Below are 56,366 nucleotides of genomic sequence, written 5' to 3' on the forward strand. Positions count from 1 at the left end.
TCGTATCTGCTACCCTTTGCCATGCCTGTACTGCCTCCTTTTTATCATCTCTCTTATCATACATGATTTAGGTCTGCATGGCATCTTTACTTTGTACTATTTTTATACTACCACTACTTCTACTTCAATCATAGCTGATGGTTTCTCCAATCATAGTTGATAGTTTCTGCAATGCGAAAGCCTTATCTGGCCAGATCCGGAAAAAACTCCTCCACAATATCGCAGGCGTCGAGGATCATTTTCAGGCAGGGGCGGGACTTGTAATAGTCCGGCGTCCGATCTGACGGCCGGGCAGATTTCTCCGCCTTTCGAAGACCCAGCAGGGTCATGCAGGTGATGGACTGATTCCTTTCCCGAAAAGCGTCTGCCATGGCGCGGACAATCTCATAATTTTTTCTCTTACCTTCCTGATCTGCTCCGACAGTGGCTCCGGTCTTCAGCCCGGCGATGATGAACATGCCGCAGACTGCGCCGCAGGTCTTGCGCATGCGCCCGATGCCCGCCCCAAAAGAAGCGGACATCCGCAGCATGATTTCCCGGTCGATGCCGAAGGCGTCCGCATAGGCGGCTGCCACGGACTGGGAACAGTTGTAGCCTTCCAGAAAAAGTTCTTTTGCGGTTTCACTTCGTTTTGACATAAATGTTTTCCTCTTTTCTCTGTGGATATCATGCGTCAGGAAGAATAATCCTCCAGAGCAAATGTATAATTTCTGCCGAAATATTTTTTTGTTTTTAATTTTAATTTCGTATCTTTTAAAGTAAATGGAATCCGCAGTACATTTCCGTTTTCCTCATCCAGAGTCCTGAAGGTCTGGAAGAGGGAGGAATCTTTATCGGCGGAAACTCTGCTTTTTTTTCGGTCAAATGTAAACAGGATACTTTTTTCTGCTTCGTTGACGGTTACCTGGCCGCAGATGGTATTTGCCTGGGTATCGTTTCTTGCTCCGTCCGAGATGTAGAGACAGAGAGAACCGTCCGCATCATCGGTGGCAAAGTAACAGAAGTGCCTTGTCTGGTCAAAAGTCCAGTAAAAGCATGTGTTGTTCAGAAAATAGGCAGTACTGGAAGTGTTCAGACCATAAATCACGTTATTGTAAAAAGAAAGAGACTTCCCGTCATATTCCATGGAGAGAACTTCATTGGAGACAGAGAGTCGTACTTCGATCTCGGAGATGCCTTCCGGCAGTCCGTCAAAGATCTCCGGCAGTTGGGCGGTATCATCACGGTATGTGTAAAAGGAGAAAGTGTCTCCCTCGTTTCCGCTGTAGAGAAAATTGGTGAGCAGAGTTCCCTGTTCGCTGCTTTCTGTGTCAATGTAATAAAGCTCCGCGTATTTATCGTAGAGAGCCAGCTCATAGACCGATGTACTCTCCGGCGTGTCCGGACTGCTGTACCAGATATCTGTTTCCGCAATATCAAGAAGCGGACTTACGGACGTAGCGGCCTTTTCCTGTATGGATGTACCTTCTTTTACAAAATAATAGCTGATATCCCCGTAGGTCAGGAGCAGGTGCTCTGTGTCAGGAGCCCGGTAGGCGATATTACCGGAGCTGCCGAGCTCTTCCCAGCCTTTTGGAAGTCTGTTATCGTAGGCGGGATCCGCGGTGATGGAGATATTGCTCTTTGAGTCAATGGAAACGGTGCCATGGAACAGGTCGGCGCTCTGTTCGGTGTCCGTCAGAACAAAACCGCCCTGATTATCGATGGAAAGACAGAGGTTATCAGCGCGGAAGCTGCTGTCTTTGCCAAGGGCATTGCCGCAGCCGTACCAGGCGCCGGCAAGCCCGGAAGTATCGGTGATGGCAGGCTTTTTGCTGCTGCAGCCTGTCAGGCAGAAAAAAATGGTAAGTACACAGCAGATGAGATAGAATATTTTTTTCATAGGGCGTCCCTTTCTCCTTTTTTCAGATATATCATATTTTACCACAATCCTCCCGGATTATGAAAGAGTTCCCGGAGAAAAAGTGCGGCCGGGATTACATTTTTGGACGATTGTTGATTTGCATAAGAAATGGAGCGCATTTTACGGTCTGACCGCCGGTTCGCAAAAGAAACTGTTTACATTTCGGGATATCTTATTGTATACTTTGTAGATACAGGAAAATTGTTAATGATTGTTTATGAGGAAAAGGAGGATTCCAATGGAAAAGATTTCTATCGCAAAGGAACTGAAAGAGAACTCTTATCCGGGAAGAGGAATTATTGTCGGCCGCTCTGCAGACGGAACAAAAGCAGTGACGGCATATTTTATTATGGGAAGAAGCTCCAACAGCCGCAACCGTGTTTTTGTGGAGGACAGAGAAGGAATCCGCACCCAGGCCTTTGATGAGTCGAAGCTGGAGGATCCGAGCCTGATCATCTATGCTCCGGTCCGCGTTCTTGGCAATAAGACTATTGTGACAAACGGCGACCAGACAGACACGATCTATGAGTGTATGGACAAGCAGATGACCTTTGAGCAGGCGCTGCGCACGCGGGAGTTTGAGCCGGATGCGCCGAACTATACCCCTCGTATTTCCGCAGTGATGCATATTGAGAATGGACAATACAATTATGCCATGTCCATTTTAAAAAGCAATAACGGAAGTCCGGACAGCTGCAACCGGTTCACTTTTGCTTATAATAACTGCCCGGCTGGCGAGGGACATTTTATTTCTACCTACCTGCACGACGGGAATCCTTTGCCAAGCTTTGAAGGAGAGCCGAAGCTTTTAGATATTCCGGATGATATGGATGCTTTTGCGGATCTTCTCTGGGAGAGTCTTAACGAGGAAAACAAGGTTTCTCTGTTTGTCCGCTATATCGACATTGAGACCGGCGTTTATAAATCCAAGATCATCAATAAGAATAAATAATATGGGCAATGCACAGCGCCAGGCGCTGCGATCATAGAAAATGTACACCATATAAGAAAATGTACAGAATAATAAATGTATTCACGACAGAAAGGATTGAGAAAACATGAAAGAACTGGAATTAAAATATGGCTGTAACCCGAATCAGAAGCCTTCCCGCATCTACATGGAAAATGGAGAGCTTCCGATCGAGGTATTAAACGGAAAGCCGGGATATATTAACTTTCTGGATGCTTTTAACGGCTGGCAGCTGGTAAAGGAATTAAAGAAAGCCACCGGACTTCCGGCAGCCACCTCCTTTAAACATGTATCCCCTGCGGGAGCGGCTGTGGGTCTGCCTCTTTCCGATACGCTGGCAAAGATTTACTGGGTGGATGATCTGGGAGAACTGTCTCCGCTGGCATGTGCCTACGCAAGAGCAAGGGGCGCGGACCGTATGTCCTCCTACGGTGATTTTATCGCCCTTTCCGACGTCTGCGACGTGCCGACAGCCAACATGATCAAACGTGAGGTTTCCGACGGAATCATCGCGCCGGGCTATGAGCCGGAGGCTCTGGAGATTCTCAAGTCCAAAAAGAAGGGTAATTATAATGTGATACAGATTGATCCGGATTATGTGCCGGAAGAGATTGAGCGGAAACAGGTATTCGGCATCACATTTGAGCAGGGAAGAAATGAACTGAACATTGACAAAGACTTCTTCTCCAACATCGTGACAAAGAACAAAGAGCTGACGGAACAGGCAAAGATCGATCTTGCCATTTCCATGATCACTTTAAAATATACCCAGTCCAACTCTGTCTGCTACGTAAAAGACGGACAGGCCATCGGTATCGGAGCCGGACAGCAGTCCAGAATCCACTGTACCCGTCTGGCAGGACAGAAAGCAGATAACTGGTGGCTGCGTCAGTCGCCGCAGGTTATGGGTCTTCAGTTCAAAGATGAGATCCGCCGTGCTGACAGGGATAACGCCATTGATATTTACATGGGCGACGAATATATGGACGTCCTGGCCGACGGCGCATGGGAGAATATCTTCAAGGTAAAACCGGAAGTGTTCACCAGAGAGGCCAAGAGGGAATGGCTTGACAAATTAAGCGGCGTAGCTCTGGGTTCCGACGCCTTCTTCCCGTTTGGCGACAACATTGAGAGAGCGCACAAGAGTGGCGTAGCTTACGTGGCGCAGCCGGGCGGCTCCATTCGTGACGACAATGTCATTGACACCTGCGATAAATACAATATGGTGATGGCATTTACAGGCATTCGTCTGTTCCATCACTAAAAGCGAGACCGGGGAGGCGGAAAACATGAACGGATATCACTATAATGCGGCAGAAGACAGCCGGAGCGGTGAAGCGACGGCACAGGAAGAAATGTATGCCATCCGGACGGAACATTTTAAACATACTGTTTCCGTAGAAGAGTATATGGAAAAATGCGTGGATGTGGAGGAATTTCTCAGGTACTGCAAAGAATGTCGGAATTATGGGAATGTCTGGTCCTGCCCGCCTTATGATTTTGACCCCGAAGATTACTGGAAGAAATACAGTACTTTCCGTATTGTCGGCGTGAAGATTTACCTTCCCAAAGAGCTTCTGCCCGGAACTTATACCGAAGAGGAGCGGGAGGAGATTTTTGAAAGAATTCTCTATCCCAAAAAGGAAGAACTCAATCAGGAGCTTTTCGCTCTGGAGAAAGACTATCCGGGCAGCGTATCCTTAAGCGGCGGTTCCTGCCGCCTCTGCATCGGAGAGAACGGTGAAGGCGGCTGCGATGGAAAGACCGGGGAGGGCGGCTGCGCCAGAAAGGACGGCGCACCCTGCCGGTATCCGGAGCAGATGCGCTACTCCATCGAGTCGCTGGGAGGCAATGTGGGACTCACGGTGACCAGATACCTGCATCAGGAACTCCAGTGGATCGAGGAAGGAAAGCTTCCGGAATATTTTATGCTGGTGGGCGGCCTGCTGCTGCCGTGATAAGACCGGCTGAAGACGAAAGGGGGCTGTGAAAAAACATATTTTTGTTTTTTCACAGCCCCCCCTTTTTCACATTCGGCGTCCGGACGGGCGGTTATCACTGCTGTCCGCAGAGGGTATCAAGCTGACGGAAAAAGTCAGGGTAAGAAACATCCACACAGTCGCTGTCGGTGATGATGGTTTCGCCGTCGGCGTTGATGCCCGCGATGGCAAACGTCATGGCAATCCGGTGGTCCATGGCGCACTGGATGGAAGCGCCGTGGAGACCCGTTTCGCTGTCCGCCTTACTATTAATAATAAATCCGTCATCCGTCGGGATCACGTCCGCGCCCATGGCCGTCAGATTCTCGCTGACGATAGCGATGCGGTCGCTTTCCTTGACGCGAAGTTCGTGGGCGTCGCGGATGATAGTTTTGCCCTCGGCAAAGCAGGCCATGAGGGCGATGACCGGAAGCTCGTCGATGAGAGCCGGAATAATGTCGCCCTCAATGACAGTTCCTTTGAGCCGGGAGGTGCGCACACGGAGGTCAGCCACCGGTTCCCCGCCGGCTTCCCGTACATTTTCCAGGGTGATATCAGCTTCCATGTTCCGGCATACTTCGAGGATGCCTGCCCGGGTCGGATTGATGCCCACGTTCTGAATCAGCACATCAGAATCCGGTGTGATCAGCGCCGCCACAATGAAAAACGCAGCGGAGGAAATGTCACCCGGCACTTCGATATGCTGGGCGTGCAGCGATTTTGGCGGTGTGATGGTGCAGGTAGTCCCTTCTGTGCGGATATCAGCGCCGAAAGAGCGGAGCATCCGTTCGGTGTGGTCTCTGGAGAGGGACGGTTCCGTGACGCTGGTGTCGCCGTCTGCGTACAGGCCCGCCAGGAGTACGCAGGACTTTACCTGAGCGGAGGCCACCGGAGAATCATAATGGATGGCGGTCAGAGGTTTACCGTGAATAATGAGCGGCGCGCAGCCGTCTCCGTTTTTACTCTTAATGTCCGCATGCATCATGGTAAGAGGTGTGATGACCCTCTTCATGGGGCGGGAATTTAAGGAGGCGTCGCCGCTCAGCTCTGAAGAGAATGGCTGCCCCGCCAGGATACCGGATATGAGCCTGGTAGTAGTGCCGCTGTTGCCCACGTCAAGAGTCTTTGACGGGGCATTTAGCCCGTGAAGTCCTTTCCCGTGCACGTAGATCGTGTCGTCTTTTTCTTCTATATCAATGCCCATGGTACGGAAACATCCGATGGTGGAAAGGCAGTCCGCGCCCTTCAAAAAGCCGTGGATGGTGGTGGTTCCCTCGGCCAGCGCGCCGAACATAACAGCCCGGTGGCTGATGGATTTGTCGCCCGGTACAGTGAGGGTTCCCCGCAGACCGGTTTTTCTGGTCAGTGTTTTCATGAGTTCTCCTTTCTGTTACCGGACATGTACGATGTAGTTTCGTTCTTCCAATACCCGTGCTGCTTTGGTACAGGATTCATCATCATATAAAATAATTTCCAGAACGCCTTCTTCAAATTCCCGGTTATGGACGATGCCGATATTTTTTATGTTGATATTATTGAAGGCAAGCTGGGAAGCGACGGAGGCCAGTGTTCCCGGTTCGTCCGGAATATATACATACAATTTGTGGACTTTTTCGAACAGACCAATGGAATGGTCCGGAACAGAGTTCCGATATTCGCTGGCTGTCCGGAAATATTCATTGACAAAACCGCCGTTCCCTTCGTCAAGCTCACCGATCACCTGCTGCAGGTCACGGACCATATCGGTGAGAAGAGATCGGATGTTGCCGGAATTATTCAGGCAGATCTGCTCCCACATAACCGGTGAGGAGGAGGCGATGCGGGTGATGTCTTTGAAGCCCCCGGCGGCTAGCTGGCGAAGCATTCCGTTGTCCGTGTCAGCGCGGCGGACCAGATGAACAAGCTCCGCGGCTATAATGTGGGGGATATGGCTGATGGAGGCTGTGATATAGTCATGCTGCTCCGGTTTTAGAGTGACAGCCAGTGCTCCCAGCCCCTGAATGAATGAAGAGAAGGTGGCGGTCAGATAAAACATGGTGCGGTCGCTGGGCGTCAGAAAATAATAGGCGTTCTCGATAAGATGATCGCCCGCATTCTCATAGCCGGTCTTCTCCGAGCCGACCATGGGATGTCCGCCGATAAACTGCGGGGAGAGTCCCAGGGCGTCCACCGTCTCCTGAATCGGTGTTTTGACACTGCCAACATCGGTAATCAGACACTGCGGAGCCACAATATCCTTGAGTTCTCTGAGGTAAGCGATATTGACGGAGACCGGCGCGCACAGAAAAAGAATATCGCAGGAGGAAAAACGGGAATCCACTGCGTCAAAGAACTGGTTGAGCACGCCTTCCTGACAGGCAAGCTCGCCTGCTTCACGGTCTGTATCGAATCCGTAAATGACGGTGTCCGGGTGCACCCGGCGGATTGTCTTTGCGATGGAGCCTCCGATGAGTCCGAGCCCGATGAAACCGATGGTAAAATGTTCTGCGTTCATTATGATAAACCTCCAAATGTTTGTCGTTTTGCGATAATGCCATATATATAAAAGTCAACTGCTAACGCTGCTTTTGCTTTTGCATGGCTGAATGGTCACAATCATTTTATATAGGAAATCAGCCTGTGTCAAATAATACACGGAAAAACGAGACGTGTCAACGCTTTTTAGTGTTAAAGTGATGTGGTGCTGGCATTCTTATCTTTTCAGACGCATGGCTGAATTGTTCAAAATATATTAGATTTCTCTTGTAATATTGGTGATTTTTTAGTAAAATAGACATAGAGTTGTTTGGAAATAACATAAAAATTCGTTGATTCGACAAATTTTTTGTGCTTTTTCATCCGAACACGATATTAATTACAACACGGGAGGAACTGATTATGAACGTATATGCAACCGAGAACATTAGAAACGTCGTTTTACTGGGACATGGCGGCTGTGGAAAGACATCTCTCATTGAATCCATGGCGTTTACGACTGGTATCATTAAACGAGTTAGAACGGTAGCTGAAGGTGGAACGGTAAGTGATTATGACAAAGAAGAGATTAAGAGAAAGTTCTCCATTCAGTCATCAGTGATTCCTCTGGAAGTGGATAATGTTAAGGTGAACCTGCTGGATACGCCGGGTCTGTTTGATTTTTCCGGCGAGGTCTACGAGGCGTTGAGCGTTGCGGACGCGGCAGTTATTGTTATCAATGGTAAGTCCGGAGTGGAAGTGGGAACAAGAAGAAGTTTTGATTTCTGCGCCAAGAAGGGCATTCCGGTTATCGTATATATTACCTGCGTGGAGGATGAGCATGTGGATGCTTCCGCCATCGTGGACGAGCTGAGAGAGAGTTATGGTAACAAGATCGTACCTTTCCATATGCCGATGAAAGAGGGCAGCGTCTTCAAAGGATTTATCAATGCCGTTAAGATGCTTGAGTGCCGTCTTCAGCCAAACGGAAGCTACGACGAGGTAGTTGTGGAAGAGGGAGAGAATGACGAGCTGGATGATTACCGCATGCAGCTTATGGAAGGCGTGGCAGAGACCAGCGAAGATCTGATGGAGAAGTTCTTTGCTGAAGAGCCTTTCACGGAAGAAGAGATCAAGAACGCGATCATCGGTTCGGTAGCAAGAAGAGATCTGATGCCGGTTATCTGCGGCGCGATCAACACAGACTACGGCGCAAATATTCTTTTGAACGATATGGTGAAATATTTCTCTGCGCCTGGCATGGTGAATGACCAGTTTACAGGAACCAAGGTGAAGACAGGGGAGTCGGTAACCGCAACTTATGATGTATCCCAGCCTGTCAGCGCTTATGTGTTTAAGACCATCGCTGACCCGTTTGTGGGACGTTTCTCTCTGGTAAAGGTTACCGACGGTATCTTAAAACCGGATACGGCTATCTATAACGGCAATAAAGATACAGAGGAACGTATCGGTAAGCTCTATGTATTAAGAGGAAAAGAACAGTTTGAAGTAAACGCTCTCTATGCCGGCGATATCGGCGCTATCGCCAAACTGTCTGTGACAAAGACCGGCGATACATTGTCACCGAAGGCCAATCCGATCGTATTTGAGAAGGCAGAGATGCCGGAACCGTATACATTTATGCGTTATGTCACCAAGACAAAAGGAGATGAGGATAAAGTTTCCTCCGCTCTGAAGAAGCTTATGGATGAAGACCTGACGCTGAAAGAAGTCAACGACAAGGCAAACCGTCAGATGCTTCTTTACGGACTGGGCGACCAGCATCTGGAGATCGTAAGAAGCAAGCTGGCTGACAGATATAAAGTAGAGATCGACCTGGTAAAACCAAAAGTTGCTTTCAAGGAGACCATCCGCGGCAGTGTGGAAGTTCGCGGCAAATATAAAAAACAGTCCGGCGGACATGGTCAGTACGGCGATGTATTAATGCAGTTTGAGCCGTCCGGAGACCTGGAGACTCCATATGTATTTGACGAGAAGATTTTCGGCGGAGCCGTGCCGAAGAACTACTTCCCGGCAGTGGAGAAAGGTGTTGCGGAAAGCTGCCTGAAAGGGCCTTTGGCAGGATATCCGGTTGTCGGTATCCACGCAACGCTGATCGACGGTTCCTACCATCCGGTGGATTCTTCGGAGATGGCTTTCAAGATGGCTGCGATCACAGCGTTTAAGAATGGCGTTATGGATGCCAAACCGGTTCTCCTTGAGCCGATTGTTAATCTTAAGGTGGATGTTTTAGATTCCAATACGGGAGACGTTATGGGCGACCTGAATAAGCGCCGCGGACGTATTCTCGGTATGAATCCGCTGCCGGGCGGAAGACAGGAACTGGAGGCAGATATTCCTCTGGCAAGTCTGGTGGGATATTCCACGGATCTTCGTTCTATGACCGGTGGAAGCGGAGAGTTCTCCTATACGTTCAGCCGCTACGAACAGATGCCTGCTGACGCACAGGAAAAAGTATTAAAAGAAGCGGAAGCAGAAAAGGAGAATGAAAAATAAATATGATTAATAAGGCGATTGCATTTGCGGTAAAGGCCCATGAGGGACAGCCGCGGAAAGGGACGGAAATACCTTATATTTTTCATCCTCTGGAAGTGGGGATGATCGTATCCAGGATAACAGACGATGAGGAAGTAATTGCCGCTGCGGTTCTTCATGATACAGTGGAAGACTGCGATGCAGTGACCCTTGATGATATCCGTCGGGAGTTCGGCGACAGAGTGGCGCGTATTGTCGGACTGGAAAGCGAGGATAAAGACAAGAGCTGGGAGGAGAGGAAGGCGGCCACCGTCCGTTCTCTCAAAAAAGAACCTATGAGGGAAGCTAAGATTGTCGCGCTGGGAGATAAACTGTCCAATATACGCTGTTTTTACGCTGATTATATTAAATTGGGAGATGAACTCTGGCAGCGATTTAACATGAAGGACAAGCGGATGCAGGGCCGGTATTACCATGGACTTTGCGAAGCACTGTCAGATCTGTCCGATCTGGAAGAGTATCAGGAGTTTCGGCGGATGGTGGAGATGGTATTTGGAGATGTAATTGCCGATGAATAATCATAGATATCATCGAAAGTGATATGTAAATATTGAATTATTGCAGGGAGTTGTTGTAAAATAATCCATGCCGGGCGCGCAGCCTGCCGGGAAGGCAGGCGCGCATGTCCGGATTAGAGGATATTTTGCAGCACTCCTTTTTTGCACTTTTTTATCAAAATGTTAAAATGAGTGTTGCACATTGGAAAAGAATGTGATAGTATCTTTCCTGGGCATACAAATGTATTTGTGTGACGTACTTTTTAGCTCGTATTTTGGTAAATGTAATACCGCACAGGAGAGACAGAGGGATTTTATGGAGAATGCGTTTAAATTTTATATGGTAAAGAAAAAGGCTCTTCCGGAAGTTCTTCTTAAAGTGGCGGAAGTGAATAACCTGCTGGGCGCGGGCAGAATGAAGACGATACGGGAGGCGATTGATGCCGTAGGGATCAGCCGCAGCTCTTATTATAAATATAAAGATGATATATTTCCGATTCATGAAAAGATTCAGGGAAAGACCATAACTTTTGTCATGGAGATGGAAGACCGCCCCGGCCTTTTATCCAATGTACTGAAGGTGGTTGCGGAATGCAATGCAAATATTTTGTCCATTCATCAGAGTATTCCGGTGAATCATATCGCGCTCATTACGCTGAGCGTGCTGGTTCTTCCGACGACTGATGATGTGACGGAACTGTTTGAGAAGATAGCGGATGCCCGCGGTATCCATAATCTTAAGATTGTTTCAGCAGAATAACGAAGGCACAATACCGGCATGAGGATGATTTTCCGGGAGGAGATGACCGCCTGCCGGACAGAAAGAAGAATTGAGGAGGACAGTGATGATAAACGTTGCAGTGTTAGGATACGGCACCATTGGCGCCGGCGTGGTAGAGGTGCTGCAGACCAATGCAGACAGTATCGAGAAGAAGGCAGGAGACAGGATTGTAGTAAAAAGAATCCTTGACCTGAGAGATTTTCCGGGCGACCCTAATCAGGATAAGGTAGTCCATGATTATAAGATCATTGAAGAAGATGAAGATATTCAGATTGTTGTAGAGTGTATGGGCGGTCTGGAGCCGGCGTACACCTTTGTAAAAACTGCCCTGCTGCAGGGAAGAAGCGTAGCCACTTCCAACAAGGAGCTGGTGGCAAAATACGGTGCGGAGCTCATCGGCATCGCAAAGGAAAAGAAGGCTAATTTCCTGTTTGAAGCCAGCGTGGGAGGCGGTATTCCGATCATCCGTCCGCTGACCCAGTGCCTGACAGCCGACGTGATCGAGGAGATCAGCGGTATCTTAAACGGAACAACGAACTACATGCTGACTAAGATGGAAGAAGAGGGCATTGCCTTTGACGAGGTGCTCAAAGAAGCGCAGGAGAAGGGGTACGCGGAGCTGCACCCGGAAGCGGATATCGAAGGATATGACGCCTGCCGGAAGATCGCGATCCTCACCTCCCTTGCCTACGGCAAGCAGGTGGATTTCGAGGATGTGCATACCGAGGGTATCACGAACATTTCCGCGGAGGATTTCCAGTATGCCCGTCAGATGAAGAAATGTATCAAGCTCCTCGGAAAGAGCTGGAGCGACGACGGCAAGCTGTACGCCATGGTTTGCCCGATGCTCATCGATCACTATCACCCGCTGGCGGGAGTCAAGGATGTGTTCAACGCCATTTTTGTACACGGAAACATGGTGGACGACACTATGTTCTACGGCAGAGGAGCCGGCAAGCTCCCGACAGCCAGCGCTGTGGCAGCGGACGTGGTGGACTGTGTGAAGCATATGGGAACTCATATTAAGATGATCTGGGAGCAGGAGAAGCTTCCGCTCAGTGATTTCGGAGGATTTGAGAGACGGTATTTCGTCCGCATGCCAAAAGAGGTTTCTCTGGAGTCTGTAGAGAAAGCGTTCGGCGCTGTTGAGCCGGTGAAGGTGGATGGCATTGAAGAGACAGCTTTTGTGACCGGCGTCATGAAGGAAAGCGACTACCACAAGGCTGCAGATCAGTTTGATGATATTCTTAATATGATTCGTATTGACGCATAAAGAAAAACAGATCGCGGGACGTTTTTTCGCCCGTCTGATAAACTAAATGATGACAGATGAGATTATCGGAGAGAGCAGGTGCAAAGCTGAAGATTCTTTCCGGTAATCTTTTGTGAAAGGAGACTTTATTATGAAATATATCGTGGTGCTTGGCGATGGCATGGCAGATTATCCTATAGATGAACTGAACGAGCAGACGCCGCTGGAATATGCCAATACCCCGATGATGGATGAATTGGCGCAGAAATCAGAGATCGGCCAGGTGCACACCATTCCGGCAGGTATGAGTCCGGGAAGTGATACGGCGAATCTTTCCGTGCTTGGCTATGATCCGAAAAAATATTATACGGGGCGTTCTCCGCTGGAGGCTCTGAGCATCGGCGTTCCTATGAAAGATACCGATATTGCCATCCGGTGCAATATCGTGACAGTTTCCGATGAGGAGACAGAATATAAAGACAAGAAAATGATCGATCACAGTGCGGGGGAGATTTCCACAGAGGATGCAGACGTTCTCATTCAGGCGGTACAGGAAGCCTTCGGCAATGAAATGTTCCATTTCTATACAGGAACTAGTTACCGTCATCTGTTGATCTGGGATAAAGGAAATGTAGTGGAGCTGACGCCGCCTCACGACATCCTGACAAAGACCATCGGAAATTATCTGCCGAAAGAGAAACTGCTGGCGGAGATGATGGAAAAAAGTTATGAGATTCTCAACAATCATCCAATCAACGTTGCCAGAGAGAAGGCGGGACTTCATAAGGCCAACTCGCTCTGGTTCTGGGGCGCGGGAACGAAACCGGCGCTGGATGATTTTACAGAAAAAACAGGAAAACGCGGCGTTATGATCTCCGCAGTGGACCTGCTCAAAGGAATCGGCGTGGGCGCCGGTCTTCACAATATCATTGTGGAGGGAGCAGACGGAACGCTGGAGACCAATTATGAGGGCAAGGCTCAGGCAGCGGTAGACGCGCTCACAAAAGACGGTTATGATTTTGCCTACATCCATGTGGAAGCACCGGATGAGATGGGACACCAGGGCAGCGTGGAACGCAAAATAAAATCCATTGAGTACCTGGATCAGAGAGTCATCAGGGTGGTGAAGGAAGGCATGGACGCTTCCGGTGAGGATTATCGTATGCTGGTTCTTCCGGATCATCCGACGCCGATCGTGCTGCGGACTCATTCCAGCGATCCTGTGCCGTATATGCTGTTTGACAGCACCAATCACGGCAGCCGCATGTGGCATTATAATGAGAGAGAGGCGGCAGCCTCCGGCATCGACATGCCGTCAGGCGCAGCGTTGATGGAATACTTTTTAGATTAAAATACCATTAGAAATCAGGAGGACACTATGTTAATCGTTAAGAAATTTGGAGGTACCTCTGTCGGCAACAAAGAGAGAATTTTTAACGTTGCAAAGAGATGTATTGAAGATTATCAGAAGGGACATGATATTGTGGTGGTTTTGTCCGCTATGGGCAAATCTACCGATGAACTCATTGAGATGGCCAGAGATATCAATCCAAGACCATCCAAACGGGAGATGGATATGCTGGTAACTACCGGCGAGCAGATTTCCGTATCTATGATGGCGCTGGCCATGGGCTTTTTGGGAGTTCCGGCCGTTTCCTTAAACGCCTTTCAGGTAGCGATGCATACCACACACCGTTACGGCAACGCCAGATTGAAACGAATTGATACAGACCGTATCAGAAATGAGCTGGAGCAGAGAAAGATTGTGCTGGTGACCGGTTTTCAGGGAGTGGATAAGTATGACAATCTGACAACGCTGGGCCGCGGCGGATCTGATACAACGGCAGTGGCTCTCGCCGCCGCACTGCATGCCGACGCCTGTGAGATTTATACGGATGTGGACGGCGTGTATACTGCGGATCCGCGTCTTGTGAAAAATGCCCGCAAACTGGATGAGATTACTTATGATGAGATGCTGGAGTTATCCACACTGGGCGCAGGAGTTCTCCATAACCGTTCAGTGGAGATGGCTAAAAAATACGGAGTACAGTTAGTGGTACGTTCAAGCTTAAATACAAACGAAGGAACAATTGTCAGGGAGGAAGTAAACATGGAAAAGATGCTTGTCAGCGGCGTGGCAGTAGATAAAAACGCCACCAGAATTGCAGTAGTTGGATTAAAAGATGAACCGGGAGTCGCCTTCCATTTATTTAATGCGCTGGCGAAATACAATATCAATGTGGATGTGATCTTACAGTCCATCGGCCGCGACGGTACAAAGGATATTTCCTTTACTGTGGCAGAAGATGTGGCGGACGAGGCAGTGGCGATCATTCAGAAGAGCTTTCCGAAGAGTGATTACAAAAAGATTGACGAGGAAAAAGATGTGGCGAAGCTGTCTATCGTGGGCGCCGGCATGATGAGTAATCCGGGCGTGGCGGCATCTATGTTTGAGGCGCTTTATGACTGCGGCGTAAACATCAAGATGATCAGCACTTCCGAGATCCGTGTTACAGTTCTCATTGACCAGAAATATGTAGAAAGAGCGATTAACGCAGTGCATGATAAGTTTTCGCTGGCAGACTGATTTTCAAGGCGGACAGATCCTGCATGATATTTTGCATATCGATTTTTCAGGGCTTTGCGGCAGCAACACCGCAAAGTCCTTTCTTTTTTGCCTCGTTTGTGTTATGATAGTTAAAGAATGGAGGTATTCATATGAAGAGACAGGATTACGTTTCCTGGGACGCCTATTTCATGGGAGTCGCCATGCTTTCGGCGGAACGGAGCAAAGATAATAATACGCAGGTCGGAGCCTGCATTGTAAGTCCCCAGAACAAGATTCTGTCCATGGGATACAATGGGATGCCTACGGGATGTGACGATGACCGTATGCCGTGGGAGCGGCGTGGAACTCCCCTGGATACCAAATATCTCTATGTCTGTCATGCGGAGCTTAACGCCATCCTTAATTATGGAGGCGGATCGCTCAAGGGAGCCCGGATTTATACGACGCTGTTTCCGTGCAATGAATGTACGAAAGCGATCATCCAGTCCGGCATTGCGGAAGTGATCTATTATTCAGACAAATATGCAGATACGGATTCAACCATTGCGGCTAAGAGGATGCTCGACATGGTGGGTATTACATATCGTCAGTATCAGCGGGAAGATAAAGAACTTAAGCTGTGCCTGTAAAAAAAGCTTGACAGGATACATTTTCAATGATATAGTAGTTGAGGTTGTTCGTTAAGACGACAGTGAGAACAAAGCAGAGTATCCACTCTCACCTCAGCACACTGGTGACTCGGGTTAATATCGTAATAAGGTGATTGGTTCCTTCGTCCGTGACAGGACTGTGGAACAGATTATTTTTGATATGCGGTGGATAGTCTTTGTTGCTATCCATTTTTTATTGATAAAATGGAAATAACTGAGTATAGAGCGGCATTCATTATTATATAGATAATTATGCTGCGCTAATATAGGCCGGCATGCAGCCGCAAGGCGGGTGCCGCCGAACAAAATGTGTATCAACACGGTGATTCTTATTTATATGAGGGTTTATGGAGGTGTACGACAATTAACGATTTGATGATTAATGAGCAGGTGCGTGACAGAGAAGTCAGATTGATCAGCGAGAGCGGAGAACAGCTCGGTATCATGTCCGCTAAGGAAGCCATGAAGATTGCCAGAGAGGCAGAGCTCGACCTGGTGAAGATCGCGCCCAATGCAAAGCCGCCGGTATGTAAGATTATTGATTACGGAAAATACAGGTATGAGCTTGCGCGCAAGGAAAAGGAAGCAAGAAAGAAACAGAAGACCATAGACGTCAAAGAGGTGAGACTTTCTCCGAATATTGACACCAATGATCTGAATACCAAGGTGAATCAGGCAAGAAAGTTCCTTTCCAAAGGAGATAAAGTTAAAGTTACCCTTCGTTTCCGGGGAAGAGAACTGGCGCATGTGAATTCCAGCAAAGTGATTCTTGATGAATTCGCCGCACAGCTTTCTGACTGCGCAGTGGTTGACAAACAGCCGAAGTTTGAAGGAAGAAGCATGACAATGTTTTTAACTGAAAAACGTTAATTTTTATATAGAACAATTTAGGAGGACTTAATTATGCCAAAAATGAAAACAAGCAGAGCTGCTGCAAAGCGCTTCAAAAAAACAGGTACTGGACAGTTAAAGAGAATGAAAGCTTATAAGAGCCATATTTTAACAAAGAAGTCTCAGAAGAGAAAGAGAAACCTGAGAAAGTCTACAGTGACAGACCCGACAAACGCAAAGAACATGAAGAAGATTTTACCATATCTTTAATCGTATAGAGGAGGACGTAAATTATGGCAAGAGTAAAAGGCGCAATCGGCGCAAAGAAGAGACATAACAGAACATTAAAACTTGCGAAAGGATACAGAGGAGCACGCTCCAAACAGTATAGAGTTGCTAAACAGTCCGTAATGAGAGCTTTAACAAGCGCTTACGCAGGAAGAAAACAGAGAAAAAGACAGTTCAGACAGCTCTGGATCGCACGTATCAACGCAGCTGCAAGAATGAACGGCATCTCCTACAGCAAGATGATGCACGGTCTGAAATTAGCAGGCGTGGAAGTAAACAGAAAAATGCTTTCTGAGATGGCAATCAGCGATCCGGCAGGATTTGCAGCCCTCGCAGAGTTAGCAAAGAGCAAGGTGGCCTAATGAAGGATGAGATCAGTAAACGAAAGTTTACTGGTCTTTTTTCTTTACAAAAAAACAGTCCATTCATTAAATAACATTAAATTTTTATTTCAAAAAGGAGGAGATTGTAATGCAACATGTAACGAAACTTAAGAGATTAGTAATTTTTTTGCTGGCTTTTGTAATGATTGCCGCGCCGGTTGGAGCGTCGGCGGCTACTACATATCAGAAAGGAAGCAGAACCTACAATTACAGCGGCTCTTCCTACACGGTATATTATAACAGCAGGCAGGTCAATACAAAGAAAAAGACCGGCGTTCTCATTGACGGAAGCATCATGATTCCGTACAAAGCCTGTCTTGTGAAGAGAGGCCCGCAGATGAACGCAAAATACAATAAGTCATCAGGGAAATTAGTACTTTCTTATGAGGGAACAAAAGTAAAACTGTTTGTCGGCAAGAAAAAAATGAAAGTGAATGGAGTGAAGAAAAAAATCAGCGTGGCTCCGCTTTTTGTGAAGTTTAACGGAAAAAAGACGCTCGTTGTTCCTGCAAGAGCGCTTTTTGAGGAAGGCTTCGGATTCAATTATGAATACAAGAAAAAGAAAAAAGCTGTTTATATCGCCGAACCGGAGACTACGACCAACAGCGCGCCTGCAGAAGTGCCGGCAGCTCCTCAGACCGGTGGAATGACGGCTGCTGCTTTTGCCAATATGTCAACAACGCAGTTTATTCAGACCATGGGACCGATTGCGCAGGCAGATTATAAGAAGAGCGGTATTCTTGCTTCTGTAACGCTGGCTCAGGCAATTCTGGAAAGCGGCTGGGGTAAATCAGAACTGGCGCAGAAGGGCAATAACCTTTTTGGTATGAAGACCAATTTATCCGGAAATACCTGGAGCGGTTCCGTATGGGATGGATACAGCAGTGTTACTATCAATACAGGAGAGGAATATGGCGGAAAACATGTGACCATCAGCGCTCCTTTCCGGAAATACTCCTGTGTAGAACAGTCAGTGGCAGATCATTCCGCTTATCTGGTAAATGCAAGAGACGGTTATTCCTACAGGTATGCAGGACTGACATCCACAAACAGCTATAAAAAGCAGCTGACGATCATCAAAAACGGCGGATACGCAACCAGCAGTACATATGTTTCTCAGCTGACTTCATTAATAGAGAGATATAATCTGGATCAGTATGACCGGTAGAGATAGTCAGGAGTGCCTGCAAAGAAGGCCGTTCTTTGCGAGGACAGACTGTATTGGCAAAAAACAAGCCAGGTGCGGGAAAAAGCGTCCGGGAAACGCCGTTGGTATTTTGGGTTTTCCTGTGGTATAATGCTGATGTATAGTTAGGAGGATTCTATGAAACGCGTAAAACGGACGAGAAAATCAGGACTATTTCAGAGTCCGCTGTTTTCCATGGCGATTTCGTTGCTGCTTGTGGCGGCGACGGTTGGATTTGTGTTTGGGTTTGGAGCATTTTTAGACAACCAGACCTATACGGGACCGGAAGTGGTATCCGGGCTTGAGTCAACAGAGGAACAAAAAAAATCGCCGGAATATCTGAAGATGGACAGCCGGTTTAAAGCATGTTATGTGATGATATGTGAGGTGCCTCCGCTGGGGCTGTGGGCTAATCCGGTTCCCGGTGAGAAGACGGACGCTTCCAAAATGCTTGTGAGCGGACAGATCGTGCACGCCAAACAGAGAGGAAGCTACAAAGGACAGACCTATTACAAGCTGGATGACGGCACGTATCTGAGCGCCGATATCACCCATGCGCAGCCGCTGATCAGTTACACGGAGATGGAAGGGTATCTTGCTATCACGTATATCAGTTCATCGGGAGTACGTCTGAGAAAATGGGCGGATTTTGATGCGGATAATGTGGCGGGAGCCGTCTATGTGGGAGATAAGATACAGGTCAAGGCAAAGGTACAGACAGAGAAAGGTGATTCGGCGTTTATAACAACGGACGGTCTGTATATTACGGCTGACCCTCAGTATTTTAACGACTACAGCAGCGTCCGCGAAAAGAGTACGGAGAGCGGGAAGAAAAACAAGAATTCTGCTTCCACATCGGAGTCTTCCACCAAAAACGGGACAACGGAAACGGACAAGACCGGTGAAACCGGACGGACAACGGCTTCAGACCGCACAGATGATTCCGGAACCACCGGATCGGGCGATACGACCGGAACACAGAACCGGAACACCGGAAAATGGGATTTCTCTGACAGAGAGCTGAACAGCCAGGAGTAGGAAGATGATTGAATGTCATGCCAGAGGCTGACTGGCAAAGATACTGCCGGCGGAAGAAACATAAAATAAAACAGAGGGGCCTTTTCGTTTCGTCAGGAAAGAGAAAGCTATGATGAAACAATGAGAAAGCCTCTCCGTTTTACTGTAAATACCTGGGAAAAAACAGTGGAATTGTGTCAGAAGAACAAACAATATATTTTTTTGAAAAAAATTAAAAAAAGTACTTGCATTATCCGGAAAGTGGTGCTATAATGAGTTTCGTTGGTGAGAGAGAACAAAACATCAACACAACAGAATACATGCAGACGTGGCGGAATTGGCATACGCGCTAGACTAAGGATCTAGTCCGGGCTAACTGGGTACGGGTTCAAGTCCCGTCGTCTGCATTATAGTAAGTCCCTGAGAGCATTTATTTAAGCGGCTCTCAGGGACTTTTACTTTACAAAAGGGGCAGAAAAGGGGCAAATTATAAAATCTTTATTCCGGCTATAATCTGATTTTCTTTTTCTTTCAGTCGTTCCGTAATATGAATATAGATTTTTCTGGTGATTTCACTGTCCTCATGCCCCAGGCGTCGTGCAATGATGTCGAGAGATAACCCCTGTTCAATCATCAAGCTGGCGTGCGTGTGCCGCAGCACATGCGGGGTAATGAATCTACCCAGGCACTTCATAGAATTTTCCCTTATATAGGCGTTAAAAGAAAAGTAATTCACATGAGTGCCATTATCCTGAAAAAGTAAATTACATCCTGTTACCATGCGTTGACAGAGGGCATCATACCGAATGAACTGGCACAGATCCAGCATTTCATCTTGTATATAAACATCTCGGACAGATGAGAAAGTTTTCGGGGGAGTGGTCACATTGTTATTATAGTCGTAAGTCTTACTCACCCGGATGATCCGTTCTTTAAGATCCAGATCGGAGATCTCGAGAGCAGCCGCCTCGCCGAAGCGGAGGCCGGACAGAATCAGAAATTTCGTAAGCTTTTTCCATTTATCTACTGTCATATAATCTAACAAAAGATTGGCTTCCGAGGCTTCCAGAAATTTATCCTGAATTTTTTCACGATGGGGCTTATCGGGGAAAAGTTCAATCTTATCCAAAAAAGAGATATCTTGAATCAGTTCATTTTTATATCCCCAATGGATTAAAGCGCGGAAGCGCGTCAGATGCTCATTTAGAGTACCACCTTCTTTTCTCGTTGCAAGGAAAGAATCATGCACATATCGAGCACTCAACCGGTTGACCAGAACATTTTCCCCGAGAATCTTCATCAATGTGTTGCAGGCGTGATAGTTTCTCTTGTATGTGGACTTTTTTACAGTCAGCGCCTGGCTTTTGCGGTATTCTTCTACCAGGTCCTTCATGGTGATATCTTTTGCTGGAGCATAATCTTTCTTTAATGCTTTCTCAATCTTTGCGGTGATGGCTGCCTGCGCTTGCTTACGAGTAGCAGCAGTGTTCTTGTTTAATGTCACGGAAGCCTTTCTGGTTTTGCCGGTCAGATAGTCTTCGTAGCGCTCCACGAATTTATACTTACCGTTTTTCAGTTCTTCGACCCACATATGCACCATCCTTCCTTAAAAATGAGTATAAAAATAACAGCCAGCGAGAAACAGATGTTCCGCTTGCGTGGCTGCTCCGGAGATGATACAATATCATTGGTATTTTTGGTTGCATCATCTTCGGATATGTAACGGTTTCCGCTCCTGTTGGCGCAGGGGCGGAGTTTTTTATTTCAGCAAATCTTCAATGCAGATAGATAAATCCTAGAAGATTTTTGATGTAATTGTGTCGTTAAATGAGAAAGAAAAGAAATCTTTTTCGCCTTCAAATGAATATAATTGAATCAGTTCTTTTTTGAGGATCTACAATCCAATATTCCCGAACTCCGGCTGTTCGATATTTAAACAGCTTCGTCATTGAGCTTACCGTAACAGGCTCTCCTGATTGAGTAGCTATTTATCTTGTATGAATCTATACATAGCGAATCACAATATTATATTTAGCGACTATTTAAGAAGGTTTTTTATGGATTCTTCCCAGTCTTTTCTTTTCCTAACATAGAAATTATAACTTTTCCCAGGTTTTGTAGTTAGCTAATTTCAAAGTTTACCTACATAACTACCTGCAATAACACAAGAAATGGTCGTTCCTCCGCTTACGTTTTCAAAGCTGGTCATGCCTATCGGAGCTCCGTATATTTCAACCGTATCGTCCTGATAAATATCATCAAGTACATCATTATAAATAACATAGTAATAATTTCCGTCCAAATCCGTTGCTTGTACTTCTGTTAAACTACTACCGTCATCAAAATTAGTTTCGTTAATTCCGATAACATAAGCTTCACTAATGCATATCAGTTTGTCTCCGTACTTGTCCTGATTTTTGTTAATCATTTTAAAATCAATGCTTGAATCTGTATATTCTTCAGCAATTTCTTTATCCGCACATGGAAATAAATCAGGGTTTTCATTTATAAAATCTTTTGCTAAAGGGCTTATGGTGTAAGGTATCATATCGTTTTCTGCACCTAGATATTCATAATAATCTCCCATGCCCATAGAAGATGTATCTTCAATGGCTTCTGTTGTAGTTTCTTCTGTGGCCATTTCGGTAGTAGGTTCGGTCATAGCAACAGTGGCAGCAGCTTCCTCAGATACCGGGGCATTGGTATCACCTCCACATGCAGTAAAGCAAATACTCATAGCTGCAATTAATCCAATACTTACAATAGTTTTTCTCATAACAATCTCTCCTTTGTATTAAAAATATATTTATATAAACCGATAAAACGGATTATATATTGATTTAAAAAACTGCAAAATCATGTTTTTTATAAACCTTATACGTAAAATTTTTTTATTTCCTACTATCATATGAATCAAAATCAGCGACCATCAAATATGGCTCAAAATATATGGTGTAATTATCAATATCCACGCATTGCCCATATTTTAGCCGGTAAGCTTCGAGTGCATCTCGTAGAAATCCCTCTGTAATATCCAGATAATCTGCCATTTCATGGATGTTCCGGCAGCCGCGTTTATATGCGTTGATGATGCCATATAGCCCGATCTGCTTATTGTATGCCCACATCCGAGCGCGCTGCTCCTGCTTTACATTATCTGTTTTGGTTTGATCTATAATATTTCCTGCACTTGTGTGGTGATGTCCCAGCTCCTCTGCCAATATACAGGTTTTTTCTGTCGTGTTCTTTATACTCTTGTTTATGCCAATCACCCCATCACAATATAAACCCTTAATGTTATCACTGCTAAAGTTGCAATCTATTACATCTATACCGTCCATGCAGGCTTCGTTCTCTAAACGTTCGTACGCGTTCAAATGTATCTCCTCCCACTCTAGTATATTAAAAATTATTTCTGCTTCTTTCTGTTCTTTACAAATTCGGCAAACTGGCGAATTTCTTCCAGTTCCTCCTCCGTATATTCATCACCGTCAAAATGGGCGGCGAGAGTAGTGGTTGATGAGACATTTTGGAATAATTCGCCATCAACTAATTTTTCAGCATCCAACCCTAATTCACGAGTGATTTTTAATACATTAGTAATATTGGAATTGGCAATTCCTCTTTTTAGAATACTGTCAAGAGTAGTCCAAGGCATATTTATTGTATCTGAAAATTTTTTCAGGCTACCATATTTATTTATAATCATTTGCCTCAATTGAGATTCAAGTTCATTCATTCAAATATTACCTCCCCTCTATCAGTATAAAACGATAATATCATTATAATCTCGAAAAATCAATATAAAAATGTGAAATACAAAATAATAATCTCTAAAATTCGAGAAAAAGGTATTGACAATCACGAAAATTCATAATATACTGCAAATGTAATCACGAAAAATCGTGAAACGTAAGGAGGTGAGTAAAAATTGTTTCCTAATTTGGAGGCAGAATTGGCAAGGACGAAAACTAAAAGAGCAGAGTTGGCAAAAGTACTTGAGATTACTCCAACAACATTATCTCTTAAATTGAATGGGAAAGGGACTTTGTCGCTGAAAGAATGCGTCAAAATTAAAAATAGTTTTTTTCCAGATAAATCATTAGATTATCTATTTCAAACAGAAGAGCAGGAAGGGAGGTGATTCTTAGATGGCAGAAAGACCATTACATATCATAGAGCAGATCAGGGGATTTGCCTACATGTCCGATCAGCAACTTGCCACAGAATTTAATATGTCAAAGCGCACTGTCCAGCGGAAGCGGCGCGGCATTGAGACGGAAATGGAAAAGGGCAGGTATAACAAATATGCCATTGTAGGTACCCTGACGAATGTATATGTCTTTATCGACTACATGAAATTTGAAAAGATGCTCAGTAATCCGGTATTGCGGAAATGTGTGCCGGATTTTGAACCGGAAGAGATCATGCGTATCTGCGGATTCAATCAGCAGGTACGCGCGGCGGTGGAAGTATAACATGAAAAAAGTGCCCGGGAAGCGGCAACTCCCGTAGGGCACATAGGCAATTAAACAATTTCATTTTACACCGACAAAGGAGAAATGAAAAGATGAAATTAAAAAGATTTTTCAGTGAAGCCATCACACTGGCTGCATTCGCCCTGATCGGCTGGCTGACCATAAGCTGGGCAGACGTATTGTTGCACAACGACCCCATCACCGGGGATGCGGCGTACTGGCGGGGCAATGCGATTGTGATGATGACGGAATTAAGGGATTAAAGGAGGAAATAACATGGTAAAAGGAACATTAAAGTGTGAAGATGTAGCCTTTGATGTGGAAGGCGATTTTGGAATGATCATGATAACTAAGCTGGGTGATAATGGTGCGATAGACTTGAAAGCTGCATCTTTCGGGAAAGGTAATGCTGTTGAGACGGCATATGCTTTAGGCCAAGGAATAGGAAATACATTGAATGCACTGGCTGGGAAAAATCCGGCGAAACGAGTGATAGTCCGGGATGCATTTATCAAAGGAATGGTGAAGTATCAGGAATGAGACAGCAGCAGATCACACCGGGAATCACCCGGTATCAGTTCGGCAGCAACGAAGAATGGCTGCATAACCGTTGGGGAATCGGCGGATCTGACGCATCGGCGGTCCTGGGGTTGAATCCCTACAAAACCAATGAGGAGCTCTGGTTGGAGAAGACCGGAGCTCTTACGCCGGAAAATATTTCTGACAAGCCCTATGTGAAATACGGGCATGATGCGGAGCCGCTCCTGCGAGACTTGTTCGCCTTGGATCATCCGGAATATCAGGTCGAATATTACGAGAACAACCTCATCCGCAATGAGAAATATCCGTGGGCGCACGCTTCGCTCGACGGTGAGCTGGTAGATCAGGAAGGCCGGCGGGGAATTCTCGAGATCAAGACCACGAATATCTTGCAGTCCATGCAGCGAGAGAAGTGGCGGGACCAGATTCCTGATAACTATTACATACAGGTCCTTCATTACCTGTTGGTCACGGAGTATGACTTCGCCGTGCTGAAAGCGCAGCTAAAGAGTGACTGGAGCGGGGAAAACCGATTGGTGACCAGGCATTACTTCATTGAGCGGGCAGACGTAGCCGAAGACATTGCGATTTTAAAGGAAGAGGAGGAGAAGTTCTGGCGGAGCATCCAGACTAGGGAGCAGCCGGGACTGATCCTTCCGGAAATATAGGAGGCATTTATGGAATTAAAGATTTACAACCCGCAGGAGGACGGGTTTTTAAAGAGTATTGATTGGAACTTTGAGGACCTGAAGGCGGAGATCACCCAGAAGTCCAATGAGTACATGAATCTGGTTTACAGCGATGACCAGATCAAAGAAGCGAAGAAAGATCGGGCAGCGCTCAATAAACTGATCTCCGCCCTGGAGGCGAAGCGGAAGGAAATCAAAAAGCAGGTCATGATCCCATATGAGGATTTTGAGAAAAAAGAGAAAGAACTGGTCAGCATCATCCGGCAGGCCGTGGATAACATCGACAGCCAGATCAAGGGCTACGAGGAAGGGCTGCGGCAGGAGAAGTTGAAAAAGGTAAAGGAGATCTACAAAGAAGCCATCGGGGACTTAGACCGGACAGTGCCGCTGGAGCGGATCTTCAAAGATTCCTGGCTGAACGCATCCACGACGCTGAAATCCATTAAGGAAGAGATTACCGCCATCTATGCAAAGGTGGATGCAGACTTAAAGGTCATCAATAAGGAGAGCAGTACATACGGCTATGAGATGAAAGAAGAATATCTGAAAACCTTTGACCTTTCCGCCGCCATGGCGAAAAAACAGGAACTGGAGGAGACAGCCAGGAAGAAAGCCCTGTTTGAGGAACAGAAGCAGAAAGAGGCTGAAGAGCGGGAGCGTAAGCTCCGGGAAGAGGCCGCCAGAGTGGAGCAGGCCGGCAAACCGGCGGCGGCAGAGATTATGCCGGCGCCAATGGACGAACCGGCGGCCGTAGCGACAGAACGGGTATCCCCGGCAGTGGCAGCGCCGGCAGTCCGCAGAAAGCGGGTGGTCATTGCAATCACGGCCAATGAGAACCAGTTTGGATATTTAAACCAGGTACTTTCAACCCTCAGCAAGAACGCTGAGAAAGTTGAGATCATAAGTAAGGAGGAGTTTTAAGTATGGCAGTAAAAAACAGTTTACAGGGAAAAGCAGCACCAAAAAACAAGATGCAGGTGCAGTACAGCGCCGGCGGCGTTGATATCGTCCTGACGCCGGAGATTGTCCGGGAATATCTCGTAAGTGGGGACAAAGAAAGAGTGTCTACACAGGAAATTGTGATGTTCATGAACCTCTGCAAGGCCAGCGGCCTGAATCCGTGGGCGAAAGAGGCATACTGCATCAAATACGGCAATGAGCCGGCGTCCATGATTGTTGGTAAGGAAGCGTTTATGAAACGTGCAGAAGCCAATGAGAATTATGATGGATACGAGGCCGGGATTATCGTTCATGACAAGGAATGCGGGGAGATTGTCCGGCGGCCCGGAAGCTTCCGTCTGCCAGAAGAGGAGATTGTGGGTGGATATGCCACAGTCTGGAGAAAAGACCGTAGACATCCGTATTCCATCGAGGTTTCTTTTGAGGAATACGCCGGACGCAAGAAGGACGGTAGCCTGAACCGTCAGTGGGCTTCCAAGCCGGCGACGATGATCCGTAAGGTCGCACTGGTACAGGCGCTGCGGGAAGCATTTCCTTCCGCTTTCGGAGGCATGTATTCTGCCGAGGAGAATGGTTACACGGAGGCGGAGGGAGGCGCAGCCTACATTATGGCAAATGATGATACTGCGATTCCAATTGAACAGCATGAGGAAATGCCGCGCGTGGATGCGGAGCAGATGCAGCGGCAGCCGGAACCGGTGGTAACGCCGCCGCCGGCGACGCAGGAAGCACCAGACGGCCAGCAGGCGTTTTTCTAAAGGAGGGAGTTTATGCAGCACATTAATTTAGAGACTTTTGCGAACGGCGCCTTTTCCGCCCAGGTAAACCGGGCGATCGAGGAGGTAGCGAAGAATATCCAGGACCCAAACACAGATGCGTCAGCGACAAGAAAAGTGACTGTCACCATTGGTTTTAAACCAAATCAGGAGCGGAACTTCATCGCCACGGCCGTCCAGACAAAGACAACCCTGGCGCCGGCGCTGGGCGCTGTCACAGCCCTTGGCATGGGAAAAGATTTAAAGACCGGAGAAGTGGACTGCGTGGAAATTGGCAGCCAGATCCCAGGGCAGTTATCCCTGAATCTGGAAGAACCAGAAGCAGAGCCGCAGGGAGAGACAGCAATAGGATATGACCCGTCTACCGGAGAAATTTTCGAGACGGAGCCAAAGGCAGAGAATAAAGTGATCAATTTAAGAGAAGCAAAATAGGAGGTACGATTCATGGAAAATAATTTAAGAGATGCAATTCAGTTACTGTTGGACGTAGGCGAGGACATGGCAAAGCCGGAAGTCCTGGAGATTGCCGGGAAGACCTACTGTACCAAGAACTTACAGAGATACGATAAAGAAGAGATGGCGGTTCCACTGACCGCCTGCAGCTTGACTTCCCTTCTGGACTACCTGGCGGAGCGCAGCGAGGAGCTCAGGGAGTCTATGATCATCCATGTGGAGTCTCCGACCAAGGTCCGCCTTCTTTCCGGCCTGATCAAAGAGAGACGGCGGGAAGAGCTCTTCTGTGTGGAGACCTATCCGAATGGATTTCAGTTTGACCGGTATTATAGTCAGGAAGACTTCGTTATTAACATGCAGACCGCCTTCCAGCAGACCGATGAGACGAAACTGATCCTGGCTGTGGCCGGCAATGTGGAGAATAAGACAGTTTCCAACTACGGGGACGACGGTACCAGCCAGAAAGCGACCATCAGCCGGGGCATTGCCGGCAAGGCAGATGTGGAAGTGCCGAATCCGGTCCGCCTGCAGCCATACCGTACCTTTTTAGAGGTGGATCAGCCGGAGAGCAAGTTTGTATTCCGGATCAGTGAAGACAGAGACGGGGCGCCGATCTTCAAGCTGGTAGAGGCAGACGGCGGCCTGTGGAAGTATTACGCGGTAAATGCCATCAAGGAATACCTGAGAGTTCATATCAAAGACCATGATCGTATTGCCATTATCGGGTAAATGATCATGAGGACGGTGAGATTTACAGTGCCGGGCCCGCCGAAAGGCAAGGCCCGTGCCCGGACCGTCCGCACAAGAGGCGGGCAGACATTTTCCTATACGCCGGAGGGGACGGTCCTTTATGAGAATCTGATAAAGATATCGTTTTCGCAGACTGGGGAGAGACCGTTTAGAGCGGAAGAGTATCTGCGGGTAACTATCATGGCATATTATCCCGTACCTAAGAGCACCAGCAAGAAGAAAGCGACAGAAATGGTTGCCGGGTATATCCGGCCGGCAAAGAAACCGGATATTGATAATGTAATAAAATCCATCCTGGATGCCTTAAATGGCGTGGCGTACCACGATGATACGCAGGTGATTGCAGTCACCGCGGAGAAACGGTACGGCGCTGAGGCGCGGGTGGAGGTAGAAATTTCAGAGATATAAGGAGCTCACATGGCAAGACAGAGAAAGAGGGGGCTTGATTATTTTTCTCTGGATGTTGATTTTTTTTCGGCGGATACAAGAATCCGGATCCTGAAAGCAAGATACGGAGCAGATGGAATCACGATCTTTCTCTATCTGCTCTGTGAGATATATAAAAATGGATACTACCTGAAGGTAGATGAAGATTTCTGGTATGTCATGTCCCATGATCTTGACATGAGTACAGATAAGGTGAAGCAGGTCTTAACATTCTTATTGGAACGGTCACTGTTTGATAACAAACTTTTTCAGTCGGACGCTGTTTTGACCTCTGCCGGAATACAGAAGCGATTCCAGCTTGCAGTCAAAGAAAGGGCAAGAAAGAATCCGATAAAAATATCGGGGTACTGGCTTTTGGAAAAAGAAGAGACGGAACCCTTTATTAAAGTTACCCATTTTCAGGATGATTCCGGGAAAAATGAAAATAAATCCGGGAAAAATACCGATAATTCCGCGGAAAAATCCCTAAAGGAAAGTAAAGTAAATAAAACATATATATATTTCAGTAATCCAGAGCTGGAGGAGGTTTTCCGTCTGTTCATCTCTATGCGGAATCACAATCAGAAAAGCCCGTTGATGCCGGAGCAGATCGAAGGACTGCGGCAGGAGCTGTCTGCTATGGGAAAAGATGATGCGGAGCGTATCGCCATTTGTAAGCAGGCGTTTAACCGGGGATGGAAAGGGTTTTATCCCATCAAGAAAGAATCCGGGAAGAAAACGCAGGCAGGAACAAAGAAGGCTGCCACAGGGAATGCCAATGGCTTTCATAACTTTGATGAGCGGGAATACGACTATGATGCTCTGGAGAAGAAACTGGCAGATAAACGGAAAAACCAATGAGATAGGAGAAATGAGACAGATGGGACGAACAAAGAGTCTGGCATCCCTGAATGATTGTACCGATGCCACGTATCGCGTTATAAATACACCATTATATTCTGCAGGCGAATCGTCGTCATATAAGAGATTATTGGTGCGAGTGACGGATGAAGATCTGGAAATGGCGCTGGAGATACTATGCAGGGAAGATATGCATAGTAAAAAGCAGGAAATGATACAAGAGGAGCTGAATATCCGCCAACGGCCAGAACGAATTACAGTGAAGGGTGCATGGGCGGATTCATTTCGAAGAGAATGGGAAGCTGTGAGACAGGCAGCAAGGAGGAGTCAACGCAGATGAAGAGGATGGAAAACTTAATTATTGACTGCTTTGCCGGCGGAGGCGGGGCAAGTGTAGGAATAGAGATGGCACTGGGACGTCCGGTAGACATTGCCATCAATCATGATCCGGATGCTATCCTGATGCATAAGACCAATCATACGGGGGAACGGACTCCTCGTCTGTGGGTGGATGATAGCGAAGGAAAGCTGAAGTTTGCATAAAAAAGAAATGTACGTTGATAATTGAATATTGATGGTTGGATAAGTTGTGATATAATTTACTCTAAGAGGTGTATACAATGGATAATATAATAACTGGAATCATTGGATTACTTGGAGTACTTGTAGGTGGATTTCTAAATTATTTTATTACAGTAGCATTAGATTACAAAAAAGGAAATGAAGAAGCCAAAATATTGACAATATGTGAATATGAAAAGCTCTGTGACCAATTGAGAAAGTATAATACTGATCGTATAAGTCATGATGATTTAATGAATTATTATTACAATCACTATAGTGAAAGAAAAGCAGAAATCAAAGCTAAACAACTTATGTATTTTTCTAAAAAGCAACGGAAAATTGTTGACGATATAGATAATCATGTCTGGAAAATGTTAGAAGATGAAAATATTTTACAATTATTTAAACAGTTGCAGAGTGTTATGGAAAAACTGAAATAAAAAGCCAACCATCATATTCGATGGTTGTTTTTTTATGCCCAAAATAACGGAAATAGAAGAAGGGAGCGTGATTCATTTGGAAAAAAAGAGACTCAGGGACATGACCTGGGATGATTACAGAATATCGAAGCATCGGTACCAAGAACTCAAGGCGTTTTGTCTTCAGTATGATGAGAAAAAGAACAAGATACGGTACGGATTATCTTCTGTGCAGAACGATGGTACTCCCACCGGCGGCGGTGACGGGAGGCCAACGGAACGGCAGGCAATCGACAATGAGCAGTATAAGAGAGACTGCCTCATGATTGAAGAAGCGGCTGTCAAGGCAAATCCGGGAATATGGAAGTACATACTAAAATCAGTTACACTTGGGCTACCGTATGAGTTTATTGAATATGATGAGGATCTTGGGAGGATTACAGTCGGAAAGACGGATTTCTATGCATACAGAAAATTATTTTATCATTTTTTAGATTTAGAAAAATTGGGGATAAATTAAATGTAAACTGATGATGTCGTGTTTAAAGTGTAAGATATAGATAATGGCAAATAAATTCTCTTTCTAAAATATTTTTTGGGAAACACCCCGTAGAAATATGGGGTGTTTTTTCGTGCAATATTTTTTATCGGATATTGTAGTATTTTACAAGTATTAGGTGTAAAATGGAGAAAAATGTTTTACGGAGGAAGAAAATATGCAAATACCAATAACATTTAGATCGAAAGATAGTGATTATATAACAATTCCTGTTTTGAAAAAGTTTTGTATAGAAAACCAAATAAAATTGGGATATAATCGAGCAGATTTAATTAACGCGATAGAAACCTTTGCAAATGAGAATATTACAAATGAAGAAAAAGTAAAGGATTGGTTGGAAGACATTTTAAAGATGGGGATGAAAATTTGTTTAGTGACTAAAATATGCCCCCTAAAAGATAAAGATTTTCAATCTATAAAAGAAAAAATAGTAAATAAATTTCCTCTGTGTCGTCAAACAAGGATATGTGAAAGTGTTTCAGATAAGAATTTTCAACTAATAAGTTATAAATTAAAGAGTGCCGATAATGGAGAAGTAGAGTATTGCAATTTTGTATTTTTAATACGATTAATTAAAGCAAAAAGTACTTATTCAGATATAGGGGATGAAATAGAATATCCTATTTTTGTTGATGTAGATTTAAAAAATGGATTTATTATTTCTCGTTCAAAATCTTCATCTGGTTTATTTAAAATAGGACAAGAGAAAAATGTGATAGAGCGTGAGAAATCAACAAATGCTGAACGTTTAATGCGGGCGTGTGAAAAAATAATTGTTGAATCTATTGGATTAGAATATGAAGAACAGGAGATTTGTAAAGAGGCTTTTAAGAAAACTATATTTAGTATTTTAAATCGGTTTACAAAAACTCCACAGGTAATTCAAGAAAAAATAGATAATACTGCACATGATTGTGAAGAATTTATTTCATATATTTTTAAGAAAGCAGGTATTCCGCAGTTCAATGATATTAAACAAGAAGCATTATTTGATTTAAAAATATTCATTGAAAAATATGTATCAGTTACATATAATGATAAAAATATTTTTATGGAAGATAGATGTGCTTATCCAGTGAAATTTTCTGCACATGACAATGAGTTTACAAAGATTCAAGAGAATACAAGAGTGGGAGACCCTTTACAAAGTAAAAAAGCTTTTTTTGATTCAAAAAAGGTCGTTTATACACATAAGAAATGTGATAAAATATCATTATGTTATCATAGAAGTGCAAGAAAATATTATTCGGAGCAGGAATTTAATGTATCTATATATATTGAAAAATATTCTTGTGCCGTAAAATTTATGAGTTTTGTGGAGGAGAGTGATATTCAAAATGTTTTATCAGGAATCATACAACAATTTGTGGTATGAAAACAACCCACAAATGATAGAAGATTTTGACCATTTATTGGGAACACTAGTGGGAGATATAATTGATAGAATCACGGTATCTTTTGTTGCGGAGAAAATGTCAATCCCGTTTGAATTGGCAAAACAAATACTTATGTATTATAAAGATAAAGAAATTTTGAAACAAAGATATGTTGTAATATGCCCGAAATGTGGAGAAATATTGTTTTTCTGCGATGAAGAAGAGTTGTTAGAAAAACTTGAGAAAAGGCCAGTATGTTTTGAATGTGAAGATAATGATTACGGAGATTTTAATTCATCTGATATTTTTTTGGTATTTAAGAGAATAAAAAAATCAACTACGAGCCAAAAGGAAGTTAATGAAACTTTGATTAAATATGGAGATATTTTAGGAATAAGAAAAAGTGATTCTTTTTTTTGTAAGGCTGATTCGCTGCAGAATAATACGATGGATTTATATAGATTGTATTATCACCCGAGTGAGTCAGCATATGTTAGATTTGATAATCTAAGAAAAAAACTTGATTTGGATTACGGGAAAAATACAACCGAACAGGGGAAAGCGCTTGAAGTATTGATTTTAGACATCTTTAATCAGATTAAATATGTAAAAGGAACCAACGACATAAAAACACGAACTAATCAATTTGATTGTACCTTTTTGTGCGGAATCAATACAACGTATTTATCAGTGTTTAATAGGTTATCTCCGTGTTTCATTATAGAATGTAAAAATGAAAAGGACAAGCCGAATAATGACTACACTAATAAATTAGAGAGCATATTAGATGTAAGTGATTCTAAAATTGGTATAGTATTTGGTAGGAAAGATGCAACAAAGACATGCTTTACAATTTCTCGCGAGCATTTTTTAGCTACAATGCGGAGCGAGGAAGAAAAAATTATAATTACATGTTATGATAAAGATTTAGAATATATAATAGACAAAAGAGTAAATTTATTACATTATTTAGAATACAAAATCTTTCAGGTTACGCATAATAGTCCGAATTCAACATATGAAATGTTTTGTGAAAATGCAAATGATTAAGAGATGGTTGTTAGCCATCTCTTTTTTTCTTTCCAAACAAACGATTGGAAGGTGAGGGAACTTGGAAGATGAAAATATGTTAGAATGTTTTTACGGAATACATAAAGATGAAGAAAAGCTAGTATAATTTTAGATAAAATAAAATTGGGGACAAATTGAGTGTGGTTTCATGATATTATGATAGCGTGATTTAATTCACAGAGGACGATTGCCAGATTACTGAGGTATTGAGATTCCTCCCCTTAAAACATTTTTTGAGGACACCCCGTAGAAATATGGGGTGTTTTTTCGTGCAATATTTTTTATCGGATATTGCTATTAGTTTTTATATGTTGTTGTTTTTTATTGTTATTTAGTGTAAAATAAATAAAAATGTTTTACTAGGAGGATAGAATAATGAAAAAGGCATTAATAAAAGGAATATGCGGGATTATATGTGTTATAGTATCAGGTATATTTGGATACATGACAGCAAAGAATGATGTTGAAAAACAAGTGAGTCAATATGTTAATGTGGATAACGGAGATATATCAGAGGCAATGAACTCTTTGGTGACAGAAAACCAGTCTTTGAAAGAAGAATTGGATGAAGAAAAAGAAAAAAATTCAACATTGGAAAAAGAAAATGAGGAATTGCGAAATTCAGGAAATAGTACTTCAAATGATGATTCAGAATCAAGTACTGCAGAGAATGATACAGAAACAGCGAGCAATTCAGATTTTTTGAGCTTAGTTTATGATGGAGATGATTATTATATAAGTGGCATGGACGATGGAGGAAATGATATAAAAATTGGGGGCAATAGTTATTATTCAGGATTGGAGCTAGCTGTAAACGGAAATTGCGGATTTGCATTAGCAAATCTAGGGAAAAAATATACTCATTTGTCGTTTGAGGTAGGAAGAATGGACGAAGAGCCTATTGTTGGGGCTAAACTAACAATTTTTAAAGATGGAGAGGTTTATCAAAATTATGAAATTGATGCAGAAAAAACACTTACAGCAATTGATTTTGATATAACAGATACAGATATTTTGAAAATTCAGTTAGATTCAGATTTTGCTGAATATGCAATTGTTAACATTAATTTGGAATAAAATTTATCTTTAGAAGAAACAATTAACGAGTTGGTTAAAGAGGTGGTGATATGCCGAGGGCAAGAAATCCCGACAGGGAGAAAGCATTTGAAATATACAAAAACCATAATGGTGATATAGATTTAGTTGAGATTGCGAATCAGCTTTCTTTGTCTCCGGGCACTGTCCGAGGATGGAAGTCGAAGGACCAATGGGAACAAAGAGTGAATGGAACGTTCCGAAAAAATACGGAGCGTTCCAAAAAACAGAATATTGCAAAGAGAGAAGCCGTTGCGGAGGATGTGGAGCAGGTATTGAATAATACTGATCTGACCGATAAGCAAAGGCTTTTTTGTTTGTATTATGTCAGATGCTTTAACGCCACAAAAGCATATCGGAAAGCCTATGGATGTAGCTATGAGACAGCCATGACAAATGGGTCAGAACTACTAAGAAATACTAAGATTCGAGACGAGATTTACCGTCTCAAGCAGAACCGTTTGAATCGGGAAATGCTGGATGAATCAGACATTTTCCAAAAGTATATGGACATTGCTTTTTCAGACATGACAGATTATGTGAAATTTGGACAAGAGACAGTGCCAGTGATGAGCGCCTTTGGTCCGGTCAAAGTCAAGAATGAGGAAACCGGCGCAGAAGAAATTATGACAAAAGAAGTAAATGTGGTACGATTTCGGGAATCATCTGAAGTGGACGGCACTTTGATTGCGGAAATCAAACAGGGCAAAGATGGCGCCAGCATTAAACTATTAGATAAAATGAAAGCTTTTGACTGGATATCGAAACATATGGATATGGCCAGCGAAGAACAAAAAAGACAATTAAAAGAGATGAATGTCACATTTTATATTCCTGATAACGGAAGGGACTGAGGAACATGGGACAAATCATTAAACCGCAACCTGGTCCGCAGGAAATGTTTTTGAGTAGTCCGGCAGACATTGTGATCTATGGAGGTGCTGCGGGAGGAGGCAAGTCCTGGTCTATTCTGTATGAGCCGCTGCGACATGTAGATATACCAGGCTTTAATGCAGTGATTTTCCGAAGGACTATGGCGCAGATTATGAATTCAGGATCCTTATGGGATGCCTCTTACAATCTCTATAATAATTATCCGGGAGCCAAAGACTTTAAGACGCCACGTCCGAGCTGGCGATTTCCGTCTGGGGCAAACGTGACTTTTGCACATTTGGAACAGGAGAAAACAAAATATGATTATCAGGGAACGGAAATATGTTTACTGGAATTTGACGAATTAACACATTTTACTGAAAGTCAATTTTGGTATATGCTTTCTCGTAATCGTTCCACCTGCGGAATCAAACCATATGTCCGTGCAACATGCAATCCTGACCCGGATTCCTTTGTGGCTAAGTTGATTCAATGGTGGTGGGATCCGGATACGGGATATGCCATCCCCGAAAGAAGCGGTGTTGTACGGTATTTTGTCCGTATAAAAGACAGTATTTTGTGGGGAGACAGCCGCGAGGAAATAATGCGTATACCGGACGTAAAGGAAAACTACGAAGCAACTTACGAAAAATTCCATGAAAGTGGATTAGAGTATAGCATCGAGCGGTTCATATTATCGTTCACTTTTGTAGCATCCAGTATTTTTGACAATAAAGAACTATTGAAAACAAATCCTATGTACCTGACTAATTTGCAGGCGATGGGACGGATTGACAGAGAGCGCCTCCTGAAAGGAAATTGGAAAATACGGCCGGCAGCGGGATTATTCTTCAAACGTGCAGAGGTGAAGATGATCGAACATCTGCCTACTGATGTGGTACGATGGGTACGGGCATGGGATCTGGCGGCCACCGATGTGGACGAAGGCGGCGACCCGGCCTATACCGCCGGCGTTCTCATGGGAAAGCGGCGTAATGGAGATTATGTCATTGCCGATGTTACCAATGAACGGATGCGATCAGAACGCGTGAGGAAGCATATTAAGAATACAGCTATCATAGACAGGAAGAAATATAAGAGAGTGACAGTACGTCTGCCAAAAGATCCCGGTCAGGCTGGAAAGGAGCAGGCGCAGAGTTATGTCAAGATGCTGGCAGGTTTTACTGTGAAGACTGTAGCGGAAACAGGAAGCAAAGAGACCAGGGCGGAACCGTTCGCCGCGCAGTGGCAGGCCGGTAACGTGGAAGTTCTTATAGCAGATTGGAATGAGATGTATTTTAATCAATTGGAATCATTTCCGGAAAGCAAATTTAAAGATATGGTGGATGCCAGTTCCTCCGGATTTGCGGAATTGGAATCTGCTACAATGGTCTCTGCACCAGATTCAGATACAGGCGCAGAGAAAGATAGCTATTGGTGGTAATAAGGGAGGTGAGGAAAGATGTATAATGAACTTGGCCGTATCGGACAAAACCGGTACGGAGGCACATTCTTTGAAGAATTTCTTCCAGAACTTCGCGGGCAGCGCGGCATGAAGGTGTACAAAGAAATGGCTGACAATGATGATATGGTCGGTGCAATCCTGTTTGCCGTGGAAACATTGCTGCGGCAGGCGCCTTTCCGGGTAGAGCCCGGCGGCGATACTCCGGCAGATGAAGAGGCAGCGGAGTTTGTAGAGAGCTGCATGAATGATATGCAGGACACATGGACGGATACGCTTTCAGAGATTCTATCCTTCCTGACTTATGGCTGGAGCTATCACGAGATTGTTTATAAGCGCCGCGCGGGGAAGCATCGGAACCCGAAAATGAACAGCAAATATAGCGATGGTCTGATCGGATGGCGAAAGCTGCCGATTCGGGCGCAGGATACGTTATATCAATGGGAGTATGACAACGAAGATAACCTGCTGGGCATGACGCAGCTCCCGCCGCCGGACTTTGGGCTGCGGACGATCCCCATTGAGAAGGCGATTCATTTCCGTACAAAGAGTAGGAAGAATAACCCGGAGGGACGCAGCATCCTGCGGACAGCATACCGGTCGTGGTATTTCAAAAAAGGCATCCAGGAATTTGAAGGTATCGGTATCGAGAGGGAACTCGCTGGGATTCCGAAGATAAAACCACCGGAGGATTGCAATTTGTATAATCCAGACGATCCGGATATGGTACGGCTGCTGGCTTGGGCGGAGAGCGTAGTAAAGAATATTCGTCAGGATAAATGCGCCGGCGTCGTCCTTCCGCCAGGATTTGAGTTTGAGTTAGTATCTTCGGGTGGCAGCCGGCAGATTGATACCAATGCAGTGATCAACCGCTATGATAATCGAATATGTATGACTACCCTGGCGGATTTCATCATGCTGGGGCATGAAAAAGTAGGAAGCTTCGCTTTATCATCAGATAAGACGGAGCTTTTTTCGATGGCGATTGGTTCCTATCTGGACATCATATGCGAGGCGTTTAACAGTCAGGCAATCCCACGGCTTATTGATCTGAATGGCAATCACTTTAAAGGTATTACCGATTATCCACAGATGGTGCATGGAGATGTGGAAAAGGTGGATATTCAGAAAATGGCCTCCTATATCCGGGATATGGCCGGTATCGGCGTCCTTGTGCCTGATGATGGATTGGAAGATTATGTCCGCGATCTGGGTAATCTGCCGCCGAAAATAGAAACAGATCGGAAGATTGACCCGGAGAGGGAAGAACAACAGCGTAGCCCGCAGCCGCCGGAATCTGAACAGAAGACGGTGCGGCCGGAAGATAATCAGGAAGAAGCCGCCATGATGGAAGAAGCCAAAAAGAGGCTGGGAAGGGGCGAGTAAGATGTTCCGTTATCATGGTCGGCAGCGATTTATCAAAAAAAGAGGGCCGATGCCGCCAAATGAAGTAAAAGCTGCATTGGAAAGGTTTTTGGATGACAGCCAAGGCACCGAACTTATCCGTTTCCTTGTCCGGTATTGGAAAGACCAGCAAACTGTACTTACCTTCCGGGAAATCCGGGAAGCGATACTGGCGGGTGACATTACAATGCAGATGATGAAGGACTGGCAGCAAGATTACTCCAAAATGGTTGCTGAAAAGATGGAGCCGACATGGGAGGCAGCCATGGAAGCTGGGGCACTGAATCAGATGGCGCATAAGGGACTGGATATCGGATATAAATTCCGGAAAGACCACTGGGCGGTGCGGGACTGGTTACGAGACCGGACGGCTACGCTGGTCACAAACTGCACGGACGAGCAGCGCAAAGCCATCCGGAACATCATCGCCGATGGCATCCAGAACAAGATGTCTACCAGGGAGCTGGAAAAATTCATCCGTCCCTGTATCGGCCTCACAAAGCCGCAGGCAGCGGCCAACCTCAGGTATTATAACAACATCAAGAAAGAACTGCGGGAAAAGCATCCCCGTATGACGGAGGCATCCATTGAAAAGAAAGCATCCGAAGCATCTATGAAATACGCTGACCGGCAGCTTAGGCAGCGGGCGTATACCATCGCGCACACAGAGCGGGCCATGGCCTATGAGTATGGGCGGTATCAGCATACAAAAGATTTGATAGCGGAAGGGCTGATGAAACCACAGAAAAAGGTCTGGAGTGTGGCAAGGAATGAAAGTACCTGTGAGCGATGCTTGTATTTGGATAGACAAACCGTGTTCCTTGACGATCCCTTCAAAGAATCAGGCGGAAAAGAAATATTTCTTCCACCGCTTCACCCGCGGTGCCGTTGTGCGGTTATGTATCAGGACGATGAATTGAGCAGGGAGGAAGAGAGGGCAGTCATTGACTATGTGGGCCCAAATAAGTCCTATATTTTAAACGAGAAGCTGCGGAATGGGGAGATCCTTACAAAAGAAGAAAAAGAGATGCGAGATAATCTGGATGCTGCACTGAAACATTTCCCAAAATTTGAAGGGAATATCTTGCGCACTATGCCGATTGGCGATACGGATGCATTGGGTGTTTTTATTGACAGGATGCGAAAAGGTCGGGTCTCTTTTGCGGAGTACCTATCTTTTTCCTCAAAGAAAGGATATAATGATGAGGAAGCAAACGTAAAGATTTATGTGAGTAACTCAAAAAAAGGAAGAAATATGCTGCATTATGGAAAATATGAAAATGAAATCTTATATGAAAGAAATACAAAATTTTCCGTAGTGGATATGCAGGAGGCAGACGGAGTGTGGTATATTTTGTTGGAGGAGGAATAGGAATGGCATTAACCGCAGAAGAATGGCTGGCATTGCCGATTGAGGAAGGAGACCGCAGGGCAGAAGAGTTGTCTCCGCATGAAGCGTTTCGGCTCAGGTCGGAACTTGCTTACTGGCCGAGAGGCCCGGAACATTATCCGAATGGACCTGTTGTCCGGAAAAAGAAAAAATGGACAGAGGAAGAAAAGAGGAAATACCGGGAAAAAGATTTCCATGTTTTCCGCGATCTTTTCCACACGATACCGGAGAATATCACTTTTGAGCAGTGGGATGCGGCGGGCAATCCGTTACATTGGGATAAAAATGGGCCGGGAGCACCTTTTCCGTATGTCGATGATACTGATTAAAGAAGAACCTTCCGGCAAACAGGAGGATACATGATATGGTATTATCTGAAAATATCTATTTCTTACTATTGTTTACTTTACCCGCAGCGCTGAATATCATCTTCAATGCCCATTTGCGGAGCGTGCCGCAAAGAGAGAATGATAAATCAGTAGAGCTTGCCGTCAGCATTGTATTCTGTTTGGCCGTGTTTTTCTGCAACCTGCTGTTCATGCAGGAGGATATCAGAGAACTGGGGCAATATTTATTGTTGCCTGCAGAGGAACGGCCGGGATTTTGTGAGGCATCTGGTTTTGATTATTTTAACTGCCTGGTCAAATATTTTGTGGTGAATCTGCTCAGCAGCATTTCCGTGATTGTTTTGTGGTATTCTGTGGGGCAATGGATATTCCGGAATGGCAAGAACATAGTGAACCGCAAGATCAACAGGCCGGATGAAATGAAATTCCCGGATGTATGGACAAACCTGTTCGAGACAAAAGAGATTGTGGATGTTGAGAATGTAGCAGTTAAGATTGAGAAAGGCGGAAATTTGGTATCAGCAGGCTTGATAAGACTGTACCCAGCTCCAGATATTGAATCCAGGGAGATTGCTTTATATAACACGGACAGAGTGAAGGAAATCTTTGAGGAGGATAAGAGTAAAGATATAAAAGACCGGATATTCCCCAATGCGGGTTGTGAATATTATGACTTTGATACAGACACTCTTATCAAGTTTTATTCCTTGGAAAATTATGATAAGATGCCGGAGAATATTGTAAAAGAACCGGAATAAATCCGGTTCTGCCCTTACTTTTTAGGTGGATTTGTAGGGCGTGTGGCAGGCTTCCGGGCTCCATTTCCTTTTCGGATATTGTAGGTGGTGGAAGAATTGGAAGCCTTTCCTGAGGTTGGTCTTTTCGACATACCGATGCCTCCTTCCCGTAAAAATGTGTTTTTATGATACTATAATGCATTCGCAATGACAAGGACGGGAAGGATGCGGTAAAAGAGTAAAAAATGTATATAGTGAATGTTTCCATAGACCGGAACCTTGTAGATGAGCAAAGGATATCTGCAAGGCTTCGGTCTATTTTCGTAGAAAAAATAAGGAGGAATGACTATCATGAGATCATTTGACGACTATGTTATCCGGTCGCCGGCAGCGGATCCGAGACTGCATACGGTGACCATTACCAAAAAGGATGAGGAAAAGCAGTACGCTTTTGGCTGGGCGAAGATAGCCGTTACAGTAGACGGCGAGCAGCTTGTTGACAGACAGGAGGATTTGATCGCTCCAGAGGATTTAGAAGAGACAGCATATAAGTTTGTTGAGTTTTACCGGGAGGCCGGGGAGATGCACGAGCGCGGCGGCGCCGGCGTGCTGATCGAGAGCATCGTATTCACCGCGGAGAAGATGCGGGCCATGGGAATCCCGGAAGGGACGCTGCCGGAAGGATGGTGGATTGGGTTCCACATCACCGACGCGGATGTCTGGGAGAAGGTCAAAGACGGGACCTATTCCATGTTCTCCATTGAGGGGAGAGCCCGCCGGGTACCGATAGAGGAAGAGGGAGAGGAGGAGCCATGAAAAGATTTTTGAAGCGGATAGGATTTTGGCCACATCGCCATACGTTCCTGCCGCACCGGTATTATTATGACCGGTTATACGGAAACCACTATATCCGTAAAACCATATGGAAATGCACGCAGTGCGGGAAGGAGATTGGATGAAACATTATATAGGATGTAAGCTGATCGAAGCAGAGCCGGCACTCAGGATCAATGGTGAAGTGATTCAGCAGGAAGGGGATTATATAGATATCCCGCCAGAAGCAACAGTAGAAGAGGGGTACCGTGTGAGATATCCAGATGGGTACGAGTCCTGGTCACCAAAGAAAGTCTTTGAAAAAGCCTATTTTCAAGTAGATGATTCAGTGGTACAGGGTGAAAACAATGTATCCCGCAGGATGGTCGATGAATTTATCAGCCATGCGATGGCCTGTTCATCGCCGCCGATTGAGCCACATGTTGTGCGAGTGATGTGTGTCCTGAGAAACGGAACAACCATTCATGAAAAGTTTGACTGTGTGGATCCCCAGCTTTTTGATGAAAATTTTGGTGAAAAAATGTGCTGGAATAACATCTATAGGAAAATCGAAGAGCATTTAGATTTTTTGATCAAGATGGGAAAGAACGGCATCCAGTAAAATAGTTGATGGATAGCACCTGAAGGGGTGTTTTTTTATTTGAGAGAAAGGAGGAGCAATGGCAAAAACAAAGCTTAAGGACCTGACTGTCAAGAAAGTCGATGTCGTTGATGTCGGCGCAGATCAGCATGCGGATATCCTGATCACCAAGCGTGACGGCACCGGGGATGAACCATTTTATAAACGGTTTTTCCGGAAGTTTTGCAGCGCCATGAACCTGGACACCGAAGACGTCCGGAAGGCAGTGGAAGCAGAAGGGTTCGGAGAGAAGATGGTGCAGCGGCAGATGGATAAAGTCAGGGATGAGATATGGAACGCCTGCTTTGCGCTGCAGGATTCCCTGGTGTCTATCCTGCTGGACAGTGAGGTGGAAGACAAAGCTGACCGTATGGAAGACAGTGTGGAACAGTTCACGGAGTTTGTCAAAGATGCGGTGGCAAAGTGGTCTGCAGGAAATACCAGCAACGCAGTCAGGGAACCGGAACCGGCAGACGATTATGCTGTGGTCAAGATGCAGGAGATGATCGAAAAATCCTGTGGCAGCGGTGGTAAAAAGAAACCAGTAATGAAAGAAGATCCGGAGAATGCTCCGGGAGAAAAGGAGGATGAGGAAGTGAAATTTAATACAGAAAACATGACCCCTGCGGAGAAGATGGCGTTTGAAGACCTGAAAAGCCGCTATGGTGTGGAAGAAGATCAGCAGGGACTGGCAGGAGGAAAAACAGAGAAAGCGGACGATAAGGGCAATGTCAAAGATGAGGTGGCCAAAGCTGTGGACGCAGCGATGGCAGAAATCCAGAAGAGCCTTTCCGCCCAGGTATCTGATATCCTTGAGCCGATGCGGAAGCGGGCAGAGCAGATGCAGGAAGCAGAGCTTCTGGAAGTGGCCAAAAAGTATGAGGTCACCGGGATCACGCCGGATAAGCTGGTGCCGATTTTAAAATCCATGAAGCAGGCATCTCCGGAAGCATATGCTGATTTTATTGCGACCATGGACACCAACGTGGAAGCCATTGAGAAATCCGGACTGTTCTCAGAGATTGGGAAATCCGGGCATGACGGCGGCGGGGCATCTATGACATCTGATCAGGCATGGGCCACTATTGAGAAAAAAGCCAGTGACCTGATGGTGAAAGAACCATCTCTTACCCAGGCACAGGCCATTGACCGTGTGTGCCAGGCAAACCCGACCTTGGTACATGCCTATGAGAACAAGTAGAGAGGAGGAAGGAAAATGCAGTATACCAGTTTAAGTATCAATGATTCGCCGACGATCGCCATGGAAGCGGCGGCTGAATTAAAGGATGCCAGATGTTTGGCAGTAAAGTTTGACGAAAATGGAAAAGGCGTCCTCTGCGGTGCCGGAGAGAACGCGATTGGCATTTTGCTGGCTAACGTCGAGGAGACGATCCCTGCCGACGGCCAGATGGATGTCCAGGTCAAAGACATAGGACGCTGGGTTGCCGGTGGAGCAGTGTCGGCGGGTGATGAGCTGACTTCGGATGCAACCGGGAAGGCAGTCAAGGCAGCAGCAGGAAATTTTATCACAGCCATCGCCCTCGCTGCGGCAGAGAAAGCCGGAGATATCATCCCGGTACAGATCGTGAAGGCCGGATATATGGCAGCGGCAGAGTAGAAGGAAGGAGGAACAGAAATAATGTTTGGTAATATATCAACAGGAGACTTACAGGTAGCCATCGCAAAGGGATGGAAACCGAACCAGTATCTGTCCAACATGTCTATGGCGTATTTTGCGGACAGGAATGACTTTTTTGCCAGACGGATTTTCCCAATCTGTCCGGTGCAGCTCTCTACCAGCTATTATTATGAATTTTCCCGTGCGGACCTTGCCCGGGATAATGTCCACAGGAAGCCATCCGGCGGCAAGGTGGCGCCGGCTGTGATCGGGCACACGGACAAGACCTATAAGTGCGAGGTGGAGCAGATCATCCTCCCAATTGACCAGATCGGGGCGCTGGATTATCAGAGGAGCAAAGCGCCGGGTTCCATTGACCCGCGCAGGAACAAAGTCCGTGTCATCACGGAGCAGATGGACATCCACCTTGACCGGGCGTTTTCCGCGGCATTTATGCAGCCGGGGGTATGGGCGCATGAGTACGCGGGTGTGGATGCTACCCCGTCAGGTAACCAGTTTCTGAAATTTACAGATGCCAACTTTGACCCAGTGCATTATTTTGACGAGCAGAAGAAAGAGATGAAGCGCATGGGACGCCGGGAGCCGAATAAGCTGTCCCTTGGCTATGACGCATATCTGGCGCTCAAGAGCCATCCGGATATCCTTGAGCGGGTGAAATATTCCGGCAGTACTCCAAACCCGGCAGTGGTCAATGAGAAAGTCCTTGCAGAACTCTTCGGCCTGTCTGAGGTCACTTATTTAGCGTCTACCTACAATGCGGCGCCGGAAGGCCAGGAAGAGGATATGCAGTTCATTGCAGATTCCGCCGGGGCATTACTCACCTATACGACAGCAGCTCCGCAGATTGACGAGCCGTCCGCTGGTTATATCTTCACCTGGGATATGCTTGGCAACGGCCAGTGGATCGCTATGGACCAGTACGAAGGGGAGAATGGAACGCATACAGAGTTCGTGGAGGGTCTGATGGCGTTTGATATGAAGAAGACATCAGACGAACTGGGGATGTATTTCAAGGACTGTGTATAAGGAGGCAAGGAAAATGTATATCGCATTGAAAGACCTGAACCTGTCCGGCGTGCGGTATATGGCCGGGGAAGATATCCCGGGGGAGGCGGTCGTACCAAGCAGGGCGGCCGCCCTTATCCGCAGCGGATATATCGCGAGATATGAGGACAATAGTGGCTGTCATGGGGCTGGCGCCGATCATGCAAAAGGCATCCCGGTACATCTGAAGAAAAGTAAGGAGGATATCTACCTTCATCCGGATGAAGTGGCGGCAGTCTTTCTCATCCTGCAGGAAAATGCAGAAGACGCCGCTGTAACGCTTGCGGAACAGGACAACCGGAACGTATTGGAAGTTGTCCGGGAACTGGACAGCCGGAAGGGCGTCCGGGCAGCGGCAGAAACGTTCCTGGAAGAACTGGATAATTCAGCAGAAGAGACCGCTGAAGAAAACAAAGCGGATGTGGGACAGCAGAAAGAGGCGGTGGAATGACCTACAGTTATTATCCGGAAAAAATGAATACCGACGCAAAAGACCGGATGCGGTTTGAGCTTGCTGATACGGATGTTGCCAGGGATAACATCTCGGCGGCGCTGTCCGATGAGGAGATCAACGCAGTTTTAGAGCGGTATCCGGATGACTTCCGCATGGCGAAGTTCAAGCTGGTGGAGCATCTGGTCTTTAAGTATGGACAGGATGTGGATAACAGCGTCGGGCCTGTCTCTTTTACGTTTTCCCATCGGATGGATTTCTGGAAGAAATTATATGACGATATGAAGAAGGAGATAGCCCAGAGTGCTGTAGGTAACCTCAAGCCCTACGGGGGAGAGTTGGAGAGGAAAGAAAATTATTTTTATGTCGGCATGATGCATAACCCGGGAGGAGGGCGGAGAGGGGGAAAGAGATGAATTTCAAAGGATATGGCAATGGCCAGCCTGGCCAATATACACATGAGTTTACAGTGTTCCGCCGGAAGAACAAGAAGACGGCCACTGGCCGGGTGGCAAAGGATTGTGAGATGAAGACCCCGTTTGTGATACCGGATGGGATCCTGGCGGAAGCCAGCCAGAAGGAACAGGAGGCGTGGGCACAGAACCAGCATCCCATCACCCACACGGTGGTATCCTATCAGCCGCCGCCGGGCGTCCGGGAGAAAGATGTGCTTGTGCTGATGGATGGCAGCAGCCGGCGGTTCCAGGTGCAGGGTATCGTCAATCCGGCAGGAAATAACTTATACGCCATTTATTATGTGCAGGAAAGGATGGATGTCTATGGCAATCAGCGCGGGAATGAAGTTTGCGCAGTACGCGGAAAAGATCAGTGATGGTATGCGGGATGAGCTATACCGACGCGGTGTCCAGATCACGCAGGTTTTGAGAAAAACAGAACTGGAGGTATTGGCCGGAGCCAGGAATGGTATCAAATATAAGAGTCTGCCAAACCGCTCTTCTGCTCCCGGAGAAGCGCCTGCGGCACAGTCGGGGAAGTTGCGGCAGGAATGGGACGATATCACAGAAAGACAAGGCAACGGCCATACGAGTATTGTAACAAGCCGCATTACCAGTACCACACCCTACGCAGGGTATCTGGAAGAGGGGACAGAGCGCATGGCGGCCCGGTCTTTTGTGGATAAGATCATTGAGAAAGCGGAGCCGGAGATCTTGGAGATTGCCCGGGCGCCATATGGGCCGTATTTATAAAGACAAGGAGACAAGATGTTAAGCCAAATGATTCATGACCACATCAAAAGCCTGGGATTGCAGGGGCTGGCCGTCCATGCCGGCGATCCGGCTATTTTTGAGATGCAGGCTCCGGGGGATACGGATTCCGGGTGGGAAGGTGTGCAGTATGGCCGTGTGATTTACGATCTGCTGATTCAGGATGACGCCGACAGGAAGGTATCTGGTTCCTTGCGTGTCATGGCGGCTTATACGGATATTGACATGCTGCCGCCGGCAGTGCGGAAGTTACAGGAAGCGTTTGACACTACATTTTTTACGGATGGGGAAGAAGGTCTGACTATCGCCACCACCTGGCAGAAGTCTGAGCCGGTCAATGTGAAGATCGGCGGCGGCACGGATATGGAAGTGTTCGGAACCATTTTGTATTTTGATGTATATGCATTCCCTGCGAAACGGTATGTGCCGATGGATGCGGTGGCATCACTGGCTGCCTATATCAGATCCCGTTGCCCGGATGTTTGGGTCATCAATGACGGGATGATAGAAGACGGCAACCCGGTATGGAAGCCGGGAACCTCTGTCCCGGAATCTGCCGTGTATGTCCGTTTGGAACAGATCACGCCAGGGAGCTTCCCATCGACCCATGCCTGCACCTGGTATACAGCGCGGCTGTGGGTGCATGTGATATCCGCGTCTTATGACATAGCCAATCAGATATTGACAGACATTTCTTATGCTTTATCTGAGGCAGAGCGGTTCCCGATGGATGACGGCTCGCCTTTTTTTATTGGCCAGATGCAGATTGGCCAGGGAAACAGTCCCCTGCGTGACGGCCAGATGCAGGTACAGGGGCAGTATGGCATTCTGCGGGAGATGCAGGACACCCAACCAATGAACATCATCAATATGAACGAAGGGAGAGGATGAGATGGCAGAGAAGAAGACAACACGGGAGACAGCCAACCAGCAGGAGGCATCGGCCGCCAGCAAAGCGGCAGCACCGCGGTATACCGTCGATGAGGTCGCAGAGGCGGCCGGAGTCTTCGGCGCCACCCCGGATTTAGTCCGGGCAGCGTTTGCGGTTGCCGGAAAAGCGGCGGCAACGGAGGACGAGGCCAGGAAGCTGATCAACAGATTCAAGAAAGAGGTGAAATAGTGTCAGGATTATTTGTAAAAGGGGAAGAAAAGGTACGTGCCGGCGTGTACCGACGCCATGAAAAGAGGGACGGAAGTACGGTGGCCGCCGCCATGAACGGCGTGTTCTGTATCCCGGTACACGCGGACTGGGGGCCGGTAGGGGAAGTGCAGGAGATCACGTCCAGGTCAGCCCTTACTGCCATGTACATGGACGGGGGGACCGTGGATGCAGCAGAAGCTCTGTTTGATGGCGGCGCGGTCACGGTCTATGTGTACCGTCTGGGCAGCGGCGGCACAAAGGGCACGGCCAAGATACAGAATTCTACGGGGACGGATGCTGTCACGCTGACGGCCCGCTATGAATCAGATATGGAACTGTCTGTTACTATAAAACAGAAGCTGGGGGATACCACAACAAAGGAGTGTAGTATCTATGACGGCAGTATATTGCTGGAAAAGATCGCTTTTACTGCAGGGGAAGGAGAAATCGATGCCCTCATCGAAAAGATGAAGGACAGCCAGTACCTGACGGCAGCCAAAGAGGACGGCGCCAGCGGCACGCTGCAGGATGTGTCCCAGAAGGCGCTTACCGGCGGCGCGGCTCCGACCGTCAACAACGAAGGGTACAGCAATGCATTTAACGCCTTTGAGGCGCTCCGGTGGAATGTGCTGGTACTGGATACGGTGGATGACGAGGTGCAGGCGCTTGCGAAAGCGTTCATGGAGCGCATCCATGACAACGGTGCTATCGGCATCTGTGTGATCGGGGAAGCCTCCTCATCGGCGCTCAGTACCCGGATGGATAATGCAAAGTCGTATAATGCCCCGTACTTTGTCTATTGCGGCAGTGGGTATGTGGATACGGCAGGAAATACGGTGGATGGGTACCTGTCTGTCGCACTGCAGGCGGGCATCATCGGAAGCAAAGATTCCAGCCAGTCCATCGTCCATACGGAGATCCCGGGGGCGGAAAGCTGCATTGAGAAACTGACAAACCAGCAGTATGAGGATGCCATCAAAGCGGGGCTTCTCCTTCTGTCAGAAGGGTATGACGGGCAGGTATGGTTTGACAGCGGCGTGAACACGTATACTGTGTTGGCGGAGGAAGACGATGAAGGATGGAAGAAGATCAAGAGGACGGCTGTCCGGAATGAAGCCTTTGACCGGATCGACCGGACGCTGGAACCGCTGATCGGGAAGATCAATTGTGATGATGACGGCGTGGATAATGTCATCCAGCAAGCAAAGGCAGTGCTGGCGCAGATGGTGTTGGAGAAAAAGATTCTGGATACCTATGATTTCTACGAAGACCCGGACAACCCTCACGCCGCTGACCATGCACATTTCATCATCCAGATAGATGATATCGACAGCCTGGAAAAGATTTATCTGACGTACCAGTTCCGGTACGTGGCAAGTTAGGGGGGATACCGTGGCCAAAGGATTTGACACAAGGAAACTGATGACTGGCAAGGACGGAAAAATGTACATCGAGGTGGACGGCGTATCCGTCTGGTATGCCAGCGTAGAAGAGTTTGAGATCAATGCCAATTTTACCAATACGGATTTCCAGCCGGCGGGGGATTATCAGCAGTATGGTGTGCCAACAAGTATTAAATATACTTTATCCTTTACAGAGGCGGTCATCCGGGACGACCTGATGTTAGTTCCATTGCTGGAAAAAGTAAGACAGGGGTCTGTGCCGACCTTTAATTTTGCCGGCAGCAGCACGGAGCCATTCTCCGGCGGGCAGCAGAAATTCCTCTGCAATGAATGCGTCCCGGATGGGGATACCAATATCCTGTCGGTAAAATCGGGCGAGATCATCAAACGGCAGTTCAGCTTTATCATCAACAGCGTGCCAGACTGCATCAAGTCGCTGGCAGCATAAGGAGGAGATCGGATGAAAAAAGAAAAAACAGATATCACAGTGACCGAAGGTAACGAGATGAGCCTGATTAACGGCTTACTCAAAGCAGCGGATTATAAAAATAACGAAGTGCGGACCATCGAGATTAAGAGGGGCGGGGAGACGCCGCTCTTTTCTTTTGATATCAGGCCACTTACCGCGGATGAGGTGGAGCAGGCCAGGCACAATGCCACGACCTACATGCCAAACCCGAACAACCCGAAACTGCCGCAGATCGCGAAGAAGAGCAGTGACGCGGATTTCCTTGCCTGGGAGATCTACCTTGCCACCGTCGGCGAAATGGGGAATAAGATTTGGGATGATAAGGACTTAAAGGCAGGGCTTATCAACCAGGGACATATGGTTGCCACGAACGTGGACATCATCAAGGCGGTGCTGATGTCCGGAGAGATCGAGCAGGTATGCAAGGCACTTGATAACATCTCCGGCGATAACACGGCGCTGTTTGATTACGCAAAAAACTGATTGATGCCAGCCCGATGGCAAGGCTGCTGGCAGAGAATTATATACGGACTGGTATGCTGCCGTCTGCGACGCTCGCCCTCCCGGAAGGGGAGCGGGCGTTTGTGCTGGCGGCAGTGTTGGCGGCCATAGAAGGAGGTGAGCCTGTTGGCCAGTAAAGAGACGATCGTCATAGAAACAGAAGCCAGATTCACCGACAATGCCTCCGCCGGGCTGAAAGTCGCCGGCCAGCAGGTGGACAAGTTTAAGACAAAGGTGGACGGCGCAACAAAAGCGTCGGAGAAGCTTGGCGGTACGAAGGTAAACCCGAAGATCGGGGCGCCGGCCGATAAGGCAACGCCGGTGTTTAAGAAAGTACTTGGCACCGGGCGGTCATTTGCCGGGAAGACCTTCCGGGCAGCAGTGGACATTGATGACAAAGCTACATCAAAGCTGAAAAGCATCAAAGATAAGGTCTTTTCTTTAAAAACGGCAATCGGTGGCGTGCTGACGGGAGTGGCGGCCAAAAAAGTTATCATTGACCCGATCAGCGTAGCCGATTCGACCACGACGGCGCAGATCGGTTTTGAGACAATGCTTGGCAGCAAGAAAAAAGCGGATAAATTCATGGCGGATATCAAAAACTTTGCTGTGGAGACGCCATTTGAGACACAGGATGTTGTGCAGAACTCGCAGAAGATGCTTGCCATGGGATGGAATCGGAAAAATATCCTGACAGATATGAATCGAATTGGTAATGTATCAGCGGCAACAGGAACCGGAGCGGAAGGCATTGAGAGGATTACGACGGCATTGGGACAGATGCAGATGAAAGGAAAGGTATCTGCGGAAGAAATGCTCCAGCTTACAGAAGCGAATGTAAAAGCTTGGGACTATGTAGCCAAAGGCGAGGGAGTATCTGTTGCTCAGGCACAGGATATGGTGACGAAAGGGCTGATACCAGTAGATGATGCCATAAACAGCATCCTGAAAGGAATGGATGAGTTTGACGGTATGATGGATAAGACAGCGAACCGGACGGCCAGCGGCCTAAAAAGTCAGATTGCCGATACATTCCAGATTGGATTCGTAGAGAAATGGGGACGTGGTCTGCAGACCGGCGCAGTCAAAGGAATGTCGAAGCTGCTGGATTATCTGGATGAAATGTCCCCGAAAATGGATAAATGGGGCGACGTATTGGAAGATATCGGTGAAGATCTGAGTATGGGTCTGGTGAGCAAACTGGAATCAGCGGGGAATAAACTGGATGAATTGGTTAACAGAGACGATTTCCAGAATGCGTCTATCGGTGGAAAAATAAGTATCGCCTGGGATGAACTGATATCAAATCCATTTAGTGAGTGGTGGGATTCCACAGGTAAGCCAGCGATTGTATCGAAACTGAAAAGCATTGGAACGGAAGCGGCCAAATCCATTAAAGACATTTTTAAAAATTCATTGAAAGATTTGATGCCCGGCGGAGATAAGGCGGGTATTGAGGATTATATCCTTGGATATCTTGGAATTAAAGGCGGATTGAAGCTTTTTGGCAAAGGAAAAAATCTGCTTGATATGATTTTTGGTTCTGGTAGCGGTAGTAACCCGCTATCCGGGACGGGAGTAGGAACTATGACCGTATCTGCGGCGACGGTATATGTCAATGGTGGGGTATCTGGTGGAAGTCCGACGGGAATGCCAGGAAATGGCACAGGAGGAACGCCACAGCTTCCGGGAACCGAAGCCGGTGGAAATAGTTCGCCAAAAAGAGTCAAAGGCGGACTGTTTGGTCTTGGCGGAAAAGGAGTCACCTTAAAAAGCGGCGAGACGGTAGCAGCAACAGGGGCAAAGGCATGGTTCGGAAATCTTGGTGTAAAGCTGGGTTCTGGAGCTGCGACGGCCGGTGGTGCGGCTGCGGTTGGCGCTGCGGGTGTAGCGGGGATTGCAGGGATTGCCGCGGGTGTCGGCAGCGCCGCGAAAAATATTTACAATGCAGTCACAAGCAAAAATAAAGAAGAAAAGAAGAAGGAGGGTTACCGAGGCGGGACGAAACTTGGCATGGTTGGCGCTGGTGCAGCAACTGGGGCGGCAATCGGATCTGTTGTGCCTGTTGTTGGCACGGCTGCTGGAGCCTTGATTGGCGGCGGCGCCGGCGGGATTGCGGCTTTATTAAAAGGCAATGATGCTGGAGATTATATACGTAACAGAGTAGATAAACTGCAGGACAATAAAAAGCGTTCTTCGCGGTCTTATTCCTATGATATAGACGCTATCCAGGGGAAGGCGGCCAAAGGTACGGATGACAAGTTATCGGATTCCACAAAAAAGGCAGCCAGAGAGACGAAAAGCTATACCAAAGAATCGGAGACAGCCTCTAAAACAGTAAAATCTTATGGGGCAACGACCAGCGGCGCTGCTTCCAAAGTCAGCGGCCTTGGTAGCTATTCTTCTACGGCCGGCGGAAATGTGGGAACTATGGGCGGCCAAGCATTGACAGCCGGCGGAAATGTGCAGGCATTGGGCTCACAGGCTACGCTTGTTGCCAGCGTGTTATCAGCAGCGGCTAATACAATCAGATCTGCTGCATCGCAGGCGAAGGCAGCAGCCTCATCGGCGTCATCATCGTCCAACAGGTCTTCAGCGCCGAATACAAGGCTGGCAACGCCACCAACGGTGCAGAAAAATGCCCGTGGCAATTACATCGGCAGACATATCATATCAGAACTTGGCGAAGAAGGTCCGGAGATGGTCATTCCGTTGTCTAAGCATAGGAGCCGGGCTCTAGGTCTCTGGGAGCAGGCAGGAGAAATCCTTGGCGTTACCCATTATGCCCGCGGCGGAAAGGTTGGTAACGTCGGCAGACGGCGCAGCGCCGGCGCCGGAAGTGTACAGATCAATGTTGCGTCTGGTGCTATCCAGATCACGGTACAGGCGGCCAGCGGCGCCGGCGGGGATGTGGTTGCTGCTATCAAAAACAGTAAACAAGAGATTGCCGATGTCATTATGAATGCCATTGTAGACGCATGTGGAACCTCGTACACGAACCGAACGGCGGAGGTGATGTAATGGATATCTATATTACAGGAATCAATGCCAGCGGCGTCAACCAAAAGATCACCCTGCCGGTGGTGCCAGAAAGTATCTCTTATTCTGCTGAGGCTCGATTTGCGGAGTATGAAGTCATCAATAAAGGACAAGTTCAGATGCCGGATGGAAAAAATCTTTTTGACCTATCTTGGGAGGGATTCTTTCCGGGAGAGGCACTGCGTGGTAGCCGATTGGTACGGGCGTGGACGGATCCCAATGTATTGGATGATATTTTTAAATACTGGGGGGAAAGCGGTACACCGCTGAATGTCTGTATCACGGGGACCAACATCAATGCAGATGTTTATATCGCAGAGTATACATCTGCACATGAAGGGCTACATCTGCAGTATGAGGTTGGATTTAAAGAGAGGGAAGAGATTGTCGTAGCAGCCCAGAATATGAAAAAATCAAAAGTTGGGATATCGGTCAAAGTAAAAAAAGGCGATACGCTGCAGAAATTGGCCAGAAAGTATCTGGGAGACAGGAAGAAGTATAAAAAAATTTATAAAGCAAATAAGAAACTGATTGATAAGCGGAACAAAAAGGAGAGAAAAAAGAATCCGGGGAAAAAGATCAGCAAATACACGATTTATAAAGATCAGGTATTGGTCATCCCAACTGGCGATACCGAAGTCATTCAGAACGACCGGGTAGAGGAGCTGAAACGAGCTATCAAAAAGGATGGATACGCCAATCTCACCGTTAATAAAAAATTGAATGCAGCCACGAAAGCGGCCATGAAAAAAATATCTATCCGTACCGGACGGAAAGGGCAGGTGGTGAAATTCGTGCAGAAGATGGTCGGGACGAAGCAGGACGGCACCTGCAAAGTAAAGGACACTGCAGCTATTAAGACTTACCAACGGAAAAAAGGATTGAAAGTGACTGGGGTAGCTGATTATAAGACGCTGCTCAAAATGGTGTCGTAAAATGGAGGTGATACAGTGTGGCAAGCCTGGAACAGCCGGAATACACAGCAAAATTGACCACAGCATCCGAAAATATCGAATTTGATCTCGGAAAGTCCAACATTATTACTGATCTTACCTTGTCTGATTCACCTGATTCCTTGGCGGCCGAAGCAGATATGACCCTCATAAATGCCAACTATAAAGGGAAACCTCTATCGAAATGGATTACGCCTTTGTCAAAATTAGTGGTAAAAGCGGATGTTGGCGAGGGGAAATTCCGAATCTTTGTTGGTGTTATATGGGAAGGCGATGACGAAGCGGAGCAGGATACCAAGGTCAGTTATACGGCATATGACTTTCTTATTTTCGCCATGAAGTCCGAAGATTGGTTTTTCTACAAAAAGGGACTTCAGACAAAGAATATCATGAAAAAGATATGTGCGGCCTGGGGGTTAAAGCTGCGGTATGATTATGGCAGCATCAAGCATGGCCGGATCAAACCGGTCAAAAATAAGATTGGCGACATGATGGTCTGGGTACTAAATAAGGCAAAAGACGAGCTGGATGCCCGGTATATCCTGACCATTGACGGAACAACTGTTGTTGTGAAATATACGGGGGTAAACCTCACGGTATATTGTCTGGAAAAAGGCAAGAATGCCACATATGTATCACGGCAAATGAGTTTGGAAGACACTGTGACCAAGATCAAAATATATGGGGAGCAGAAGAAAAAAACAGTGCCTAAAAAGGCCGAAGTCGTAAAAAATACCGCGGATTACGGCACTATCCAGCAGGTCATGGATAAGGAGAAAAAACAGAAACTGGCAAAACTGCAAAAAAAGGCAAAGCAGACATTGAAGAAAAAGGCAAAACCGCAATATACGGAATCCCTGACTGCCGTATCGAATCCACTGATTAAGCGAGGAGATAAGGTGTACGTTAATGCCGGCGGAATCAAGGGGTACCGGATTGTCAAGAGCATTTCTCATGATTGCATGGCCCGGACGATGGATTTGGAATTTTATTAACGGAGGGGAGCTATGAGAAAAGAAAATGGAAAGGAACGGTTTCTTAGTCTGCTTGCAGACATGATGAATGATAGGCAAAACCGCAGGAAAGGATATAGTGTTGAGCTGGGAACCTATCACAAAAAAGGCGTTCTTCCGGATTCCTACCCGAACAGCGATGAGCCAGAAGACGATTATTTTTCATTTTTTTCGGATTCCATCGCGGCAGGCGACCGAGTGTTGGTTATATGGACAGATGGCGAAGATGAACCGGATATGATTGCCATTGGACCGCTAAAAAATGAAGGTGGTGATGAGGATGCCTGATACATTATTTCCGGAAAATTTGCTGGAAGAAGATACAGCATATACCGATGAGAATGAAATTGAATACGAGGAAGATAACAATCCCCAGGGCGTAGAAGCATATTTACCGAGTATGTATTTTGACTACGAATCTGGGGATTTTGTACGCCAAAAAGATGGCCGCCTGAAAGAGGCGACCGGAATCGAGGCGTGGGAACAGTGGTGTCATAAGGCAATCCGTACGCAGAGCGGAGCATACGAAGCCTATGAGGATAATTTTGGCGTGGATTTTGACAGGCTGCTGCAGGCAGAAAGCCGGGCAGAGGTAGAAAACATATTGAATCGTCAAATAAAAGAGGCGTTGATGAATGATTCCGCCGAGCGGACACAATTTGTTGGCAAAGTAGAATTTGTCTGGCATGCAGATAGATTGGAAGTGACAGTGCCGGTCACAGGCATTTATGGCACTGCAGAAATCACAGCCAGCTATGAGGAGGTGATGTAAATGGCATTGGAAGCGGAAGAATTTACTATACCGGCTTTTTTGGAAAATTCCAGTGAGGACGAGATTCACAAGAAGATGCTGGATAATCTTCCAGAAGATATTGATAAGTCAGAGGGTGGTTTTCCATGGGATTTCACCCGCCCAACGGCGATTGAGATATCGGAACTCCGGGAATATGTTCTTGTCGAGATATTGAAGAGCCTTTTTCCATCTACTTGTGAGGAATCATACCTGCTCGATTTGCATGGCAGCTCCCGCGGAATCACCCGTCGGGAATCTGTGAATGCAACCGGATTTGTAACCGTGACTGCAGCGGCGGGAACAGTCATTCCCTTGGGATATATTTTCAGTACCGAGGCGGATGAAGATGGTAATACAGTGAGTTTCGTAAGCACAGAAGAAATCACTGTGGACAGCTCGGGGACTGCCAGCGTGCCTGTGGAAGCGGAAGAAGGAGGGGCCGAAGGAAACGTACTTCCGAATACCGTAGTGCTGCAGATCGGCGATGAAACAGGGAATATACTGGATGAGATCACATCCGTAACAAACCCGGAAAGAATGACCGGCGGCCTTGATGAAGAAGACGACGATGATTACCGGGAAAGGATTGTTAATTACTATCAGTCGCAGGATATATCTTTTGTTGGCAATATATCTGATTATAAGAGGTGGGCAATGTCAGTAGCAGGAGTCGGATCAGTGACGGTCATATCGGC

The 56,366-nt window shown here is 46.5% G+C and carries 69 protein-coding genes and 1 tRNA gene (1 of these 70 running past the window's edge); 62 read left to right on the plus strand and 8 right to left on the minus strand.

Translation table 11 applies throughout. The annotated features are described in order from the left end of the window. Positions 1-182: 182 nt before the first annotated feature. Together B5F87_RS15455 and B5F87_RS15460 are read right to left on the minus strand one after the other, a co-directional pair. A complete protein-coding gene (locus tag B5F87_RS15455) occupies positions 183-638 on the minus strand; it encodes a C-GCAxxG-C-C family protein (protein WP_087282625.1) in 456 nt (151 codons plus the stop codon). Between the two features lie 35 nt (positions 639-673). Beyond that, positions 674-1,882 (minus strand): hypothetical protein, encoded by a 1,209-nt coding sequence (locus tag B5F87_RS15460; protein WP_087282627.1) that lies wholly within the window; start codon positions 1,880-1,882, stop codon positions 674-676. 259 nt (positions 1,883-2,141) lie between these two features. On the opposite strand from B5F87_RS15460, the gene B5F87_RS15465 reads away from it, so the two are divergent. The 3 genes from B5F87_RS15465 (at position 2,142) to B5F87_RS15475 (ending at position 4,831) form a co-directional block, all read left to right on the plus strand. Next, positions 2,142-2,855, plus strand: a complete 714-nt coding sequence (locus B5F87_RS15465) for an IMP cyclohydrolase (RefSeq protein WP_087282629.1) — start codon at positions 2,142-2,144, stop codon at positions 2,853-2,855. 106 nt (positions 2,856-2,961) lie between these two features. Further along, complete coding sequence (locus B5F87_RS15470) at positions 2,962-4,137, plus strand: phosphoribosylaminoimidazolecarboxamide formyltransferase (RefSeq protein ID WP_087282631.1); 1,176 nt, start codon at positions 2,962-2,964, stop codon at positions 4,135-4,137. A gap of 25 nt (positions 4,138-4,162) precedes the next feature. Next, the gene (locus B5F87_RS15475) at positions 4,163-4,831 is read left to right on the plus strand and encodes a DUF2284 domain-containing protein (protein ID WP_242964508.1); all 669 of its coding nucleotides are present in this window, start codon (positions 4,163-4,165) and stop codon (positions 4,829-4,831) included. A 97-nt stretch (positions 4,832-4,928) separates the two neighbouring features. On the opposite strand, the gene aroA is transcribed toward B5F87_RS15475, so the two are convergent. Both aroA and B5F87_RS15485 read right to left on the minus strand, forming a co-directional pair. Then, on the minus strand, positions 4,929-6,227 hold the full coding sequence (aroA, locus tag B5F87_RS15480; RefSeq protein ID WP_087282633.1) for a 3-phosphoshikimate 1-carboxyvinyltransferase: 1,299 nt from the start codon (positions 6,225-6,227) through the stop codon (positions 4,929-4,931). Between the two features lie 15 nt (positions 6,228-6,242). After that, the gene (locus B5F87_RS15485; protein WP_087282635.1) at positions 6,243-7,346 is read right to left on the minus strand and encodes a prephenate dehydrogenase/arogenate dehydrogenase family protein; all 1,104 of its coding nucleotides are present in this window, start codon (positions 7,344-7,346) and stop codon (positions 6,243-6,245) included. Positions 7,347-7,729: 383 nt separating this feature from the next. Here B5F87_RS15485 and B5F87_RS15490 point away from each other — a divergent pair, with 383 nt between their 5' ends. The 13 genes from B5F87_RS15490 to B5F87_RS15550 all read left to right on the plus strand — a co-directional run bounded on the left by B5F87_RS15490 (position 7,730) and on the right by B5F87_RS15550 (position 19,723). Beyond that, on the plus strand, positions 7,730-9,823 hold the full coding sequence (locus B5F87_RS15490; protein ID WP_087282638.1) for an elongation factor G: 2,094 nt from the start codon (positions 7,730-7,732) through the stop codon (positions 9,821-9,823). Positions 9,824-9,825: 2 nt separating this feature from the next. Continuing rightward, complete coding sequence (locus B5F87_RS15495) at positions 9,826-10,380, plus strand: HD domain-containing protein (protein WP_087282640.1); 555 nt, start codon at positions 9,826-9,828, stop codon at positions 10,378-10,380. 295 nt (positions 10,381-10,675) lie between these two features. Beyond that, complete coding sequence (locus B5F87_RS15500; RefSeq protein ID WP_087282642.1) at positions 10,676-11,119, plus strand: ACT domain-containing protein; 444 nt, start codon at positions 10,676-10,678, stop codon at positions 11,117-11,119. 85 nt (positions 11,120-11,204) lie between these two features. Further along, a complete protein-coding gene (locus B5F87_RS15505) occupies positions 11,205-12,413 on the plus strand; it encodes a homoserine dehydrogenase (protein ID WP_087282643.1) in 1,209 nt (402 codons plus the stop codon). Between the two features lie 130 nt (positions 12,414-12,543). Continuing rightward, on the plus strand, positions 12,544-13,743 hold the full coding sequence (locus tag B5F87_RS15510) for a cofactor-independent phosphoglycerate mutase (RefSeq protein ID WP_087282646.1): 1,200 nt from the start codon (positions 12,544-12,546) through the stop codon (positions 13,741-13,743). 27 nt (positions 13,744-13,770) lie between these two features. Beyond that, complete coding sequence (locus B5F87_RS15515) at positions 13,771-14,979, plus strand: aspartate kinase (RefSeq protein ID WP_087282648.1); 1,209 nt, start codon at positions 13,771-13,773, stop codon at positions 14,977-14,979. Between the two features lie 131 nt (positions 14,980-15,110). Further along, positions 15,111-15,590, plus strand: coding sequence for a dCMP deaminase family protein (locus B5F87_RS15520; RefSeq protein ID WP_087282649.1), 480 nt, complete (start codon positions 15,111-15,113; stop codon positions 15,588-15,590). A 396-nt stretch (positions 15,591-15,986) separates the two neighbouring features. Continuing rightward, positions 15,987-16,481, plus strand: coding sequence for a translation initiation factor IF-3 (infC, locus tag B5F87_RS15525; protein WP_087282651.1), 495 nt, complete (start codon positions 15,987-15,989; stop codon positions 16,479-16,481). 33 nt (positions 16,482-16,514) lie between these two features. Further along, the gene (rpmI, locus tag B5F87_RS15530) at positions 16,515-16,712 is read left to right on the plus strand and encodes a 50S ribosomal protein L35 (protein ID WP_087282652.1); all 198 of its coding nucleotides are present in this window, start codon (positions 16,515-16,517) and stop codon (positions 16,710-16,712) included. Between the two features lie 23 nt (positions 16,713-16,735). Beyond that, the gene (gene rplT / locus B5F87_RS15535; protein WP_087282654.1) at positions 16,736-17,092 is read left to right on the plus strand and encodes a 50S ribosomal protein L20; all 357 of its coding nucleotides are present in this window, start codon (positions 16,736-16,738) and stop codon (positions 17,090-17,092) included. Between the two features lie 109 nt (positions 17,093-17,201). Further along, positions 17,202-18,281, plus strand: coding sequence for a glucosaminidase domain-containing protein (locus tag B5F87_RS15540; protein WP_087282656.1), 1,080 nt, complete (start codon positions 17,202-17,204; stop codon positions 18,279-18,281). 156 nt (positions 18,282-18,437) lie between these two features. After that, on the plus strand, positions 18,438-19,337 hold the full coding sequence (locus B5F87_RS15545) for a hypothetical protein (RefSeq protein ID WP_087282658.1): 900 nt from the start codon (positions 18,438-18,440) through the stop codon (positions 19,335-19,337). Positions 19,338-19,638: 301 nt separating this feature from the next. Then, positions 19,639-19,723 (plus strand) — tRNA-Leu (locus B5F87_RS15550). Positions 19,724-19,803: 80 nt separating this feature from the next. Here the strand turns inward: B5F87_RS15550 and B5F87_RS15555 are convergent. The 4 genes from B5F87_RS15555 to B5F87_RS15570 all read right to left on the minus strand — a co-directional run bounded on the left by B5F87_RS15555 (position 19,804) and on the right by B5F87_RS15570 (position 23,055). Then, on the minus strand, positions 19,804-20,907 hold the full coding sequence (locus tag B5F87_RS15555; RefSeq protein WP_158097064.1) for a site-specific integrase: 1,104 nt from the start codon (positions 20,905-20,907) through the stop codon (positions 19,804-19,806). 540 nt (positions 20,908-21,447) lie between these two features. Beyond that, entirely contained in the window at positions 21,448-22,092 is a 645-nt protein-coding gene (locus tag B5F87_RS15560) for a hypothetical protein (RefSeq protein ID WP_087282664.1), read from the minus strand. Positions 22,093-22,207: 115 nt separating this feature from the next. Further along, positions 22,208-22,693, minus strand: a complete 486-nt coding sequence (locus tag B5F87_RS15565) for an ImmA/IrrE family metallo-endopeptidase (RefSeq protein WP_087282666.1) — start codon at positions 22,691-22,693, stop codon at positions 22,208-22,210. A gap of 32 nt (positions 22,694-22,725) precedes the next feature. Continuing rightward, a complete protein-coding gene (locus B5F87_RS15570; RefSeq protein ID WP_087282668.1) occupies positions 22,726-23,055 on the minus strand; it encodes a hypothetical protein in 330 nt (109 codons plus the stop codon). Between the two features lie 216 nt (positions 23,056-23,271). Here B5F87_RS15570 and B5F87_RS15575 point away from each other — a divergent pair, with 216 nt between their 5' ends. The 46 genes from B5F87_RS15575 to B5F87_RS15785 form a co-directional block, all read left to right on the plus strand. After that, positions 23,272-23,460, plus strand: a complete 189-nt coding sequence (locus B5F87_RS15575; RefSeq protein WP_204246085.1) for an XRE family transcriptional regulator — start codon at positions 23,272-23,274, stop codon at positions 23,458-23,460. Between the two features lie 7 nt (positions 23,461-23,467). Continuing rightward, positions 23,468-23,794, plus strand: coding sequence for a hypothetical protein (locus B5F87_RS15580; RefSeq protein WP_087282672.1), 327 nt, complete (start codon positions 23,468-23,470; stop codon positions 23,792-23,794). A gap of 92 nt (positions 23,795-23,886) precedes the next feature. Beyond that, positions 23,887-24,057 carry a hypothetical protein gene (locus tag B5F87_RS21040; protein WP_158097065.1) on the plus strand — a complete coding sequence of 57 codons (171 nt, stop codon included), beginning with the start codon at positions 23,887-23,889 and terminating at the stop codon, positions 24,055-24,057. Positions 24,058-24,070: 13 nt separating this feature from the next. Continuing rightward, positions 24,071-24,334: a hypothetical protein gene (locus B5F87_RS15585; RefSeq protein WP_087282674.1), complete on the plus strand. Its 264-nt coding sequence runs from the start codon at positions 24,071-24,073 to the stop codon at positions 24,332-24,334. Then, complete coding sequence (locus B5F87_RS15590; protein WP_087282676.1) at positions 24,331-25,002, plus strand: YqaJ viral recombinase family protein; 672 nt, start codon at positions 24,331-24,333, stop codon at positions 25,000-25,002. Before B5F87_RS15585 ends, B5F87_RS15590 begins: the two co-directional genes overlap by 4 nt. 9 nt (positions 25,003-25,011) lie before the next feature. After that, a complete protein-coding gene (locus tag B5F87_RS15595) occupies positions 25,012-25,944 on the plus strand; it encodes a DUF1351 domain-containing protein (RefSeq protein ID WP_087282678.1) in 933 nt (310 codons plus the stop codon). 2 nt (positions 25,945-25,946) lie between these two features. Next, complete coding sequence (gene bet / locus B5F87_RS15600) at positions 25,947-26,741, plus strand: phage recombination protein Bet (RefSeq protein WP_087282680.1); 795 nt, start codon at positions 25,947-25,949, stop codon at positions 26,739-26,741. Positions 26,742-26,753: 12 nt separating this feature from the next. Continuing rightward, entirely contained in the window at positions 26,754-27,191 is a 438-nt protein-coding gene (locus tag B5F87_RS15605; RefSeq protein WP_087282682.1) for a hypothetical protein, read from the plus strand. Between the two features lie 12 nt (positions 27,192-27,203). Further along, entirely contained in the window at positions 27,204-27,941 is a 738-nt protein-coding gene (locus B5F87_RS15610; protein WP_087282684.1) for a hypothetical protein, read from the plus strand. A gap of 6 nt (positions 27,942-27,947) precedes the next feature. Then, positions 27,948-28,370, plus strand: a complete 423-nt coding sequence (locus tag B5F87_RS15615) for a RusA family crossover junction endodeoxyribonuclease (RefSeq protein ID WP_087282687.1) — start codon at positions 27,948-27,950, stop codon at positions 28,368-28,370. Positions 28,371-28,379: 9 nt separating this feature from the next. Further along, entirely contained in the window at positions 28,380-29,249 is an 870-nt protein-coding gene (locus B5F87_RS15620) for a DUF4373 domain-containing protein (RefSeq protein ID WP_087282689.1), read from the plus strand. 19 nt (positions 29,250-29,268) lie between these two features. Beyond that, the gene (locus B5F87_RS15625) at positions 29,269-29,589 is read left to right on the plus strand and encodes a hypothetical protein (RefSeq protein ID WP_087282691.1); all 321 of its coding nucleotides are present in this window, start codon (positions 29,269-29,271) and stop codon (positions 29,587-29,589) included. Next, positions 29,586-29,792, plus strand: a complete 207-nt coding sequence (locus B5F87_RS15630) for a DNA cytosine methyltransferase (RefSeq protein ID WP_087282693.1) — start codon at positions 29,586-29,588, stop codon at positions 29,790-29,792. Before B5F87_RS15625 ends, B5F87_RS15630 begins: the two co-directional genes overlap by 4 nt. Before the next feature lie 77 nt (positions 29,793-29,869). Beyond that, entirely contained in the window at positions 29,870-30,253 is a 384-nt protein-coding gene (locus B5F87_RS15635; protein WP_087282695.1) for a hypothetical protein, read from the plus strand. 76 nt (positions 30,254-30,329) lie between these two features. After that, a complete protein-coding gene (locus B5F87_RS15640; protein WP_143405265.1) occupies positions 30,330-30,752 on the plus strand; it encodes a hypothetical protein in 423 nt (140 codons plus the stop codon). Between the two features lie 196 nt (positions 30,753-30,948). Continuing rightward, positions 30,949-32,166: a hypothetical protein gene (locus B5F87_RS15645; RefSeq protein ID WP_087282699.1), complete on the plus strand. Its 1,218-nt coding sequence runs from the start codon at positions 30,949-30,951 to the stop codon at positions 32,164-32,166. Further along, positions 32,129-33,217: a hypothetical protein gene (locus B5F87_RS15650; protein WP_087282701.1), complete on the plus strand. Its 1,089-nt coding sequence runs from the start codon at positions 32,129-32,131 to the stop codon at positions 33,215-33,217. Before B5F87_RS15645 ends, B5F87_RS15650 begins: the two co-directional genes overlap by 38 nt. A 396-nt stretch (positions 33,218-33,613) precedes the next feature. Further along, positions 33,614-34,315 carry an NPCBM/NEW2 domain-containing protein gene (locus B5F87_RS15655; protein WP_087282703.1) on the plus strand — a complete coding sequence of 234 codons (702 nt, stop codon included), beginning with the start codon at positions 33,614-33,616 and terminating at the stop codon, positions 34,313-34,315. Between the two features lie 50 nt (positions 34,316-34,365). Then, on the plus strand, positions 34,366-35,187 hold the full coding sequence (locus B5F87_RS15660) for a terminase small subunit (RefSeq protein WP_087282705.1): 822 nt from the start codon (positions 34,366-34,368) through the stop codon (positions 35,185-35,187). A 44-nt stretch (positions 35,188-35,231) separates the two neighbouring features. Further along, complete coding sequence (gene terL / locus B5F87_RS15665) at positions 35,232-36,650, plus strand: phage terminase large subunit (RefSeq protein WP_242964513.1); 1,419 nt, start codon at positions 35,232-35,234, stop codon at positions 36,648-36,650. Positions 36,651-36,668: 18 nt separating this feature from the next. Further along, complete coding sequence (locus B5F87_RS15670; RefSeq protein ID WP_087282709.1) at positions 36,669-38,054, plus strand: hypothetical protein; 1,386 nt, start codon at positions 36,669-36,671, stop codon at positions 38,052-38,054. A 49-nt stretch (positions 38,055-38,103) separates the two neighbouring features. Then, positions 38,104-39,444 (plus strand): phage minor head protein, encoded by a 1,341-nt coding sequence (locus B5F87_RS15675; protein WP_158097066.1) that lies wholly within the window; start codon positions 38,104-38,106, stop codon positions 39,442-39,444. 2 nt (positions 39,445-39,446) lie between these two features. Next, a complete protein-coding gene (locus B5F87_RS15680) occupies positions 39,447-39,791 on the plus strand; it encodes a hypothetical protein (protein ID WP_087282713.1) in 345 nt (114 codons plus the stop codon). A 35-nt stretch (positions 39,792-39,826) separates the two neighbouring features. Continuing rightward, positions 39,827-40,567: a hypothetical protein gene (locus tag B5F87_RS15685; protein ID WP_087282715.1), complete on the plus strand. Its 741-nt coding sequence runs from the start codon at positions 39,827-39,829 to the stop codon at positions 40,565-40,567. 330 nt (positions 40,568-40,897) lie between these two features. Continuing rightward, positions 40,898-41,362, plus strand: a complete 465-nt coding sequence (locus B5F87_RS15690) for an XkdF-like putative serine protease domain-containing protein (RefSeq protein ID WP_087282717.1) — start codon at positions 40,898-40,900, stop codon at positions 41,360-41,362. Continuing rightward, positions 41,359-41,505 carry a hypothetical protein gene (locus tag B5F87_RS21045; RefSeq protein ID WP_158097067.1) on the plus strand — a complete coding sequence of 49 codons (147 nt, stop codon included), beginning with the start codon at positions 41,359-41,361 and terminating at the stop codon, positions 41,503-41,505. Before B5F87_RS15690 ends, B5F87_RS21045 begins: the two co-directional genes overlap by 4 nt. Next, entirely contained in the window at positions 41,502-41,981 is a 480-nt protein-coding gene (locus B5F87_RS15695; RefSeq protein ID WP_087282719.1) for a Gp49 family protein, read from the plus strand. Before B5F87_RS21045 ends, B5F87_RS15695 begins: the two co-directional genes overlap by 4 nt. A 58-nt stretch (positions 41,982-42,039) precedes the next feature. Continuing rightward, entirely contained in the window at positions 42,040-43,200 is a 1,161-nt protein-coding gene (locus tag B5F87_RS15700; RefSeq protein ID WP_087282721.1) for a hypothetical protein, read from the plus strand. Positions 43,201-43,215: 15 nt separating this feature from the next. Then, positions 43,216-43,617: a capsid cement protein gene (locus tag B5F87_RS15705; RefSeq protein WP_087282723.1), complete on the plus strand. Its 402-nt coding sequence runs from the start codon at positions 43,216-43,218 to the stop codon at positions 43,615-43,617. A 21-nt stretch (positions 43,618-43,638) separates the two neighbouring features. After that, positions 43,639-44,664 carry a hypothetical protein gene (locus B5F87_RS15710; RefSeq protein ID WP_087282725.1) on the plus strand — a complete coding sequence of 342 codons (1,026 nt, stop codon included), beginning with the start codon at positions 43,639-43,641 and terminating at the stop codon, positions 44,662-44,664. 13 nt (positions 44,665-44,677) lie between these two features. Next, complete coding sequence (locus B5F87_RS15715; RefSeq protein WP_087282727.1) at positions 44,678-45,133, plus strand: hypothetical protein; 456 nt, start codon at positions 44,678-44,680, stop codon at positions 45,131-45,133. After that, positions 45,130-45,549, plus strand: coding sequence for a hypothetical protein (locus B5F87_RS15720; protein WP_087282729.1), 420 nt, complete (start codon positions 45,130-45,132; stop codon positions 45,547-45,549). The genes B5F87_RS15715 and B5F87_RS15720 overlap by 4 nt, the downstream gene beginning before the upstream one ends. After that, a complete protein-coding gene (locus B5F87_RS15725; RefSeq protein WP_087282731.1) occupies positions 45,546-45,965 on the plus strand; it encodes a hypothetical protein in 420 nt (139 codons plus the stop codon). The genes B5F87_RS15720 and B5F87_RS15725 overlap by 4 nt, the downstream gene beginning before the upstream one ends. Further along, a complete protein-coding gene (locus B5F87_RS15730; RefSeq protein WP_087282733.1) occupies positions 45,913-46,341 on the plus strand; it encodes a hypothetical protein in 429 nt (142 codons plus the stop codon). The genes B5F87_RS15725 and B5F87_RS15730 overlap by 53 nt, the downstream gene beginning before the upstream one ends. 15 nt (positions 46,342-46,356) lie before the next feature. Beyond that, positions 46,357-47,250: a hypothetical protein gene (locus B5F87_RS15735; RefSeq protein ID WP_143405266.1), complete on the plus strand. Its 894-nt coding sequence runs from the start codon at positions 46,357-46,359 to the stop codon at positions 47,248-47,250. A 1-nt stretch (position 47,251) separates the two neighbouring features. Beyond that, entirely contained in the window at positions 47,252-47,479 is a 228-nt protein-coding gene (locus B5F87_RS15740; RefSeq protein WP_087282737.1) for a hypothetical protein, read from the plus strand. Beyond that, entirely contained in the window at positions 47,479-48,882 is a 1,404-nt protein-coding gene (locus B5F87_RS15745) for a phage tail sheath subtilisin-like domain-containing protein (RefSeq protein WP_087282739.1), read from the plus strand. Before B5F87_RS15740 ends, B5F87_RS15745 begins: the two co-directional genes overlap by 1 nt. Before the next feature lie 10 nt (positions 48,883-48,892). After that, a complete protein-coding gene (locus tag B5F87_RS15750) occupies positions 48,893-49,351 on the plus strand; it encodes a phage tail tube protein (protein ID WP_242964510.1) in 459 nt (152 codons plus the stop codon). A 12-nt stretch (positions 49,352-49,363) separates the two neighbouring features. Further along, the gene (locus tag B5F87_RS15755; RefSeq protein ID WP_087282741.1) at positions 49,364-49,855 is read left to right on the plus strand and encodes a hypothetical protein; all 492 of its coding nucleotides are present in this window, start codon (positions 49,364-49,366) and stop codon (positions 49,853-49,855) included. A 14-nt stretch (positions 49,856-49,869) separates the two neighbouring features. Continuing rightward, positions 49,870-50,010, plus strand: a complete 141-nt coding sequence (locus B5F87_RS21050; protein ID WP_158097068.1) for a hypothetical protein — start codon at positions 49,870-49,872, stop codon at positions 50,008-50,010. Next, entirely contained in the window at positions 50,000-52,894 is a 2,895-nt protein-coding gene (locus B5F87_RS15760) for a tape measure protein (protein WP_143405267.1), read from the plus strand. The genes B5F87_RS21050 and B5F87_RS15760 overlap by 11 nt, the downstream gene beginning before the upstream one ends. After that, entirely contained in the window at positions 52,894-53,847 is a 954-nt protein-coding gene (locus B5F87_RS15765) for a peptidoglycan-binding protein (RefSeq protein WP_087282743.1), read from the plus strand. Before B5F87_RS15760 ends, B5F87_RS15765 begins: the two co-directional genes overlap by 1 nt. Before the next feature lie 17 nt (positions 53,848-53,864). Beyond that, the gene (locus B5F87_RS15770) at positions 53,865-54,860 is read left to right on the plus strand and encodes a hypothetical protein (protein WP_242964512.1); all 996 of its coding nucleotides are present in this window, start codon (positions 53,865-53,867) and stop codon (positions 54,858-54,860) included. A gap of 12 nt (positions 54,861-54,872) precedes the next feature. Next, on the plus strand, positions 54,873-55,166 hold the full coding sequence (locus B5F87_RS15775; protein ID WP_087282745.1) for a hypothetical protein: 294 nt from the start codon (positions 54,873-54,875) through the stop codon (positions 55,164-55,166). Then, positions 55,159-55,650: a DUF2634 domain-containing protein gene (locus tag B5F87_RS15780; RefSeq protein WP_158097069.1), complete on the plus strand. Its 492-nt coding sequence runs from the start codon at positions 55,159-55,161 to the stop codon at positions 55,648-55,650. The genes B5F87_RS15775 and B5F87_RS15780 overlap by 8 nt, the downstream gene beginning before the upstream one ends. Continuing rightward, on the plus strand, positions 55,651-56,366 hold the 5' portion of the coding sequence (locus tag B5F87_RS15785; RefSeq protein WP_087282749.1) for a baseplate J/gp47 family protein. It continues 448 nt past the right edge of the window; only the first 716 of its 1,164 coding nucleotides appear in the window; its start codon is at positions 55,651-55,653; its stop codon lies beyond the right edge, outside the window.

The organism is Eubacterium sp. An3, assembly GCF_002159465.1.
Taxonomy (GTDB): Bacteria; Bacillota; Clostridia; order Lachnospirales; family Lachnospiraceae; genus Anaerobutyricum; species Anaerobutyricum stercoris.

Bases quoted from the DNA above. Each gene is read 5' to 3' on its own strand.
- B5F87_RS15455 (WP_087282625.1), bottom strand. From the start codon at position 638: ATGTCAAAACGAAGTGAAACCGCAAAAGAACTTTTTCTGGAAGGCTAC.
- B5F87_RS15460 (WP_087282627.1), bottom strand. From the start codon at position 1,882: ATGAAAAAAATATTCTATCTCATCTGCTGTGTACTTACCATTTTTTTC.
- B5F87_RS15465 (WP_087282629.1), top strand. From the start codon at position 2,142: ATGGAAAAGATTTCTATCGCAAAGGAACTGAAAGAGAACTCTTATCCG.
- B5F87_RS15470 (WP_087282631.1), top strand. From the start codon at position 2,962: ATGAAAGAACTGGAATTAAAATATGGCTGTAACCCGAATCAGAAGCCT.
- B5F87_RS15475 (WP_242964508.1), top strand. From the start codon at position 4,163: ATGAACGGATATCACTATAATGCGGCAGAAGACAGCCGGAGCGGTGAA.
- aroA (WP_087282633.1), bottom strand. From the start codon at position 6,227: ATGAAAACACTGACCAGAAAAACCGGTCTGCGGGGAACCCTCACTGTA.
- B5F87_RS15485 (WP_087282635.1), bottom strand. From the start codon at position 7,346: ATGAACGCAGAACATTTTACCATCGGTTTCATCGGGCTCGGACTCATC.
- B5F87_RS15490 (WP_087282638.1), top strand. From the start codon at position 7,730: ATGAACGTATATGCAACCGAGAACATTAGAAACGTCGTTTTACTGGGA.
- B5F87_RS15495 (WP_087282640.1), top strand. From the start codon at position 9,826: ATGATTAATAAGGCGATTGCATTTGCGGTAAAGGCCCATGAGGGACAG.
- B5F87_RS15500 (WP_087282642.1), top strand. From the start codon at position 10,676: ATGGAGAATGCGTTTAAATTTTATATGGTAAAGAAAAAGGCTCTTCCG.
- B5F87_RS15505 (WP_087282643.1), top strand. From the start codon at position 11,205: ATGATAAACGTTGCAGTGTTAGGATACGGCACCATTGGCGCCGGCGTG.
- B5F87_RS15510 (WP_087282646.1), top strand. From the start codon at position 12,544: ATGAAATATATCGTGGTGCTTGGCGATGGCATGGCAGATTATCCTATA.
- B5F87_RS15515 (WP_087282648.1), top strand. From the start codon at position 13,771: ATGTTAATCGTTAAGAAATTTGGAGGTACCTCTGTCGGCAACAAAGAG.
- B5F87_RS15520 (WP_087282649.1), top strand. From the start codon at position 15,111: ATGAAGAGACAGGATTACGTTTCCTGGGACGCCTATTTCATGGGAGTC.
- infC (WP_087282651.1), top strand. From the start codon at position 15,987: ATGATTAATGAGCAGGTGCGTGACAGAGAAGTCAGATTGATCAGCGAG.
- rpmI (WP_087282652.1), top strand. From the start codon at position 16,515: ATGCCAAAAATGAAAACAAGCAGAGCTGCTGCAAAGCGCTTCAAAAAA.
- rplT (WP_087282654.1), top strand. From the start codon at position 16,736: ATGGCAAGAGTAAAAGGCGCAATCGGCGCAAAGAAGAGACATAACAGA.
- B5F87_RS15540 (WP_087282656.1), top strand. From the start codon at position 17,202: ATGCAACATGTAACGAAACTTAAGAGATTAGTAATTTTTTTGCTGGCT.
- B5F87_RS15545 (WP_087282658.1), top strand. From the start codon at position 18,438: ATGAAACGCGTAAAACGGACGAGAAAATCAGGACTATTTCAGAGTCCG.
- B5F87_RS15555 (WP_158097064.1), bottom strand. From the start codon at position 20,907: ATGTGGGTCGAAGAACTGAAAAACGGTAAGTATAAATTCGTGGAGCGC.
- B5F87_RS15560 (WP_087282664.1), bottom strand. From the start codon at position 22,092: ATGAGAAAAACTATTGTAAGTATTGGATTAATTGCAGCTATGAGTATT.
- B5F87_RS15570 (WP_087282668.1), bottom strand. From the start codon at position 23,055: ATGAATGAACTTGAATCTCAATTGAGGCAAATGATTATAAATAAATAT.
- B5F87_RS15580 (WP_087282672.1), top strand. From the start codon at position 23,468: ATGGCAGAAAGACCATTACATATCATAGAGCAGATCAGGGGATTTGCC.
- B5F87_RS21040 (WP_158097065.1), top strand. From the start codon at position 23,887: ATGAAATTAAAAAGATTTTTCAGTGAAGCCATCACACTGGCTGCATTC.
- B5F87_RS15585 (WP_087282674.1), top strand. From the start codon at position 24,071: ATGGTAAAAGGAACATTAAAGTGTGAAGATGTAGCCTTTGATGTGGAA.
- B5F87_RS15590 (WP_087282676.1), top strand. From the start codon at position 24,331: ATGAGACAGCAGCAGATCACACCGGGAATCACCCGGTATCAGTTCGGC.
- B5F87_RS15595 (WP_087282678.1), top strand. From the start codon at position 25,012: ATGGAATTAAAGATTTACAACCCGCAGGAGGACGGGTTTTTAAAGAGT.
- bet (WP_087282680.1), top strand. From the start codon at position 25,947: ATGGCAGTAAAAAACAGTTTACAGGGAAAAGCAGCACCAAAAAACAAG.
- B5F87_RS15605 (WP_087282682.1), top strand. From the start codon at position 26,754: ATGCAGCACATTAATTTAGAGACTTTTGCGAACGGCGCCTTTTCCGCC.
- B5F87_RS15610 (WP_087282684.1), top strand. From the start codon at position 27,204: ATGGAAAATAATTTAAGAGATGCAATTCAGTTACTGTTGGACGTAGGC.
- B5F87_RS15615 (WP_087282687.1), top strand. From the start codon at position 27,948: ATGAGGACGGTGAGATTTACAGTGCCGGGCCCGCCGAAAGGCAAGGCC.
- B5F87_RS15620 (WP_087282689.1), top strand. From the start codon at position 28,380: ATGGCAAGACAGAGAAAGAGGGGGCTTGATTATTTTTCTCTGGATGTT.
- B5F87_RS15625 (WP_087282691.1), top strand. From the start codon at position 29,269: ATGGGACGAACAAAGAGTCTGGCATCCCTGAATGATTGTACCGATGCC.
- B5F87_RS15630 (WP_087282693.1), top strand. From the start codon at position 29,586: ATGAAGAGGATGGAAAACTTAATTATTGACTGCTTTGCCGGCGGAGGC.
- B5F87_RS15635 (WP_087282695.1), top strand. From the start codon at position 29,870: ATGGATAATATAATAACTGGAATCATTGGATTACTTGGAGTACTTGTA.
- B5F87_RS15645 (WP_087282699.1), top strand. From the start codon at position 30,949: ATGCAAATACCAATAACATTTAGATCGAAAGATAGTGATTATATAACA.
- B5F87_RS15650 (WP_087282701.1), top strand. From the start codon at position 32,129: ATGTTTTATCAGGAATCATACAACAATTTGTGGTATGAAAACAACCCA.
- B5F87_RS15655 (WP_087282703.1), top strand. From the start codon at position 33,614: ATGAAAAAGGCATTAATAAAAGGAATATGCGGGATTATATGTGTTATA.
- B5F87_RS15660 (WP_087282705.1), top strand. From the start codon at position 34,366: ATGCCGAGGGCAAGAAATCCCGACAGGGAGAAAGCATTTGAAATATAC.
- terL (WP_242964513.1), top strand. From the start codon at position 35,232: ATGTTTTTGAGTAGTCCGGCAGACATTGTGATCTATGGAGGTGCTGCG.
- B5F87_RS15670 (WP_087282709.1), top strand. From the start codon at position 36,669: ATGTATAATGAACTTGGCCGTATCGGACAAAACCGGTACGGAGGCACA.
- B5F87_RS15675 (WP_158097066.1), top strand. From the start codon at position 38,104: ATGCCGCCAAATGAAGTAAAAGCTGCATTGGAAAGGTTTTTGGATGAC.
- B5F87_RS15680 (WP_087282713.1), top strand. From the start codon at position 39,447: ATGGCATTAACCGCAGAAGAATGGCTGGCATTGCCGATTGAGGAAGGA.
- B5F87_RS15685 (WP_087282715.1), top strand. From the start codon at position 39,827: ATGGTATTATCTGAAAATATCTATTTCTTACTATTGTTTACTTTACCC.
- B5F87_RS15690 (WP_087282717.1), top strand. From the start codon at position 40,898: ATGAGATCATTTGACGACTATGTTATCCGGTCGCCGGCAGCGGATCCG.
- B5F87_RS21045 (WP_158097067.1), top strand. From the start codon at position 41,359: ATGAAAAGATTTTTGAAGCGGATAGGATTTTGGCCACATCGCCATACG.
- B5F87_RS15695 (WP_087282719.1), top strand. From the start codon at position 41,502: ATGAAACATTATATAGGATGTAAGCTGATCGAAGCAGAGCCGGCACTC.
- B5F87_RS15700 (WP_087282721.1), top strand. From the start codon at position 42,040: ATGGCAAAAACAAAGCTTAAGGACCTGACTGTCAAGAAAGTCGATGTC.
- B5F87_RS15705 (WP_087282723.1), top strand. From the start codon at position 43,216: ATGCAGTATACCAGTTTAAGTATCAATGATTCGCCGACGATCGCCATG.
- B5F87_RS15710 (WP_087282725.1), top strand. From the start codon at position 43,639: ATGTTTGGTAATATATCAACAGGAGACTTACAGGTAGCCATCGCAAAG.
- B5F87_RS15715 (WP_087282727.1), top strand. From the start codon at position 44,678: ATGTATATCGCATTGAAAGACCTGAACCTGTCCGGCGTGCGGTATATG.
- B5F87_RS15720 (WP_087282729.1), top strand. From the start codon at position 45,130: ATGACCTACAGTTATTATCCGGAAAAAATGAATACCGACGCAAAAGAC.
- B5F87_RS15725 (WP_087282731.1), top strand. From the start codon at position 45,546: ATGAATTTCAAAGGATATGGCAATGGCCAGCCTGGCCAATATACACAT.
- B5F87_RS15730 (WP_087282733.1), top strand. From the start codon at position 45,913: ATGGCAATCAGCGCGGGAATGAAGTTTGCGCAGTACGCGGAAAAGATC.
- B5F87_RS15735 (WP_143405266.1), top strand. From the start codon at position 46,357: ATGTTAAGCCAAATGATTCATGACCACATCAAAAGCCTGGGATTGCAG.
- B5F87_RS15740 (WP_087282737.1), top strand. From the start codon at position 47,252: ATGGCAGAGAAGAAGACAACACGGGAGACAGCCAACCAGCAGGAGGCA.
- B5F87_RS15755 (WP_087282741.1), top strand. From the start codon at position 49,364: ATGAAAAAAGAAAAAACAGATATCACAGTGACCGAAGGTAACGAGATG.
- B5F87_RS21050 (WP_158097068.1), top strand. From the start codon at position 49,870: ATGGCAAGGCTGCTGGCAGAGAATTATATACGGACTGGTATGCTGCCG.
- B5F87_RS15765 (WP_087282743.1), top strand. From the start codon at position 52,894: ATGGATATCTATATTACAGGAATCAATGCCAGCGGCGTCAACCAAAAG.
- B5F87_RS15775 (WP_087282745.1), top strand. From the start codon at position 54,873: ATGAGAAAAGAAAATGGAAAGGAACGGTTTCTTAGTCTGCTTGCAGAC.
- B5F87_RS15780 (WP_158097069.1), top strand. From the start codon at position 55,159: ATGCCTGATACATTATTTCCGGAAAATTTGCTGGAAGAAGATACAGCA.